Source organism: Flavobacterium sp. (genome assembly GCF_041392085.1).
Classification (GTDB): domain Bacteria; phylum Bacteroidota; class Bacteroidia; order Flavobacteriales; family Flavobacteriaceae; genus Flavobacterium.
Map to the genome: position 1 here is coordinate 57672 of NZ_JAWKMW010000010.1, position 57671 is coordinate 115342.

Here is a 57671-nt window from a genome sequence, read left to right on the forward strand (position 1 = left end):
TAATAATTCGTTACCTAAAGTAAACATCGGTTTTACGTTTGTAATGGCAGTGTTCCAAATTCCATTTTTCAATAGCATGATTTTTATGTTCTGAATCGGATTCTGCAATAACATATTGTTAGGTAAAATCGAAAATTCTAAATTGTGTTTCTGATTTAAAACCCTTACATCACGTGCACTTTTCACTTGCATAGGGACAGAAACCAAATCTTCATACAAAATAAACTTTCTTGAAAAAACTAATTCCTGACTGTTGTTAAAGATTTTCAACATATAATTTCCACTCACTTTAAACCCTTTCGTAAATTGATTTGGAAACGAAATACGGTAGTGCGAGTACAGTTGCAACGTATTGAACGAATTTTCATAATCCATGATGCGTTGATTGTCTAATCCTACAATATATTCGTTCAAATTCAATTGCGATTTGGTCCAATTGTAATCGCAATGCGTAATGGTGTAATAATAATTTGCTTCATCACCATACAAATCATCAAAAACAAATTGAAAAGAATCGCCTAACCTAAAAATCGGAATCGTGTTAATGTTATTCTGAATAAACGAAACTGTTTTAATATTATAAGGCGGAGCAATTTCTTGTTCAGTTTGAGCCATAAAAGCACTGCTAATAAAACAGAAAACGAGTAAAAGAAGATTTCGCATGAGAGAGAATTTTAATGTAAAAATGTAAATATAGTGTTTATTTGTCAATGTAAAATTAAGCTATATAATTTTCATTAAGAATATTTTTTCATAGTGATTGAACAAGTTTTCCTTACTATTTTTACAACAAAATATTACCATAAAATAACATTCCGGACTAAGAATACGGTTGTAAAATAATTTATTAAGAACTTAAAGCATTAGAAGTTAAAACAATGTGTTATTTAGAATTAATATAAATAAATAAAAAACGATTAGACATTTGTTAATCATGTACTTCATTTACTATTTAATTTTTAAATTTGCACCGTTTTTACTATATGTAAATTATTAACTAATCATATCTTCATTAATATGTCAAAAGACATTCGAATTAAAAAAGGGTTAGACCTTAAGTTGAAGGGTGAAGCAGACTTAAAAATTTCTGAAATAGCCCGCTCGAAAGTCTATGCTGTAAAACCTTCTGATTTCCATGGTGTTGTGCCAAAAATGGTAAAAAAAGAGGGTGAAACTGTCAAAGCCGGAGAAGTTCTTTTTTTCTCTAAATCAGATGAGAAAGTTAAGTTTGTTGCTCCGGTAAGTGGAAAAATCCAAGAGATTAAAAGAGGTGAAAAAAGGGTGATTTTAGAAATCACTATTTTAGCTGATACTCAGGATTCTTTTATAGAGCATAGTCCAAAAAATCCAAATGATTTATCGTCTGAAGAAGTAAAAGAATATTTGTTGGCTTCCGGTTGCTGGCCTTTTATCAAACAACGTCCCTATGATGTTGTTGCCAATTCTGCCGATTTACCAAAAGCAATATTTGTTTCGGCAATTCATTCGGCTCCTTTGGCATCAGATTTAAACTTCACTTTAAAAGGTAAAAAAGAAGCTTTGAAAATAGGTTTTGAAGCTTTGCAAAAACTTACAAAAGGAAATGTTCATGTGACTATAGCTCCTAATGCAGATTTTTTACCGGAAGGAATAAATATTAGTGTACACAAAGGTTATGGAAAGCATCCTATAGGATTAGTTTCAACTCAAATTGCTAAAATTGATCCAATAAATAAAGGCGAGAAAGTTTGGGTAGTTCAAATTGAAGATGTTGCCATAATTGGAGAATTGTTTTTAACCGGAAAGATTAATTTAGAAAGAACCTTGGCGTTAGCCGGAACAGGTTTTGAAAATCCTGGCTATGTAGTAGCAAAAATAGGAGCACAAATTTCTGATGTAGTTAACGCTAACTTGAAGCAAGGAAACTTTAGAATTATTAACGGCGACGTTTTAACAGGAGATAAAAAAAATATTACTGAAGGGGTTGGTTTTTATCACACGCAAATTACAGCTATTCCGGAAGGTAATGACTACGATTTCTTTGGGTGGAACTTACCAAGACCTAATAAATTCAGTGTTTATCGTGCCGGTATGTTTTCTTTTTTAACCCCGGGCAAAAAATACGATTTAAATACGAATACAAACGGAGAACATAGAGGTTTTGTCTTAACCGGAGAGTATGAAAAAGTTTGTCCGTTAGATATTTATCCAATGCAATTGTTGAAAGCTATTTTAGTAAAAGATATCGATCAAATGGAAGCTTTGGGAATCTATGAAGTTGCTCCAGAGGATTTTGCTTTAACAGAATATGTTTGTGTTTCAAAACAAGACCATCAACATATTGTTAGAGAGGGATTGGATGTAATGATTAAAGAAGTGGGTTAATTCATTTCAATATAAAAATTTCATAAAATGAGTTTAAAACAAAATTTACATAATTTAAAAGAAAAGTACCGTGGCACAAAGATGGAACAGTCTTTCAATGCGTTACATACATTTCTTTACATGCCTAATATTACTACTCATTCAGGTGCTCATGTACGGGATGCTGCAGATTTAAAAAGGGTAATGAATACTGTAATCATGGCAATGGTGCCGGTGTTGATTTTTGCAATGTTTAATGCGGGGTTTCAGCATTATGGACAAATTAACGGTTTCCCCTCCGGAATGTCTTTCTTTTCAACTGAGTTTTGGAATTTAGACAACTTTTGGGTAGGGTTTAGTAAAATCATACCGATGCTTGCTGTATCGTATGGTGTTGGACTTGGAATTGAGTTCATTTTTGCTACTGTAAAAAAACATGAAGTAGAAGAGGGGTATCTCGTTACCGGAATGTTAGTTCCCTTAATAATGCCGATAGATTTACCTTTGTGGATGTTGGCAGTTGCCGTAGCATTTGGGGTAATTATTGGGAAAGAATTGTTTGGTGGAACAGGAATGAATGTCTTAAATCCGGCCTTAACTATTAGAGCTTTCTTATTTTTCAATTGGGCAGCTTGGATGTCTGGAGATAAAGTCTGGGTTCACGGAGCTGTAGATAGTGTAAAAAATGCTACAGGTACTGATGCTATTTCGGGAGAAACAGTGTTGGGAACATTAGCCGCAAATAAAGAAGTTGGTTATTCCGTTTCAGATATGTTTTTTGGATTTATTCCGGGTTCTGTGGGTGAAACTTCTACGTTTTTAATTTTAGTTGGTGCTGCAATCTTAATTGCCTCAGGTATCGGAAGTGCTAGAATTATGATTTCTGCAGTAGTTGGAGCAGCCGTTATGGGATTAATCTTCAATAATATTGTAGATGCAGGAGTAATTACTGAATCTAGTAAATTCTACAGCTTGATGGCTTTCCCATTTTGGCAACATTTAATTGTAGGTGGTATTGCTTTTGGTATCGTTTATATGGCTACCGATCCGGTATCAGCAGCTCAAACGGCAACAGGAAAAATTATTTACGGTTTCTTAATTGGATTCTTCAGTATAATGATTCGCGTGTTCAATCCTGCCTATCCGGAGGGAGTAATGATGGCTATTATTTTAATGAATGTTTTTGCACCAACCATTGATCATTATGTGGTTCAAGCAAATGTGAAAAGAAGAATGAAACGTTTAAAAGTTAAAACCACTTAATATTATGTCAGCAAAACGTACAGATTCAAACGGATATACTATAATTTTTGCGGTAGTTTTAGTTGTAGTGGTTGGGGCTTTGTTAGCTTTCTTTGCGAATTTTACCAAAGACCTTCGAGTTAAAAATGATCAAGTAAAAGCTCAGATTGATATTTTATCAGCTATTGGTGTTGATGCTAATCGCTCCAATGCCTCAGAAATGTTCAGTCAGTATATAAAAGAACAAAAAGTCATCTCAGGAACAGAAGTTAGTGATGATGCTATGGCCTATTTAATTGATGTGAAAAAAGAACAAGAAGCTGCAAAAAAAGGTGAAACTCAACGGTTACCATTATTTGTAGCTCAAAAAGAAGGAAAAACAATTTACATTTTACCAGTGAGAGGCAATGGACTTTGGGATGCCATTTGGGGTTATATTGCTGTTAATGATGATTTAAAAAGTTTAAATGGAGTTTATTTTGATCACAAAGCAGAAACTCCGGGTTTAGGGGCTAATATCACTGAATCTTTCTTTAGAGATGATTTCAAAGGCGAAAACCTTTTTGATGCAACTGGAAATTTTAAAGGAATTGAAATTTCTAAGTCAAACGGTGACCCTAACAATGAAGATAAAACAGATAATCAAGTAGATGCAATTTCGGGAGCAACTATTACAGGAAATGGAGTGGGAGCAATGATTAACTCAGGCATTCGTTTATACTTGCCGTATTTTGAAACTTTAAAAAAATAGACCATGGCTAATACATCAGAAAAAGAACCCTTGTTTTCAAAGAAAAACATCGGATTAGTAAAAGACCCTTTAACGGATAACAATCCGGTAACGGTTCAGGTATTAGGAATTTGTTCTGCTTTAGCAATTACGGCCGAACTTAACGCTTCTGTGATTATGGCTTTGTCTGTAATCTTTGTATTGGGAGTGGGTAACGTAGTTATTTCTTTAATGCGTAATGTAATTCCTTCTTCCATTCGTATCATTGCTCAGTTAGTAGTTGTGGCTGCTTTGGTAATTATTGTAGATTTAACCTTAAAAGCCTATGTGCCGGATTTAGCAAAAAAACTTTCGGTTTTCGTAGGGTTAATCATAACCAACTGTATTATTATGGGGCGTTTTGAGGCATTTGCACTTGGAAACACACCTTGGAAATCTTTCTTAGACGGTGTTGGAAATGCAGCGGGTTACGGATTAATTTTGGTTATCGTGGGATTCTTTCGTGAATTGTTAGGTTCTGGAAAATTATTCGGTATTCCGGTTTTAGGAGATCCTGTTGAAAAAACCGGTTTGTATGCAACAGGATATGAAAATAATGGTTTTATGTTGTTGGCACCAATGGCCTTAATTACATTAGGATTAATCATTGGTTTCCAACGTTCAAGAAATAAAAACTTAATAGAAACACACTAAGAAAATGGAATTATTAGAGTTATTTTTAAAATCAATTTTTATTGATAATATGGTATTCGCCACATTCTTAGGGATGTGTTCGTACTTAGCGGTTTCTAAGAAAGTATCAACTGCTGTAGGTTTAGGAGCGGCTGTTATTTTTGTAATGTTGGTTACTGTACCGTTAAACTATTTGTTAGATCAATATATTCTCCGCCCGGGTGCTTTAGTATGGATGGGCCAAGAATATGCTGATTATGATTTAAGTTTCTTAACTTTTATTTTGTTTATTGCCACCATTGCGACAATGGTACAGTTGGTAGAAATGATAGTTGAAAAATTTGCTCCAGCATTATACAACTCATTGGGTATCTTTTTACCACTTATTGCCGTAAATTGTGCTATTCTTGGAGGGTCTTTGTTTATGCAACAAAAAGAGTTTGGCAATATAACCGAAGCAACTGTTTATGGTTTGGGTTCCGGCATTGGTTGGTTTCTTGCTATTGTTGCAATAGGTGCTATCCGTGAAAAAATAAGATATTCAAATGTACCACCCGCATTTAGAGGTTTGGGGATGACTTTTATTTTAACAGGTTTAATGGCTATCGGATTTATGTCTTTTGGTGGAATGTTAACCGGTGGTGATGAACCTGCTCCCAAAAAAGAAGTGGTAGAAAATGTAGTTTCAACAGAAGAAGTTTCTAATGCATCAGAAATCATTGATTCTGTTGCAACAGTAAATGATTCATTAACAAATAATACTCAGGAATAATGATAGCATTAGAAGTAAGTACAGGTGGATTAATTTCCACTACCGTTATTGCCTTTATGATTTTATTATTGGCTTTGGTAGGAATCATTCTTTTCGCTAAAGCAAAATTAGTTCCTTCGGGTCCTGTAAAAATTAAAATTAATGGGGAAAATGAAATTGAAGTAGGTTCAGGAAGCACCTTATTATCTACATTAGGTTCAAGCAAAATATTTTTACCTTCAGCTTGTGGTGGGGGCGGAACTTGTATTCAATGTAAATGCAAAGTTCTTGATGGAGGAGGAGAAGCATTACCAACCGAAGTACCTCATTTTAGCCGTAAAGAATTAGCAGAAGGTTGGAGATTGGGATGCCAAGTGAAAGTAAAAAGTAACATGGTTATTGAAGTGCCTGAAGAAGTATTCGGGATAAAAAAATTTGAAGCTAAAGTGTATTCAAATTACAATGTTGCCTCCTTTATTAAAGAATTTATTGTGGAATTACCCGAAGATATGCACTATGAAGCAGGTGGGTATATTCAAATTGAGATTCCTAAATGTGAAGTAAAATATTCAGATATTGATATCACGGCTCATCCACAAGAACATCCCGGTGAACCGGATAAATTTAAAGCAGAATGGGATAAATTCAATCTTTGGCCTTTAGTAATGAAAAATGACGACTTGGTCGAAAGAGCTTACTCTATGGCTTCTTATCCTGCTGAAGGAAGAAAAATCATGTTGAACGTGCGTGTAGCTACTCCACCATGGGATAGAAATATCAACGGATGGGCAAAAGTAAATCCGGGTATCGCTTCTTCTTATATTTTCTCTAGAAAAGCAGGTGATCCGGTAGTAGTTTCAGGTCCTTATGGAGAGTTCTTTATTAATGAATCTGAAGCTGAAATGTTGTATGTTGGTGGTGGTGCCGGAATGGCTCCAATGCGTTCACATTTGTATCACTTATTCAGAACTGTGAAAACAGGAAGAAAAGTAACCTATTGGTATGGAGGTCGTTCTAAACGCGAATTGTTCTACACCGATCATTTTAGAGCATTAGAAAAAGATTTTCCTAACTTTAAATTTTACTTAGCACTTTCTGAACCTTTACCAGAAGATAATTGGAAAGTAAAAGATGGAGTTAATGGAGAAGGAGATGGTTTCGTAGGATTCATTCACAATGTGGTAATTGATAATTACTTATCTAAACACGATAACCCGGAAGATATTGAATTGTATTTCTGTGGGCCACCAATGATGAACAAAGCGGTTCAAAAAATGGGAGAAGATTTTGGTTTAGATCCTGAAAATATTCGTTTCGACGACTTCGGAGGATAATTCACTTTTTTCTACGATTTTAAATTAAACCATTAAGTAGTTAAGTTATATTAAGTTTCAATACTTGATTTCCTTAATTCCTTAATGGTTTTTTTTCTTTTTCTTAAGAATCGTTTCTTTAATTTCTACTTAATTTTACAGCATGGAAGTTTTATCGCAACAAGATTTACATAACATCGCCATGAACCACGTGGGAAAAGAACTTGAAACCAAAGGCTTTGAGTTTATAGCTGTAAACAGTCAATTGAAACGACATCCACAGTTTGTGTGTGTTGACAAACTTACAAATACCTTACATTTTGTATTGGTAACGGTATATAATTATCCGGATAATCCCGAGGATTATGATGTTTTATGGATGGAAACATTTAAGCGACATGCTCAAAAATTAAAAGCCAAAATTTTGTATGCAGGTGTTGGGATAGCCAATGCAGTTGATTTTGAAAAGCCAATTTATAAAAATGAAGATTATATTATCAATTATAATGGGATCAAAGAAATTACTTAGTTTATATGCTATTTTTTTCTTCTTTTTTTCCTGTCAAAAAGAAGTAAAAGATAGACTTTTTATTATTCAAGGGGAAGCACAAGGAAGTACTTATTCTGTAAAATATTGTAGCAATAATGAAATCATTACCAGGAATAGTATCGATTCATTGTTGTTGGCTTTTGATAATTCACTTTCAACGTATCGAACGGATTCAAAAATATCCAAAATCAACCAAGGTGATTCTACAATTATTGTGGACGATTTTTTTGTAGAAACGTTCAAAACTTCTCAAAAAATTTACCAAGAAACCAATGGTGTTTTCGATCCCACCATCGGTGTTTTAGTCAATGCTTATGGATTTGGTCCTAGCCACAAGAAAATTGAATTAAATCAATCTAAAATAGATAGTTTATTACAATATGTTGGTTTTGATAAAGTGCGATTGAATGAAAACAGAACCATTTCGAAAAAATTCCAGCAAACCTACTTTGATTTTAACGCGATTGCACAAGGCTATTCGGTAGATGTGGTAGTAAGTTTTTTAAAGTCAAAAGGTATTGAAAATGGTATCGTTGAAATTGGAGGTGAAATTGTTGCTTTTGGAAAAAATACCAAAGAAAATAAGAATTGGGTTGTTGGTATTGATGACCCCACACAATCACCTGAAGAACGCACTTTAATCGCTAAAATCAAGTTGGAAAACTTAGGAATGGCCACTTCTGGAAATTATCGGAAAGTAAAAATCGATTCACTTACCGGTGAAAAATTCGTTCACATTGTTAATCCAAAAACAGGACTTTCTCAACAAAGTAAGATTTTAAGTGCAACCGTATTGGCTAAAAACTGCATAGATGCAGATGGCTATGCTACTGCTTTTATGGTGATGGATTTTAATCAAACTCAAACCTTTCTCAAAAACAGAAACGATTTGTATGTGTTGCTGATTTATATGGATGAGCAAAATACAATACAACAATTTAAAACTCCTAATTTTGATAGTCTTATTTTAGAATAATTCTAAAAGTAGGTTTTTTCGTTAAATAAACTATAATAAGTTATAACATTTAGAGTTATAGCTTTAGATTTACAATCCATTAATTATTTTTTTATGAAAAAACTAAACAAACTATTCTTGTTTTTGTTGACTTTACCATCCTTGGTTATTGCTCAAGAACTAAAATTAGACAGTCCTATTCCGATGGATCCATCGGTAAAAGTCGGAAAACTAAAGAACGGATTAACGTATTATATTAGAAAAAACTCAAAGCCGGAAAATAAAGTTGATCTACGATTAGTTATTAATGCCGGATCTATTCTTGAAAACGATGATCAACAGGGTTTGGCTCATTTCATGGAACACATGTGTTTTAACGGTACTAAGAACTTTCCAAAAAATGAATTGGTTGACTATTTACAAAGTATCGGAGTAAAATTCGGTCAGCATTTAAATGCCTATACAAGTTTTGATGAAACGGTTTATTTTCTTCCAATTCCGTCCAATGATCCGGAGAAATTGGAAAAAGGTTTTCAAATTATCGAAGATTGGGCATTTAATACAACCTTAACTCCGGAGGAAATTGATAAAGAGCGAGGTGTCGTTTTAGAAGAATACAGAATCGGTCTCGGTGCAGACAAACGAATGATGGGGAAATTTATGCCCAAAATGATGTATAATTCTCACTATGCTAAACGTTTACCCATTGGTCAAAAAGAAATTTTAGAAAATTTTACATATGATAAAGTGGTGAGTTTCTATAAAGATTGGTATAGACCAAATTTAATGAGCGTTATAGTTGTTGGTGATATTGATGTAGCAGAGATGGAGAAAAAAATTATTTCACATTTTTCTTCATACAAAAATCCTAAAAACGAACGTCCTAGAATTAAATTCGATGTGCCTAATCACAAAGAAACATTTGTAGCTGTAGAAAGTGATCCGGAAGCTGCATTCACGCAAGTACAATTGCTTTATAAAGATTATGATGAGCCTAAAGTGGTCAAAACTGTTGGTGACATGCGAGATGAATTAGCGATTGGCTTGTTTGCAACAATGTTAAACAATCGTTTGGAAGAAAAGAGAAACTCTCCAAATCCGCCTTTTACCTTCGGTTATTCCTATTATGGTGGAACTTATGCCAAAACAAAAAAAGCATTTCAGTCTTTCGCAATGGTGCCACAAGATAAACAATTGGAAGCTTTGAAATTACTTGTTGAAGAAAATGAAAGAGTAAAGGCTTTTGGATTTACAGCAGGAGAATTAGAAAGGGCAAAAACAGAGTTTCTAGCCCAAATTGAGCAGCAATACAATGAAAGAGATAAGACAGAATCTGAAAATTATGTTTGGGAATACCAAAGTAATTTTTTGCAAAATGATCCTGTTCCAGGAATTGAATGGACTTATTTAACCATGCAAAAACTATTGCCTACAGTTACGCTTGAGGAAACCAACAAGTTAATTAACGGTTACATCAAAGAAGATAATAGAGTTGTTATTTTGACCGGACCTGAAAAAGAAGGTATGGTTAAACCAACAGAACAAGAAGTATTAAATTCAATAAAGGTTGATAAATCTTCTATTACTCCCTATGTAGATGAAGCTGTTGCGGAAAGTTTATTGCGTAATCCTGTAAAAAAAGGTTCAATCGCGAAGAAAGAAACGAACGATAAAATTGGAACAATCACATTGACACTTTCGAATGGAGCAAAAGTTACCTACAAAAAAACAGACTTTAAAAATGATGAAATTCTTTTCGAAGCTCTAAGTTTTGGAGGCTCCAATTTAATTGGGAATGATGAGTTTGAAAAAGTACAATGGGCAATGAACGGTTTAACTGAAGCAGGTTTCTCAGGAATGAAGTTAAACGACATCAATAAATTTATGACCGGAAAAATTGCCCGCGTAAATCCGTATGTGGGAGGAACGCAAGAAGGTTTTAGAGGTTCAGCGACTCCAAAAGACTTAGAATACCTTTTTCAAACGGTTTATGCTTACTTTACTGATTTAAACATGGATAGAGAAGCGTTTGAAAGCTATAAAATCAAGCAAAATGGTTTCATGGCCAATATGAAAGCGATGCCTACGATGTATTTTCAAAATGAATTATACACTTATTTGAATCAAGATAACCCGCGATTTAAGGGAATTTTACCGGATGATGCTGCTTGGGAAAAAACAGATTATGAATTAGCATATAAAAAATACAAAGAACGTTTTGCAAATGCCGCAGACTTCCATTTTTATTTTGTTGGAAATATTGATGAACAAAAACTGGAAGTGTTCGCTAGCCAATATTTAGCCTCTTTACCATCAAACGGAACAACAGAAAAAGCGGTTGATTTGGGATATAGAATGAAAAAAGGTGACTTAAAAAAAGTAGTTAAAAAAGGGAAGGACCCGAAAAGCACTGTGAATATTATGTTCTATGGTGATTGTTCGTATGACGCCAAAGAAGCTCTTGCTTTGAGAGCAGCCGGAGAAGTTTTAACCATAAAGTTGATTGAGGAACTTCGTGAAAATGAAAGTGGTGTTTATGGTGCTAGTGCAAGAGGTAGCATGAGTAAAGTACCTTATGGGAGTTATAATTTTACCATAAATTTCCCTTGCGGACCTGAAAATGCAGAAACTTTGACACAATCGGCTTTGAGAGAATTAAACAAAATTATCGAGAACGGTCCGGAAGAGAAAGATGTAAATAAGTTCAAAGAAGCCGAAAAATTAGACTACAAAGAAAAAATCAAACAGAATAATTACTGGATGTCTTATTTAACACGTTCATTTACCTATGCTGTATCAGCAGATGAAATTTTACAAGTAGAACAAAAAATCGATGCAGTCACTGCTAAAGATATTCAGGCCGTGGCTAAAAAATACCTTTCAAAAGATAAGGTGGTGGCCATGTTAATGCCGGAAGAATAATTCAAAATGGTTTAATTTTATTTACTAGCCCACGGTTTTAATCGTGGGCTTTTTTTATTTAAAACAAACAGGAATAATTTCTCCTTTTGCCAAGCAATATTTCTCCACCAATTCAGGCGATATTTTCAAAGTATAATCTTCTTCGATAACTTTAAATCCAATGCTTCTTAATTTATCAAAATAATCTCTGCCATATACGCGAACGTGATCGTACTGGCCAAAAATTCTTGCACGTTCTTTTTCATCCGTAATGGAATCATCAGAAAATGTTGTGGCTTTCGACAAATCTTGCGGAATCTGAAAAATACCCATGCCGCCCGGTTTTAAAACGCGATACAATTCTTGCATAGCTTTGGTATCATCTGGAATGTGTTCCAAGACATGATTACATAAAATCACATCATACGAATTGTCTTCAAACGGAAGATTACAAATATCCGCTTTAACATCCGCTAAAGGGGAAAACAAATCAGTTGTCGTATAATCTAAATTCTTTAGATTTCTAAAACGTTTGTAAAATGCTTGTTCAGGGGCAAAATGCAAAACTTTTTTTGGAACTGTAAAAAAGTCTGTCTCCTCATTTAAATATAACCATAATAAACGATGTCTTTCTAACGAGAGTGTACTGGGTGATAAAACATTATTACGTTGCTTACCGTATCCGTAAGGCAAAAACATACGAAAACTTTTTCCATCAATCGGGTCTGTAAATCGATTTCCTTTTAATAAGAAAGCTAAAATTGGTCTTGCCACATAACTCAAACGAATTAATAATGGTCGCGGGATTTTATTTAATATGAATTTGAATATTTTTTTTATCATAATACCAAGGGTGATCTCCTAAACTCCTTCTCTTCATCACTCACAATCCCTAACGCATCATACACATATTGAAACGTAGAAAGCAATTCCGGTTTTCCATCAATCAATGCCACATTGTGTTCAAAATGAGCACTTGGTTTCATGTCGGCGGTTAAAATCGTCCAACCGTCTTTGAGTTGCTTTATATTCTTGGTACCCATATTAATCATTGGTTCAATAGCCACAACCATTCCTTCTACAAACAATTTACCTCGCCCTTTTTTACCATAGTTAGGCATTTCAGGGTCTTCGTGCATTTTTCTTCCTAAACCGTGACCAACCAATTCTCTTACTACGCCATAACCATTTGATTCACAATAGGTTTGTATCGCATTTCCAACATCTTCCACACGGTTACCAGCTTTAAACTGTCGTATGCCAATGTATAAAGATTCTTTAGTTACTTTCAATAATTTCTTTACTTCCTGACTTACTTCGCCAATTTCAAAAGAATACGCATGGTCACCATAAAATTCATTCATTAAAACGCCACAATCTACCGAAATTACATCGCCGCTTTCCAATGGTTTGTTATTCGGAATACCGTGGACTACCTGAGCATTCGGACTCATACACAACGAGTTTGGAAAACCATACAACCCCAAAAAAGCCGGAACGCCTCCGTGATCACGAATAAATTCTTCGGCTAATTTGTCTAAATATAAAGTCGTTACACCGGGTTTGATTTCCTTCGCAATCATGCCTAGTGTTTTGGATACTAATAGTGAACTTGCACGCATCAACTCAATTTCTTCTCTGGTTTTTGGGATAATCATACGCAAATTTTAAAGGCACAAAGGTACACTTTTTTATCTTTTTTTATCAGGAGCTATTTCCCGTCATTCGCTGCAAGCTTTTTTGTCTTGTTGTTTTTTCTAAAGCAATAAATGAGCTTCTGAAGTCGCTTTTTTTGCTAACAAAAAATCAACAATCCGACAAAAGGCTTTCCGCTACTACCGGGGCTAAAATCAGCAAAAACAATGAGAAATATCAGTTTTCAAACCAAAAATCACCCTTATCTTTGTTTAAAATTTAGGAATTATGAGCAAATATGTTACCGCAGAGCAAGCCGTAAAAGTAGTTAAATCCGGCGATAGGGTTTACGTTCAGGCTGCTGCTGCCTCACCAACTGTTTTAACTAAAGCACTAACAAATAGAGCATCCGAACTAAAAAATGTAGAAATTTGTCACTTACACACTGAAGGTGATGCCCCTTATGCCAATCCGGAATTAGCGGCAAGTTTTCATGTGAATTCTTTTTTTATTGGAGCCAATGTTCGTCATACGCTTAAAGCCGGAAATGGTTCTTATACCCCGGTTTTTTTGAGTGAATTACCTAATTTATTCAGAAAAAATGTGTTGCCTTTAGATGTTGTTTTTATTCATGTCTCGCCTCCTGACAGACATGGATATTGTTCTTTGGGTGTTTCGGTTGAAGCTACGGTGGCTGCTATCGAAAATGCAAAAACTGTTATTGCACAAGTAAATCCGCAAATGCCAAGAACGTTTGGCGATGGAATTTTACACGAGTCTGAAATAGACTTTTTAGTAGAAGTAAACGAACCTATTTATTCTCATGGTATTGAACCGTTTACGCAAGAAGAAGAAATTATTGGAGAGCATATAGCTTCCTTAATTGAAGACAAAAGCACTCTGCAAATGGGAATAGGTTCAATCCCTAATGCAGCATTAAGTAAGTTAACAAATCATAAAGACTTAGGATTGCATACCGAAATGTTTTCCGATGGGGTTATCGATTTAATTGAGAATGATGTAATTAATTGCAATTATAAAGGAACAACCAGAGGTAGGGTTTTAGCAACATTTCTAATGGGTTCGAGACGTTTATATGATTTTGTTGACGATAATTCTTTCGTGGAATTAAAAGAATCTTCTGCGGTAAATGATACCGCAAGAATTCGCAAAAACCCCAAAATGGTGGCCATAAATTCTGCAATCGAAGTAGATGTTACCGGACAAGTTTGTGCCGACTCCATCGGTGGAAAAATGTATTCCGGAGTAGGTGGTCAAATGGATTTTATGCGAGGGGCATCTTTAAGTGTTGGTGGTAAAGCCATTATTGCACTACCCTCGCAAACCAAAAGAGGCGAAAGTAGAATTGTGCCTTATTTAAAGCAAGGTGCCGGTGTAGTAACCACTCGTTCTCATGTTCAATATATTGTTACAGAATACGGAATAGCTAATCTTTACGGAAAAACGCTAAAACAACGCGTAGCCGAAATGGTAAAAATAGCTCACCCCAACCACCGTGAATGGATTGACAAAGCATACTATGAAATGATGGAAATTAAAAAGTTAATTAGTTGATTTTGTAGTATGGAAGTTTAAAAATTAGTTTAATAGATAGGTATTCTTTCTGGATTTTCTTTTAAACTCTTAAAACATCTATTTATCAACTTAACTATTCATTAAACAGCGGATTCGCAATTAATTTAAACAAATCGGCATTGGAAACACAGAATCGTAATTGGGTGTCTATTTGTTGTAAACTAGAGCTTAGTAAACTATTCTCTCTCGAATTAATTAAAAAGAGGGAACTTTCTCCAAAAAAGAACATTCGTTCTTCGGCTTCAAGCATTGTTGTAAAGTTATTTACTAATTCATTTGCTATGTCAATTTGCTCTTTCAACGAATTAATTTCTTGCAATTGATAATCAATTTTATTACGTAGTACTTGATTTTCAAGTTGCAAGTCTAATTCTGCATCTTGTAATTTGAACTTAGCCATTTTAAAATTGCCTCTTTCTTTTCGCAGAAAAAGAGGGAAGCTAAAGTTAATCCCATACTTATAATTGACGGTATTAAAATCACGTATAAATTTGGGTTCCGATAAATAATTGTAATTTAAATTAATAGTAGGTTTTAACAAATCGCCTTTAAGACGTTTTTCCACTTCTAAAATAGATACTTTATTTTGTAGAGAACGTATTTTTGGATGGTTTTGAAAGTCAATATCAGCCAATAATAATCCGTTTGTTTTTAATGTATTTTCAACCTTTTTTTCTAATTCGGTTTCAGGTGAAATGCCGTCTTGTAATTCTAACGGTAAATTGTTTTCAAACCATAAAAAATTCGACAATTCTAACTTTGATTTAAGTAATTTTAAGCGTGACTGTTCTAAACTTAATTTACGGGATTTGATCAAGATACCAGCTTCAATGCTGTCAATAGCGGGACGATCACCGGCAATGATTAATCCTTTTATACCATCATAACGAATTTGAGCATTCTTTAAAAAAGTTTCATAGAGCTTGTATTCGTTATAATTTCTATACCAATTAAAATAACTGTTTGAAGCTGTGTAAAGAACATTGGCCACTTCCAAGTCGCGTTCAGCCTGTGATAAATTATTGTAAATTTTGGCTTTTTTCAAATCGGCCATTCGGTCATTTATCAACAAACCTTGCCCAATGGGAACTGAAATTCCTGCCATTGCCAATCCGTTAGTCGGAACAGTGTTTTGTGGATTAAGATAAATACCTTCCATTTGATCAAAACCGGCTTTAATTTCAATTCCAAACCAAGTTGGGATTTTAAAAGTCGAATTTAATAAATCAAAGTATTCAGAATTTTTAAATTGTTTGTTTTCATAATCCACCTCAATTTTTGGGTCAAATCCCCCTCTTGCAGCAATGATTCCGGCTTGAGCTTGGCTTACTTCTAAATTGGCTTGTTTTACCAACGGGTGAAATTGTTTCACATAACCTAAATAAGCATCCAAAGTCAAAATTGAATCTGTTGCCAAATTTTGAGACCAAGAAACAACTGAAAACAACAATAATACATAGATTTTGTTTTTCATCGAAAGTCTATTTTTTAGTTTCATCTGTTGCTGTTGGTGTGTAAAAATTGGGAGGAAAACCGTTTAGTTTTCGCCATAGTTCATACCAAATAGGTACGTTATCTAACAAAGCAAAAGTTTGAGCACCTGCTCCAATATTTAGTTCCTTAGGCCAAGGTTTGTCTTCCGGGTCTTGAGCTATCAAGACGCGATATTTTCCGTTTGCACTAATAAAATTTTCAGTCGCAACAATCTTTCCGCCAAAAGTTCCATAGGATGAATTGGGCCAACCGCTAAAAATAATTGTTGGCCAACCGTCGAACCAAATGCGTACTTTTTCCCCTTTATGTATGAGCGGCATATCTATTGGGTCGATGTAGGTTTCAACAGCAATATCGTATTTGGAAGGCATAATACTTACAACTGGAGTTCCTTCTTTAATAGTTTCGCCAATACCGGATTGTAGAGCACGGTTAACATAGCCATTTTGTGGAGCTTTAATGTAGTAGAGCTCATTTCTAATTTTATAGTTGGTTACCTGATTTTGTAATTTATTCACTTGAGCTTCTGTATCAAATTGATTACTTAATGCTGTAAACCGCTCACTTTGAGCTTTTGAAATTTTATCAGTGTATTCCGCTGTAATTCGATTGATTTCAACACGTGCATTGATTAATTCATTTTTAGAACTTAACAGCTTATTTTGTTGAGTAATGATTTTAGCTTCAGCATCCTGTAATTTCAAGCGTTTATCTTCTACATCAGTCATTGGTTTTAGACCTTCTTTATTTAAATCTTGTGACCGATTGAACTGTGTTTGAGCGATTTTAAGTTGCGTTTTTACGGCTTCCAAATCCATGCTATCACTTTTTACTTTAAGTAACGATTGCTCAATTTTATTTTTGGCTTGTTCAAGTTTTAATATTCTTTCCCGCTCAATTGCTGCAATTTGTGTGGAAAGTGAGTTGGCTTTTCCTTGGTATGATTCTTCCGAAAGTATTTTTGCTTTCATCTGATTTTCAGTATTATCAACCAAATTAGGGTCAAAATAATCTTCTTTTATTTCCGAGATAAAAAGAATTGTATCGCCTTTGTTTACATACTGTCCTTCTGAAACATACCATTTTTCGATACGTCCGGCAATTGCTGTATGGATGGTTTGCGGACGTTGTTCCGGCGAAACGGTAGTTACAAATCCGGAACCTTGTATATTTTGTGTCCATGGAAGCAAAATAAACAAACAAGTGCCTATCATAAACCACATCAATAAACGATTGAATGTTTTGAAGTATCTTCTTTCACTCAATTTTTGAATGGTATTGAAACGAGTCAGATTTACTTTCTCATTTATGTTATTTCGTGATATATTCAGCATAGTTATTTTGTGTCTGAAATTAATTTACCTTTATCTAGTGTTATGATTCGATTGCATTTTTCTTTCCAATAATTATTTTTAGAAGTTACAATTACTGTCCAATTATTTTCATTTGATAAGATAAAATCGATGATTTCTTTACTTTCATCATCATCCATTTTATCAAACGGATTTTCTAAAAACAAAACTAAAGGATCGTTTACAATTGCTCTCGCCAAGAGAATTTTTTCTGTTAAAGAAGATGGTAGTTGTTTTCCTTCTGTAATAATTTTTTCATCTAATCCTTTTGGCATTTTTTTGATTACTTCAGCGAGTTTAATTTTCTCTAAGATTAACTTCAGTTTTTCGGTAGAGATGGTTGGATTATTAAATGTTATATTTTCTGAAATTGAACCTTCAAATAGAGTTTGTCCCTGCGTAATGATTCCAATTTGTGACCTGTATTGTCCAATGTTTATTTTATTGTAATGTTCATCATTAATGTAAATTGAACTTCCATCATTTTGAATTAATCCGGCCAAAATGCGTAGTAAAGTTGTTTTTCCGGATCCGTTCTTACCGTCTAAATATATTTTCTCTCCTTGCTTGATTTGCAGTGAAATTGAGTTTAAAATTTTTTTGTTTGAGTCAGGAAAAGCAAAGTTGAGTTGGTCTATTTCAAACTGAATATTCTTGTAACAATAATTACTTTGAGAATTGTCTTCCGCTTCAATTTCCATATCAACAACCTGACCTATTTTTTCGATAGAGGTTAAGACATCATAAAATGTTTCTAATCCAACAATAATCTTCTCAACAGAATTAATGACCAAAAGAATAATGATTTCAGCGGCTACAAACTGACCTATATTTAATTGTTGTTCTATCACGAGGTATCCTCCAATCAAAAGCAACCCAGCAGAAATAAGAGCTTTGAATCCAATTAACTGAATAAATTGTCTTTGAATGATATCAAAATGACTTTCTCTTGAGTTGAGATACTCGGCTACAAGTGTATTATTTTTGCTCATAGCGAATTCAGATTCGATTTTGCTTTTAAAACCAAAATAGTTTCGAGCAATTTCCTGAATCCAATGAGCAACTTTATACTTGTATTTTGATTCCTCTAAACTCGTTTTTAATCCGCTTTCAAAAGAAATTCTAAAAATTAAATACAATACAATGAAAAGTAACAGTCCAAAAAGTATGAACAAGGGATGGTAAATTGATAGTAATAGCAGACCAAAAACAATCTGTAATAATGATTCAGAATAATCTAAAATTAGCTTTGCAACACTTTTTTGAACTGTTATTGTATCAAAAAAGCGATTAGCAAGTTCAGGTGGATAATTATTGTGAAACTCAGTGTATTTGATTTTTGGAAATCGATATGAAAATTCAAATGATGAGCGAATGAATATCTTTTGTTGAACAATTTCTGTAATTCGGAGTTGCATTAATCGTAATACACCGTTGAATATAATGCCTAAAATCACAACAATTACCAAAATAATCCATGATAAACTTACACGACCACCTTGAATAAGGTTGATAATGGCCTGAACACCTAGAGGTAAAGATAGACTTACAATACCAGAAAAAATGGCATAGAAAAAAACTTGGTAAATGTCTTTTTTGTCAAGTTTTAAGAGATTTATAAATCTTTTAAATGGAGTTAATGATAGGTTATCTTTCATGGGTTTTGTAGTTGTTTTAAAACTAAATGACTGTAAAAATGTGTCGCAGATAATTGTTCTGAACAGTTTGTGATAGTTTTAAAGTGATCTTTTAAAAAATTTTGATATAATGAGCCTTGTATGACAGTAGAAGCTAAACTTTTTGAAAAAGGATAATTTGGGTTGACTTCTTCAATCACCTCTATTAGCCGATTTACCACTCGCTTATAAACCAAAAAAAATCCTTCTTTATTTTCTTCATCTACTTCTTTGGTTAAAAAAGTTTTAGAAAATTCTGTTATAATAATTCTACTTAATACTGATTCATTGATATAAGGAGTTGCTAAATCATCTTCAATAGGTTGTGTAACAACATGAATTGCCTTATTTAGTTTATCTATTGGATTAGTTAAATTTATTGTTGCAAAGACTAATTTATATTCCATCCAAGACCAATACCACGAGGATAAATAAAGTAATAATTTGTGTTTGTTTTCAAAGTAACGATAAATCGAACTTTCATTGGAATTTATTTTTTCACCAAGTTTTTTGAAAGTAAAATAATCAAACCCTATTTCATCAATTAATAGAATGCTCTGTTCAATTATTTTTTTACCTAATTCAGAGGTTTGAGGATTTTTAACAAATAACTTTTCGTTTATAACTATATTTAGATTGTTTACCAAATTATGCATAATCTTAAATTTATGATTCAAAGTTAATAGTATTACTATTAACTTTGAAAATGATTAACTTAATTTTAATAGTTATAGATGTAAGAGTAAAAAAAAAGTCCCACCGAAGCAGGACTTAAATTTATAATTTACCGAAACAATTCTAGCGTTTCAAGCTGAAGTTAGATTTGAATTCCTGTTCAATTCCTTCCTTGTTATAAACGGCTTTAAACCAATAATCATCCGACGGCATTGGTCTTCCGTTAAAAGTGCCATCCCAACCGTTTCCGTTTTGACCAATTTCTTTGAGTAATTTTCCATAACGATCAAAGATATAGATGTGCTTAATTTCGATGATGGGAGAACCAATAATTTTCCAAGTATCATTGAATCCATCACCGTTTGGAGTAAAAAAGTTTGGAAAATCTAACACAGTAAAAGTGGTGCTTATTTCATCACAACCAAATTTATTTCGAACCCGTAAGACTAAATCACCGGCCGGAATATTGGTGAAAATCGGACTTTCTTGCCACAAATCCGGAATAATGGAATATTCATAATCATCAGATGCCGGTGTAACAGATGCCGTAATGGTATTTTCATTTTCAAACGCGATAAGGTTTTGCGGAGAAATGGTAACAACATTTGGAGCCAATGTTTTTATAGTCGTAAAATTAAAAACACTAGAACAAAGGGCACTATTAGAAATATTTGTTACTAGAACAGAAAAATTTCCTTCTATATCTGTAGAAAATACACTCAATGACTCTCCAGGGATTTCATTTCCAATAAGTGCATCAAATTCGGTAAACCATTCAAAAGTGTAATCGGTTTCGTTAAGCAACGTTCTGATCAAGGCTTCATTTAATATATTTCCACTTTCATCAACACAGATATAATAAGGAAATGTTCTTAAATTATTTTCCGGAAACGGACGAACATACAAGTCTAATTCCAAAATACGATAACATGCAACTCCCGACTCACTGTCAAAATTTGTAGTGCTTGTTACACGAACATATATTTTTTGGAAATCTTTAGAAGTATTTATAAAACTTGTTGGATTTTGAATAAATGAATTATTATTGTTTTGGGCTCCATTAAAACTTTCATAAAAGCGAATATCTACTTCATTACTGTTGGAAGAGCCAATTATTTCAGTAATTCGCTCAGTTAAATCAAAAGCAAAAAATCCACTATCATCACATTTTTCTATAGGAGTTGGGTTGATTGTGCTTCCGGGAATTGTCACAACAGCTAAACTTAAATTAGTCATTGAAGAACAGTTGTTGTTAGTTGGATCAATTACTTTTACAAAAATAGTTTTCGAAGTAGATTGATATGCATCCGGTTGTGAAATGAAATTATCAGCAGTTAAATCGGCTAGTGTTTCAAAGTAAAACACTTGATAATTTGAATTCCCATCAGTTATTTGATTATTTCTGAGGGTTAAATCAAAAGTCGCAATTGAATCCCCACAAATAGAGATTTCGTTTGGTGTATAAATTATTGGATTTGGAAAAACAGCAATCGTAAAATTAACAATCGAAAAACATTGTGTAGCTGTATCAAATAAACGCACAAAAATGGTGTTATTTCCTGCCGGAAAAGCCTGTGGAATATTTTTATTTAAAGCATTAGAATTATTCTCTGCCATTAGAAATGTTCTAAAATACGAAGTTTGTACTGTTGGATTTTGATTGAGCAAAGCTTCTGCGTCAAAACTATTCAATACAACGGATTCATTTTCACACAAAGCAATTGAAGTAATACTGTTTTGTAATGGTGGAGTTTTAATCTCTACCTGAAATGTACCCACTCCTTCACAGATATTATTTGTTTCAATTCGTGTGTAAATGGTTTGAATACCTATTGGTATTTGAGATAAATCATTTAATTGATTTGCTTTTACAGAAGCATCAATCGCGGTTAAATAGAACGTAATTTCAACAGGATTACCACCAAAAAAAGTGGTTCGAATATTATTTTCTTGTAGAGAAAAATTGACTAATCCGTAATTTTGATTTAAAACCGGACAGACCGAAGCCATATTCGGATAGGTAGATAGACTCGTTGGATTTACAGTTAAAGCAATGGTAGCTGTTGAACTTGAGGTGCAGTTTGGGGTAACATTTTCATTTGCGGCAATCACATAAATGGTTTGATTTGCAGTGGTATTAACAAAAGCTTCCGGATTCAAAATAGGTTGTGTTAAACTACTGTCTAGAAAATAAGACAAGGTTAAACCGGCTACATTATTAGTGATTTCGCCATATGCTTCGGTTAAATTAGTTGTTGCAATTCCGTCGTTATTGGGTGAGATGTAATCACATTGTTCAATAATCACAGGATTTGGATTGAGTATTGGAACAGCATTTATTTGTACAGAAACTGTATTAGAATTTCCTACGCAAATTCCCTCTTCTGTAACTTCCAAATAATAATTGGCGGTAGAATTATTTGCCTGAACAGCGGTTGAAACTAATAATACGGAAGTGTTTGCACCTACAATAGGATTATTGTCTTGGTACCACTGGTACGTTAAGTTATTTAAATTTCCACTATTTGCAAGGGTTGAGGTGATAGTATAACTGTCATTATCACAAATTGCAGTAGTGTCTGAAATTGTTACTTGTGGTGTATCATAAATAAAAATGGAGTTCGAAAAAACTTCGTTACAGCCACCATTTTTTATTCCTAAAGTATATTTTCCTGGTAGTACAGGTGAAAAACTGTCATTTGAAATACCAAAAATGGCTATATCATTTCTATACCATTGATAAATTGGATTATCAACAAAGGAATCAAATTGATTTTGATTCAAAATAGTACTTTGCAGAATTGGATTATCACTCAAACAATTTGAAGTAGAATTTTGAATCGAAACATCAGGTAAAATAAAAAATTTCAATTCAATTTCATCCTCACTAACTGGTAAATTAGTGAGATCAACAGTTGGGTCGGTACTATCATAGGTAGTTGTTTCTACCTTGTATGTGCCTGATTCCGATATGTTTGCTAAAGTGTTAGTGCTAACGGTGCTATTTGTTATCGACGTTAGCAAAACGCCATTACGATACCAGGAATAATTGAACCGTAAATCGGATGGATTTCCGTCAAAGTCGGTCACATCAATGGTAGCGGTTATACTTTTTGTTTCCGGTTTACAATAATCAGTTTGTGTAATTTCATTTCCGGATTCATCTGTAATATCAACTGAAGATAAAAAGCTACAATCAGAACTTCCGGTTCCGCCAATTTGAGAGATGGTAATTTCTCCCGGCACATTAGAGTAGTTGTCAATCAGTAAAACATATAACTCACCCACTTGCCCATTGGGGATGGTTACAATTTCTACACTATCGGGTAGCCAACTACAATCTACTTCATTATTAATATTTAATTGACTACAAACATTAGATAAGTCGTTAAATGGACCCCAAAGCACAAAGTCAACGTCTGTCCCCGCTCCATTGTTACCTACTTGATTAATTTGCAGTATAATATTTCCCGGGGTTTGTATTTTAATAAAAAACCAAGTTGGGCCTTGAAAGTTTTCATTGATACAGGTTGTATTAAAATTTTCATTGTTTCCTCCAACTGAATTTTGAAAGGGAATACTGGTTGCACAAGATTGATAGGCTTCGAAATTTGCTTGAAATTCAGCACAAGATGGGGCACCACCTTGAGCAAAGGTGTTTGTAATGGAAAAAATCCAAATGAAAAAGAAAAGTTTGTAAATTGATTTCAATGTAATTTATAATAAGGAATGCCTAGTCATGGCCTCCGGTTGTTCTACTCCCATAAGAGCTAAAATAGTTGGAGCAATATCTCCTAACACACCATTATGAATTGTTTTTAATTCGGTGTCAACCAAAATTACCGGAACCGGATTTGTGGTGTGGGCAGTGTTTGGTGAGCCATCCGGATTAATCATCGTTTCACAATTACCATGATCGGCAATAACAATTGTGGTGTAATCATTTGCTAGAGCCGTTTCAATGACCTCTTTTACGCAAATATCCACCGCTTCGCATGCTTTAATTGCCGCTTCCATTACGCCGGTATGACCAACCATATCTCCGTTTGCAAAATTTAGACAAACAAAATCAACTTCTCCTTTTTTTAACTCAGGAATGAGGGCGTCTTTTAATTCAAAAGCACTCATCTCAGGTTTCAAATCATAAGTGGCTACTTTTGGAGAGTTTCTTAAAATACGGGTTTCGCCTTCAAAAGGTTCTTCTCGACCGCCTGAAAAAAAGAAGGTTACATGTGGATATTTTTCTGTTTCAGCAATACGAATTTGCTTTTTGTGATTTTTTTCCAAAACTTCTCCCAATGTTTCGGTGATGTTATCTTTATTGTAAATTACTTTGATGTTTTTATACGTTTCATCATAATTAGTCAACGTTACATAATACAAATCCAATTGATGCATGTTTTGTTCATGACAATCAAATTGGGTTAGAACTTCTGTTAGCTGTCTACCTCTGTCTGTTCTGAAATTAAAGAAAATAACAACATCTCCGTTTTTAATAGTGGTTACAGGTTTGTCATTTTCATCAACCATTACAATCGGCGGAATAAATTCATCGGTTATATCTTTCGCATAATTATCTTGTAAAGAATTAATTGCATTGTTAGAATGATTTCCAATTCCATTCACCAACAAGTCGTAAGCTAATTTAACTCTTTCCCATCTTTTATCTCTGTCCATTGCATAATAGCGACCAACGATAGAAGCTAATTTGGCAGTGGTGTTTTGACAATAATTTTCCAATTCAGATATAAATCGAATTCCTGATTTTGGATCTACATCACGGCCATCGGTAAACGCATGTATGTAAACGTTTTGTAAGCCAAAATCTTGTGTTGCATCTACCAAACCTTTTACGTGATCGATGTGTGAATGCACTCCACCGTCTGAAACCAATCCTAAAAAATGTACATCTTTATGATTTATTTTGGCGTAGTGAAAAGCTTCTTGCAACACTTTTTCGTTGTTCAAGGTCTTGTTTTGAACAGCCAAATTAATACGTGTTAGTTCTTGATAAATAATTCTTCCGGCTCCTAAATTCATGTGACCAACTTCAGAATTTCCCATCTGACCTTCCGGAAGTCCTACATTTAAACCATCTGTTCTCAATTCTGCATGAGGATAATTTTTATATAAAGAGTCAATAAACGGTGTGTTGGCATGATCAATAGCAGATACTTTTGGATCGGGAGAATGTCCCCATCCATCTAAAATCATTAGGATAACTTTCTTATTCATTAGGAAAAATTTTAAGCAAAGATAATGAAACACGGCTTTCTGAAAGAATGATTTACACTTTTTTAAACCAATTTTTAGCTTTGTTATAATCAATAAAATAGCGTAAACTCACCGAAAAAACATGATTTAAATTATCTTCAAAAACATTGCCAACGTTTGATCCAAAACTTTTATTAATTTCGGTGGAAAAGTTTTGAGCATTGTTTCGATACAAAGCGGTTATTTGACTTCCCGGAGCAAACCACCACGAATAGGACAAATCAAAATTCCACAAATTAAAATTAGCGTCTTTATTGTTTGTGTAATTGTTGTTTGGTGTAAAAGTTCCATCCTCCAATAAGGTGTGAAACTGAACATTTTCGGCAAAAGACCAATAATGTCGTGTGGTTAAATTCAACGTCATTTTGTTGTTAAGGGCATATTTTCCGGAGATGGTATTGGTGAATGTAGTTCGATTTCTTTCGGCCAAAATAATATCGTTTTCTGAAAAATCTACCCAACCCATATCACTGTTTTGACGATTAAAATTGGTTGAATAAATCAACGTTAGTTTGTCATTAAATCGGTATCTGGGACTAACGAATAAGCCATAATTTAATCGGTTTTTCTGATCAAAAATTCGAATTGAAGGTTCAATGTCTAACGCAAATTTTCGATTGTAATTGGATGAGAAATAAATCCAAGCATTGCCACTAGCCGGAAAAGCCAATGGTCTTCCGGGAACTCTGGATTCATAAAAATTATAGGTTACAAATGGACTTACTAAAAAGCCATAACCAATAAAATCATTTTTTAAAGTGCTGGAATTGATATTCATATTTATCCAATGATCTTGTGCTTTTCCGGTAGTGTTTTCAAGTTCTAAGTAATAATTCGCATTTAGTCTAAAGGAATTATATCGTTTGGTCGGATTTAAAATCCGATAATTAAAATTTGCAGCAACATTATGATAATTCGTTATAAAGTTGATGCCTAAATCATTGATGTCAAATTCTTTAGAAACATATAGCGAAGCTATAGAATAGCGGTATTTTCCATACGTTTTGCCAAAATTAATATACGTTGAATAGCCATTTCCATTAGCATTATCATAAATACTACTCATTTTTAAGTCTCCTGAAAAATTATATTTATTTCCTTTCGAATTGACATTATATACAATTCCAGTTACGTTGGCATCCCTGAAATCACCAACTCGAGTTACATTCGTGTTAATGAATGTAACGGATGAATTTTGGTTAAAGCGTTGATCAAAAACCAATATGTTATAATTGGACAAAGGTTCTACCAATTCTTCTCGAATTTCATTCGTTTCGTTGTTTCGAATTCTGGCATACGTTTTTTCGGTAATAGCATTTAAAAAACCTATTCCTAGGCCTTCAGAAGTTCTTCCCGAAACTTTCAAAGCATTTAAAAGATTTACCGTATTGGGATAATTTTCAACTGTTTCGTTTTCATTGGCTGATGGCGATGTTGATGGAGGTCCGCCAATTCTTCTCGAATAAACCAAATTTCCCTTGGAAAACAAATCGGTTCCTTCTGTAAAAAAAGGTCTATTTTCATTAAATTGTTGTTCAAAAGGGCCTAAATTAAGTTCCACATTATCAAAGGCGGTCTGACCAAAATCAGGAACTAAGATTGCATCTAGAGTGAACGAATCGTTAATACCGTATTTGATGTCCATTCCCGCTTTAAAAGTACTTTCTGTTCCCAAATCATTAGATTCCACATAGCCCGAAGTATAGGGAATAAAAAAGAGTCGAGTTGGGGTTTTGATGTTTTCAATGCCCTCTAAAATTCCGGCTTGGTTAATGACGGAGCCCACGGCCCGATCAATTTTACTCCAAGTTATTTTTTGTCTAAATCGACGTATTTCTCTGAAGAAATTTACACCCCATTTTTGTATTTTTTCCTTAGAAAAACGTAAAGCTGCATAAGGGATTTCCATTTCAATCACCCAACCAAAGTCGGTTATTTTTACTTCGCTGTTCCAAATGGCATCCCAAGAGAAATCTTCTCCGTTTTCGGTTGCTAAACAATCCATTTGAACTCCAGAGGCGGAGACAAAAAAGCGAAAATCTTGTTGGCCGTCATTAAAACCGTTTATAAAAATGCCAAAATGATCGGCAGTGCCAAAATTGTCCCGTTGGGTAATTTCTTTTTCTATTTTGGATGGATCGTTGTCGTATAAAATTGCTCCAATATAAACTGCATTATCATCATAAATCACTTTTACCTCTGATCTTCTGTCGGGAGATTCCGGCACACCGTTCTCCGGTTCAAGCATTATAAAATCTCTAGCTATCGAAGCATTTCTCCAAACAGCTTCATCTAATTGTCCATCAACTGAAATGGTTTCGTTAATTCGTACAGTATTAATTTTTTTTTGGCCAAATAGATCAAATGTTCCTAATATACTGAAAGAAAAGAAAAGAAATAAGGTAAAATGCTGTTTTTTTAAAATCATTTTTCAAAATTAAGTATTGGATTTTTAGGAACAATTACTTTATCATTTCATTAAGAAATATTTTAGAATGATGTTAAAATTTATCCTTTAGTATACGAATTGTAATTTTTGTGCGTTTAATGATTACTTGCTTGTAGAAAGTGAGTTAATTTCCAAAAAAAGATGAATTTTAAATTAAAATAATTTGGTTTTAAACTTTTAATTTATATTTTTGACGTCCCAAGTCTAATTTTAACCTGTAGATTTCCAATGAATTACAAGCTTTTTCCGGTTTTGTTGTTTGGATTATTTTCATTCACTACACCATCAAATAATACCACAGACCCTAAAACTATTGCGTCAACATCCAAGACTTCGTTAGAATCGAAGGTAACAACTCTCTACAATAATTTAAACGCAAATAATTTTAAACTCCCTCAATTAGAAAGTTTTTCGAAAGCTATTGAAGGTTTTTACCAATTGAAGCAAAAAGGTATAATTCAAAACGATATCCTGACACTTATTGATTTTAGTTTGTCTGCCAATTCAAAGAGAATGTGGGTAATTGACATGAGTACCAACACGGTTTTATATCATTCCTTAGTGGCACACGGAAGAAATTCAGGTGAAGAATTTGCAACCTCATTTTCCAATAAATCAGAATCATATCAAAGTAGTTTAGGATTTTATCTTACCGGAGAAACCTATCAAGGAAAACACGGACTTTCGCTTCGATTAGATGGTTTGGAAAGAGGAATTAATGACAAAGCTCGTGAAAGAGCAGTCGTAATTCATGGTGCTGACTATGTTTCTGAAAAATTTATCAAACAAAACAAACGTTTGGGGAGAAGTCAAGGTTGTCCGGCTTTACCGGTAGAATTGAATCAACAAATCATCAAGACGATAAAAGACAAATCGTGTTTGTTTATTTATCACCCTTCAAGAAGTTATAAAGTGGCTTCAAAATTAATTTCGTAGTTTTTTATACAATTCGGCATCTAAGCCGTAGATATCATCTCTAAAAATCAGTAGATTTTTATCGCTCCAAGCTGTCCAATATAAGAGGTGCAGGTAAATTGGTTTTGTAAAGTTTACATTTTTGGTTTTGGCTTCAGCTAAGACTTCATCAATTTTTTCTTTATTCCAATTAATGGAATCGGACAATAAGTATTCTGTTAATTCAAACGGATTTTGAACCCGAACACAACCGGAACTCAACGAACGGTTTTCACGTTCAAAATAACCTCTCGTATTCGTATCGTGTAGATAAACTGAAAAACGATTGGGAAACATAATTTTAACCAATCCAAGCGAATTGAAATTTCCGGGAGATTGTACATAACGGTAGGATTTTCCTTTAGCGGGATTCCAATCATACGGACTCACAACAGTACTTCCGCTGTAAATGGTAATGTTTTTGGTAGCAAAATAGCCTCTGTTTTTGCTAGCAGCCGGAATAACATCTTCTTTTAAAATAGTGGGAGGAACGGTCCAAGTTGGATTAAAAACAACATAGCTCAATTTCGAGGACAATATCGGAGTGCTTCGACTGGCTTTTCCAACAATTATTCGGTGTGTTTTTACAGTATCTTTTTCTTTTACCACTTGCAATGAATAATCGGGTATGTTGATGATGAGGTATTCTTTTTCGAAATTTCGTGGAAACCATCGCCAGCGTTCCATGTTGGCAATAATTTGCTCTTTTCTTTTTTGTTTGGTAAAATTAAGCGATGCAATCGTTCCTTTTCCAATCACACCATCGGGAGCCAAACCGTGCCGACTTTGAAAATTTTTAATTGCATTAAACGTAGTTTCATCATAAATGTTGGTCAACGTATCCGGTTTTTTCATATCATACCAATAGGCAAGTCGTTTTTTTACTTCAATCAGTACATCGTTGGTGTCGTTCAGTACAATTTTGTCTTTGATTTCCAGTTTTTTAAAATTTTCATCCGGAAATTGGTTTATGAGATGTAAACTGTGTTTCAATTTTTTGTACATGATGTGATTGGGTTTCACTTCATTTAATGCAAAATCAAACGAATCTTTTCGCTGAAAATAAAAAAGTAATTTTTGTACATCAACTTTATTTTCTTTCAAATCCCAATCTTTGTATAACTCTTTTGGGTTTAAAGAACCTTTGGCAACTTTTTCTACATACTTTTTTAGATTTTCTGTAAGCAAAACATCGTAGTCAATTAATTCTTTGTCTGATAAAGTTTGAATGGATTTTTCTAATTTACCAATTTTTTTTAAATCAAAATCTTTTGGATTTAATCCTTCCTCTTCCACATTTTTTAAAACCGAGATTAAAGATTCTCGGCAATTGAAAGTCAACCAAAACGTTCTGTTTTCATTCGTTTGATAAAAAGCAACAAGAATAGAGTCATTTTTTTTTGAAAGATAAGTGGAATCAATTGCCAGTACTTTTCCTTCGTCGGTCAATTCAACAGCAGGTGGTTTTGAAACTGAAAAATTGGGCTTTTTTTTCTTGTTACAAGAAATTAAAATAAGTACTAAAAAAAATAAGTAAAAATGCTTCATAGCAACTAAGAAATCGGGTTCATTTTTTTATACATTACAAAATGAGTGCCAATATCGCCAATTTCAAAAGGGTTTCCGTGAATGGAATAACCTGCTTTTTTATAAAACGGTATGGCGGATTCGCGAGCATTGAACCACAATATGTTACACTTGTATTTTTTTGAAATTTCTTCTGCTTCGAGGAGAAGTTTTTCGCCGTAACCTCTTTTTTGATGGTGTTTTAAGACGGCCATACCCCGAATTTGAAACTGCTTTTCTTCGTTGAACTCGCTGTTTTGGGTTTTAAATAGTGATACCACACCAATTAGTGCACAATTAATAAACAGTCCGAGGTGAATAGTGGATTGCAAATTATCTCCTTCAAAATGGCAGGTTTCCAACGGTTTTCCTTCCCGAAGAACGGGATGCCGCACGGAATAAGTATCCAAAGCCGTTATTTCTTTTAAAGTCAGCATAATTTATTTCCTCAAACTTGGAAAAATAAAGGTATAACTTTTTCAGAATAAAACCATTACAAATTCTGTTAGCTTTTTGATAATTTTTTTGAAGAAAAATTTGCAACAAAGAAAAATAATTCTCTATATTTGCACCCACAAATGCGGAAGTAGCTCAGTTGGTAGAGCTCCAGCCTTCCAAGCTGGTTGTCGCGAGTTCGAGCCTCGTCTTCCGCTCTGCTAAAAACCTCAAACTAAAGTTTGGGGTTTTTTGTTTAACGTATAATTGTTTTGGACTAGCAAATCAATTATGATTTAATACTTTTTATTAAAGATTCTAATCTTATGATTTCCTCTAAAGTTACCAATCTTTCATTCTTTACAAAAAGATAGTTATCCATAAATTCAATTTCTATTCTTTCTTGAGTTTCAAATTTTTCTAAAATTTTTATAATTTTAATGATGTTGTTTGATTTTCTGATTGTAAAAGATTCATAATTTTTTAGTTGTAAGTCATCGTCTTTTTTTATCAAGTCGAAAATTTTTTCAATTTTCAATTTTTCTCTTAAATAATAGTGACCCATATCAAAATCAAATTTTAACCAATACATTATTTGGGTTTCGATATAGTTGTTGCTGTAGTATGTTGGTGTTTTGTCTTCTATTTCAACTATTGGTAAAAAAATGAGATCTTCTGAAAATTCTAATCTAAAACAATCGCTGTAGCCCCACGAATCATATTTAGATAAGATTTTTGTTTTTTCAAGAGTTAGAATTTCTTCTTCAGTTAACTTATGTTTTCGATATTCTTTACTTTCTCTAAAGTAATTTTTACTTTTTTCGATGCTCTTTTGTTCCTCAGTTAATAGTTTTTCAATCTCATTTTCAGGTACTGTTTTGAACTCATTATCATGTGCAATCCAATGACCTGATTGAGCTTGTTCTAGTGTTAATTTAGCACCAGTTTCAGGATCAATTATAAACTCATCTTTTAAGCTTTCTTCTAATTTTCTTTGATACTCTATTTCAGATTCAGAGGGTAAGAAAAATAGTTTAATATACTTACTAACAATGTATAATGATATTAATGCTACAACTAGATAAAAAATAATTTCTCCAAATTTCATTGCTTTTAATTTAGAATGATAGTTATGATTTCATTTTTCGAATATAATTAAATGGATTTAAAAACATCTTGTCTTTGAGTAATGTTTTTCAGCTTTAACTCTCTTTTTTAAAACAGTTTCATGTGAGGAATAGAAGCAAAAAGCCCACAATGTGAAGGCACGACGAACGAGGACTTGCAGCGAATAGCCCGACCCGCAGTTTACGAAGGGGCACGCCCAAAATGAATTTAGAAGTCAGAATTTAGAATTTAGATTTTTGAAATTTGCCATTGCTATTGAAATTTCCCCATCTCACTCCCACTTTCGACTTCAATTGCTTCCTGATTTTGTCGAAATAATCGTGCGGATAATTCTCCTTTTAACACCATTTGGTCGCCTTTTACATCGAGCCAACTTCCTTCTCGCAAACCAATAACCGGTTGAGCATTGAATTGATGAAACTCTTTGATGCGGGTTTCGCGGGTTTCGCCCATGTGTTTGGATTGTAAATCGGCATCTAAGTAATGCGGATTCAAATTAAACGGAATCACGCCCAAAGTCTCAAAACTAGGAGGATAAATAATTGGCATGTCGTTGGTGGTTTGCATCGTGAGTCCGCAAATGTTGCTTCCGGCACTACTGCCTAAATAGGGCGTTCCGTTTTCGATGGCTTTCTTCAGCGTTTGCATTTGATTGTTTTGATGCAATTGCGTCACTAACAAAAAGGTGTTGCCGCCACCAGTAAAAATACCTTCTGCTTTTTCAATGGCTTCGATTGGGTTTGAAAATTCATGTAAACCGTTTACTTCAATCTCCAACAAGGCAAAGAAAGATTTTACTTTTAGCGTATAATCCTCATGAGAAATACCGCCCGGTCGGGCATAGGGCACAAACAAAATGCTTTTGCATTGAGCAAAATGAAGTTGTAATTCAGGCAATAAATACTCAAGGTAATTGCCGCCGTGAAGAGTGGAAGTGCTTGCAATAAGTAGGTTTTTCATGTTTCCTGTTTTTACAAAAATACGCATCATGGTCTTTGGATTCCCATCAGATTAACAAAAAATTACAAGTGAGTTGTGAAATAGTTGTGAGTTTTTTGTAATACTTTTACTTTAAATGCAAGTCAAGCATAAAAATTGGTTTCATCTTTGCTGTTAAATAAAAAAAGATTGGTTAAAAATTACAAAATATTGCTCGATGAGCAAAACTAATAGTATCATAATCGGATTCTTGTTTTGGGTTCCATTGCTATTTTCGCAAACAACAATAAAAGGAAAAGTTGTAGTGAAAGATCAATCGGCAGAAGGGATTCATGTACTCAATTTAGTCTCAGAAAAAGCTACAATCACGAATGAAAAAGGAGAATTTTCCATTGAAGCTAATGAAGATGATTTACTCGTTTTTTCTGCAGTTCATTTGGATTATTGGCGAAAAAGCATTTCAGCTAACGATATCAAAAACGGTTTTATTGAAGTGGAAATGACCATGAAAGAGCAAAAATTAGAAGAAGTGGTCCTGACGGAATACACCAAAATCAACGCACAAGATTTGGGAATTATTAATTATAAACCGAAAGAATACACTCCAGCTGAACGAAAATTGCGTCCTGCTAAGATGACTAAAACAGATTGGATAGGTGTCTTGACAGGTAAAATTCCTTTAGATCCGCTTCTTTATTGGGTAACCGGAAGAACGAAAATATTGAAAGGTGAATTGGAAATTGAAAAGAAGGAATTGTTATTGAAAAAATTAAACGAATGGTATGAAAATGAATTCTACACCAACCAACTAAACATTCCGGAAGAATATATAAATGGATTCAAAGTTTTTACAATTTATGATGATGAATTTATTAACTACCTTAAAACAAATGATACCGTAAATGGGAGTTTATGCATTTCTAAATTGGCAAATGAATTTTTAACGTATCTTACTTCCGATGAATAGATTATTTTTGTATCTTATAGTTTCGATTTCAACTACGGTTTGTAGCTACGGTCAAAAAATAATTTATGGTGTTGTCAAAGTTGAAAACGCGTCCGCAGAAGGTATTCACGTTACCAATTTGGTTTCAGAAAAAGCAACCATTACGAATGAAAAAGGAGAATTTTGGTTGGAGGTAAAAGAAGATGATCTGCTCGTCTTTTCGGCAGTACATTTGAATTATTGGCGAAAAAGTATTTCGATAAATGATCTTGAAAAAGGAAAAATTGAAGTCGTTATGACTTCCAAAGTAAGTGAATTGGAAGAAGTGGTTTTGACAGATTATTCCAGAATTAACGCAAAAGATTTAGGTATAATAAATTACACACCCAAATCATATACACCCGCAGAGCGAAGGTTACGAACAGCTTCCTCAGGACCGGTTGATATTTTACTTAATTGGATATCTGGCAGAACAAAAATGTTAAAAAACGAAATTCAAATTGAAAAAAGAGAATTTATGATCATTTGGTTAGATGATAATTTTGAAGACAAAGATTTTACTCACACATTCAAAATCCCAACGGAATATGTAAAAGGCTTCAAATTTTATGTGGTAGAAGATGTGGATTTATCCCAAGCCATACAAGCTAAAAATAAATCACGTGTCACTTTTTTGTTAGGAGAATTGGCACATGACTTTTTAAACTTTTTAAAAGATGAAAAAAAATAAACTACTACTTTTATTGACTTTGCTTTTGGCTCAAATTTCTTTAGCACAGTTAGGTTCAAGAGAAATTATTAAAGGACAAATTATTTCCGAAGCAACAGCCATTGATAATGTGACTGTTTTTAATGTTTCGTCCAACAAAGGAGCTGTAACTGATAAGTTAGGTTTTTTTACAATGTATGCACGACCTTCAGACACCCTAGTTTTTTCGAGTGTAATTTTTAAATCGAAAAAGTTGGTACTTACTGATAATGATTTTAAAGTCATTGTCCTAAAAATCAAATTAGAGGAGTTTGTTAATGAATTGGATGAGGTTGTTGTAACACCCTCAACTTTAACAGGCGATTTGGAAAAAGATGCCAAAAACATTAAAGTTATTGATAAGCAAAGTGTTTTCAATAGCGGTGAAATTGCTAATATGCAATTGGAGAGAGATTTTCAATCCACCCAATTCAATTCTGCGATGCCAAGCGATTTGTCAATTCCTTATGGGATGGATTTTATAAAAATTGGAAAAATGGTTGGAAAACTCTTTGGAAAAGAAAAAAGTAAAGAGAAGCCGGTTGTTTTTATTTCAGACAAAAACTTTCAAGAGGCAGTAAAGGATAAATTTACCTATCATTTTTTTACAGAAACATTGGCATTAAAACACGATGAAATAGGTTTGTTTTTAAATTATTGTGACTCCGATTCCAACGTTAGAAAATTGCTTGCAACAAACAAAGAAATTGATTTGATTGATTTTTTAATCAGTAAAAGCAAAGAGTATAAAAACCTTCCAAAAGATTGATTTTTAGATGAAAAAAAAATGTTTTCTATATTTTTTAATAGTACTTTCGTTGGCTGTTTCTTCTTTTGAAATGCACAAGTTCTATGTTTCTGTCACACAAATTAATTTTGCTCAAGACAAAAAAACAATTCAAATCAGCAGTCGGATTTTTATCGATGATTTGAATAATGCCTTAGCAAAAAAACACAAGAAAAAATTTTATATCGGTTCAACAAAAGAATCTGATGAAGAAGTGCAACTTTTGAAGAATTATATCAACGAAAATTTTTCAATCAAAGTAAATAATAAATCCAAACAAATGGTTTATTTAGATAAAGAATTAGAAGACGATGTGATTATTGTATACCAAGTTATTCGTAACATTTCAAAAATTAACTCACTTGAAATCAAAAACACGCTACTTTTTGATTTTCTTCCTGAACAACAACACATCATTCATACCCAAGTTTTGACAAAAAAGCGTAGTGCTTTACTTACTTTTGAAAACAGTGTGGAGTTGTTAAAATATTGATAAATCCGCAACAACTTTCGGAAATTGTTTATTTTAGACGCTTCAAAAAAATAACTATGAAAAAGCTTTTAATTTTTGGCTTGTTTCCTGTAATTTTTTTCGCTCAGGAAAAAACCGAGACCAAGCGAGAACCTGGTCATTACGACAATAATAAATTCAGTCAACTATATGATTTATTGGCCACTCCCAATATGTTCAGAACCGCTTCCGGTGCTCCCGGTCCAGGATATTATCAGCAACAGGCAGATTATAAAATGGACATTGTGCTCGATGATAAAAACAAACGGTTAGACGGTGTAGAAACCATCACTTATCATAACAATTCGCCCGATGAACTAGAATATTTGTGGGTGCAATTAGACCAAAATATGCGTTCACGTCAATCAAAGACACCGCTTATCGAAAGTCAGCGAATGGATGGTTCTATCCCGGTTGATGGTTTTGTGAAAAAATATATGCAAGAAAGTTTTGATGGCGGTTTTAACATCGTTCATGTTTATGATGCTGTTGGTAAGCCAATGTCTTATACTATCAACCAAACGATGATGCGAATTAATTTGCCTACGCCATTAAAACCTAATCAAAAAGTTTCGTTTACAATAAAATGGTGGTACAACATCAATAATTATAGAGTAGATGGTGGTCGTTCGGGTTATGAAGAATTTGAAAAAGACGGTAACAGATTGTATGTAATCGCTCAATTTTTTCCAAGAATGGCAGTGTATAATGATGTAGAAGGCTGGCAAAATATGCAATTTTGGGGTCGTGGTGAATTTGCTCTTCCTTTTGGGAATTATGACGTCAACATTACCGTACCTGCTGACCATGTCTTGGAAGCAACCGGAGTTTTACTCAACCGAAAAGAAGTATTCACAGTTGAACAAAACAAACGCTATGAGTTGGCTGAAAAAACCTTTGACAAACCGGTATTAATCATCACTCCCGATGAAGCAAAAGCCAACGAAAAGGGATTTTCAGATAAAACGAAAACGTGGAAATTTAGAGCAGAAAACGTGCGAGATTATGCGTTTTCAACCTCAAGAAAATTCATTTACGATGCGATGGCTGTGAAATTAGAAACCAAAAACGTCATGGCAATTTCGCTTTATCCAAATGAAAGCAATCCGTTATGGGAAGAATTTTCAACCCGTGCAGTAGCCCAAACTTTAAAAACCTATTCACGTCATACGTTTGATTACCCCTATCATAAAGCAATCTCTATTTCAGCAGAAGACCAAGGAATGGAATACCCGATGATTTGCTGGAATTATGGTCGCCCAGACGCCAATGGATTCGTTTCAGACCGTATCAAATATGGGATGATTAGCGTAATTATTCATGAAGTAGGACATAATTATTTTCCAATGATTGTGAATTCAGACGAACGTCAATGGTCTTGGATGGACGAAGGTCTTGATACCTTTTTACAATATTTAGCCGAACAAGATTTCATAGAAAATTACCCGTCAAGTCGTGGACCTGCTCATAAAATAGTGCCTTATATGAGTGGCGATCAAAGCTTTTTAGAGCCGATAATGTCTAACTCCGAAGTAATTCACCAATTTGGAGCCAACGCTTATTCTAAACCTGCTACGGGACTAAACATTTTGCGAGAAACCATTATGGGTCGCGAATTATTTGATCACGCTTTTAAAACTTACGCCAACCGTTGGAAATTTAAACATCCGACACCTGAAGATTTTTTTAGAACCATGGAAGATGCTTCAGCCGTTGATTTAGATTGGTTTTGGCGAGGTTGGTTTTTCTCCACCGACTATGTGGACATCGGAATCAAAGAAGTCAAGCAATACTTTGTAACAGACGAACCTACTGCAGAGCTTCAAAATGTGAAAGCTCGAAGAGGTCGATTTGGTACAGCCTCAGGACCTTATGTTTATTTAGTTGAATCGAATCACAAAGAACTCAAAAATAATCGTAAAAAGGCATTAGAGAAAGAAGATATTAGTTCATTAAACGATTTTATATCTAATAAATTTTCTGTCGAAGAAAGAGCAAAGTTAAAATCACCAAAATACTTTTACGAAGTAGAATTTGATAAACCTGGCGGTATGATTATGCCAATCATAGTCGAATTGCAATTTGAAGACGGCACCACTGAGAATCATCATTTTCCGGCACAAATTTGGCGAAAAAATAACCAAACTGCCAAGCGTGTTTTTGCTACGCAGAAACCAATTAAGAAAATCCAACTTGATTCAAAATTGGAAACGGCCGATATCGATGTGACCAATAATACATGGCCTAAAGAAGTTGTAAAATCTAAATTTGATGAATTAGAAAAATCAAAATAAAAAGACTCAATCGATTGTCTGTCTTACTCAAGGAAAAAAACTTCGTACATTTGAAGTCTTAACAACAGCAGAATTATGTTTGGAATAGGAGGAGGAGAATTCATACTTATTATACTTGTTGTGCTCATGCTTTTCGGGTCCGATAAAATTCCTGAGATTGCTCGTACATTAGGCAAAATATTTCGTCAATTGAAACACGCCACTGATGACATCAAAAATGAGATACAAAAGAGTGCCGAAGAGAATGGGTTAGATACTAATAGTTTAACAGGGGGAATTTCAGAAGAAATTCAGAAAGTAAAACAAAATTTCAATGATGTAGTAAACCCGATAGCAGAAAACGAAACTTCTTCGGTCATTCAAGAAGTTGAAAAAACCAAAGAAGATATCGAACAAATCACGGGACCAATTAAAAGACAATTTTAAATTTGGAAGAACTCATTCAATTTGATAAGCAACTGTTTCTTTTTTTGAATAATTTAGGTTCAGAAGAATGGGATTGGTTTTGGTTAATTATTACGAAACAAGTATACTGGATTCCTTTTTTTTTATATGTTTTTTACTTGATTATCAGACAAGTAGGGTGGAAACAATTCGGTATTTTAGTTTTGTTTATTGCCCTTTTAATTACTGTTACCGATCAACTGACTAATTTATTTAAATACAACTTCGAACGTCTTCGTCCTTGTAGCGATCCAAATTTAGAAGGCCTTATGAGAGAAGTCGTTTCACGTAGTTCATTTAGTTTCTTTTCTGGTCACGCATCTAATTCTATGGCCACGACTACTTTTATTTTTTTGTTGTTTCGAAAACATTTCAAATATGCGTTTCTGCTATTTTTATTTCCGTTGATTTTTGCTTATAGTCGCATTTATCTTGGCCTACATTTTCCGGGAGATATTGTAACGGGTTACCTTTTTGGACTATTTTTTGGAACTTTTTTTTACAGAATATATAAAATAGTACAACTGAAATATTTTCCTGTTTCTTAAAGTATTCTACTCACGGTCAAACCATCCCGAATTGGCAGCAAAACGTTTTCAACCCTTGAGTCATTATTTAATCTTCGATTGTATTCCAATAAAATTTTGGTACTCAAATCACCTTCTTTCAAAGGTTCAACTACTTTTCCGGACCATAATACATTATCCGATAAAATGATGCCTCCTTTATTCATTTTTGGAACAATCAATTCATAATAGTTGAGGTAGTTTTCTTTGTCTGCATCAATAAAAACCAAGTCAAATTTTGTTTCTAAGGTTGGAATAATATCGACAGCTTCACCTAAATGTTGCACGATTTGATTTCCCCAAGGCGATTTATCAAAATATTTCCGTTGAAAATCAACTAATTCTTCTTTGATATCAATGGTGTGAACAATGCCGTTTTCTTGCATTCCTTCACATAAACACAAAGTAGCATAACCGGTATAAGTTCCTATTTCCAAAATGGAAGCCGGGCGAATCAATTTAGATAACATACTCAAAACTCTCCCCTGAAAATGACCGCTCAACATGCGAGGCAGCAATACTTTTTGATAGGTTTCTTTGTTTAGTTGAGCCAATAGTTCCGGTTCGGCTTGCGAATGAGCGGCGACATAATCTTCTAAATCTTCGGAAAGGAAATGCATATAAAATTATTTTCGACAAAATTACAAATTACAAATCAATCAATTCCGTAAATAGTTCCTATTTTTGCACTATGAACACCACCAAAAAAGACATTCGAGCACTTACCAAAACACAACTGCGGGACTTTTTTGTAGCCAATGGCGACAAAGCTTTTCGTGGTAATCAAGTCTATGAATGGCTGTGGAGCAAAAAAGTCTATTCATTTGAAGATATGACCAATGTTTCCAAAGAAACCCGTCAAATGTTGGAAGATAATTTTGTTATTAACCATATTAAAGTTGATCAAATGCAACGCAGCGAAGATGGTACCGTTAAAAACGCTGTACGTTTGTATGATGGTTTGGTGGTAGAAAGTGTTCTGATTCCAACCGAAACTAGAACTACAGCTTGTGTTTCCAGTCAAGTAGGTTGTAGTTTAGATTGTAACTTTTGTGCAACTGCTCGTTTAAAACGAATGCGAAATCTCAATCCCGATGAAATTTACGATCAAGTGGTAGCTATCGATAACGAAAGCCGTTTGTATTTTGAGCGTCCACTTTCCAATATCGTTTTTATGGGAATGGGCGAGCCGTTGATGAATTACAACAACGTGCTCAAAGCCATCGAAATGATTACTTCTCCGGAAGGATTAGGCATGTCGGCCAAACGCATTACTCTTTCTACTTCAGGCATTCCGAAAATGATAAAAAAAATGGCCGATGAAGAAGTGAAATTCAAATTAGCCGTTTCCCTTCACTCGGCTATTGATGAAATTCGTGCCGAAATTATGCCGTTTTCCAAAAGTTTTCCCTTGAAAGAATTGCGTGAAAGTTTAGAATATTGGTACCAAAAAACCAAAAGCAAAATTACTTATGAATATGTGGTTTGGAAAGGCATCAATGACGATAAAAAATCAATCGATGCGTTGGTAAAATTCTGCAAATATGTACCGTGTAAAGTCAATTTGATTGAATATAATCCCATTGATGACGGAATGTTTCAACAAGCTTCCGATTTGGTTTTAGATGAATATGTAAAAGCTCTAGACAAAATTGGCATTATTGCCAAAGTACGTAAAAGTCGTGGTAAGGATATTGATGCCGCTTGTGGTCAATTGGCCAATAAAAATGAAGCCGTTTCATAATAATTCCAGTTGTGATTTTCTAACTTTCTATCTATCTTTGAACTTTCATGAAAATCACCGAGCAAATTAAGCAGCCCATTAATCAGGAAATGGAACTTTTTGAAAAAAAGTTCTATGAATCGATGTCTTCTAAAGTGGCGTTGCTCAACCGAATCACCTATTATATTGTCAACCGAAAAGGAAAACAAATGCGTCCGATGTTTGTTTTTTTAACCGCTAAAATGGTCTCAGAGGGTTTGGTAAATGAACGAACCTATCGCGGTGCTTCGGTAATCGAATTGATTCACACAGCCACATTGGTTCATGACGACGTGGTGGATGACAGCAATCGTCGTCGTGGTTTTTTCTCAATCAATGCCTTGTGGAAAAATAAAATCGCTGTTTTAGTGGGTGACTTTTTATTATCCAAAGGATTGTTACTTTCGATTGACAACAACGATTTTGATTTATTGAAAATTATTTCTGTTGCCGTTCGCGAAATGAGTGAGGGCGAATTACTTCAAATCGAAAAAGCTCGGCGATTAGATATTACCGAGGACATTTATTACGAAATTATTCGTCAAAAAACCGCTACTTTAATTGCAGCTTGTTGTTCGCTCGGGGCATGTTCTGTTTTGCCTGAAAATAAAGAAATTGTTGAACGCATGCGAAAGTTTGGTGAATTGATCGGAATGGCATTTCAAATTAAAGATGATTTATTCGATTATACGGATGAAGCCATTGGTAAACCAACCGGAATTGATATCAAAGAACAAAAAATGACCTTACCTTTGATTTATACGATAAATAATTGCTCACCTAAAGAGAAAAGTTGGTTAATCAATTCAGTTAAAAACCATAACAAAGACAAAAAGCGTGTGAAAGAGGTGATTGCTTTTGTAAAACAAAGTAACGGATTGGCATATGCAGAGCAAAAAATGGTTGCCTATCAGCAAGAAGCCTTACAGTTATTGAGTAATTTTCCTGCGTCTGCATATAAAGAGGCATTGACTTTAATGGTGAATTACGTAATTGAAAGGAAAAAGTAGTGTTCAGTTTGCAGTCGCAGTCACAGTTCTCAGTCACAGTTTTGTCATTTTGCAAGATGACGAAGTCGAAATAAACACGAGCGATAGCGAACTGGCGAAGCAAATCACCTGCGAAGTAGGCAAAACTGTTTTTGAAATAAAAGTTTATCATGCTTAACCATTTTTTGTTGTTTTTAAATCATTGAATTTTAATTATTTGCAACTTTTTTTAATTTTTTTCAAAATCCATGCAACTAAATTCACACTTCATTCGTCTATACTTATAGAATACTAATTAATTTGTGAAGTCTGAAAACTGTAACTGAAAACTGCGACTGATTTATTTATAATGAAAGTAATCAACTTACATCAAGACGAGAAAAAAATAATCCAATTGGCTGTTGAAAATAACAGGCATGCCCAACATCAGATTTACAGTAAGTTTTCGCCAAAAATGTTGGGAGTTTGCAGGCAATACATCAAAGATTTGCAGCAAGCTGAAGATGTGATGATTACTGCTTTTATGAAAGTTTTTTCGGGTTTGAAGAGTTTTGAACACAAAGGCAGTTTTGAAGGTTGGATTAGACGGATTATGATTCATGAATGTATTTCGTTTATCAGAGTTAAAAAGCAAGTGAAGTTCATAGAAGATGAAACTTTTTTTGAAGAACGGCATAATGAAATCGAGAGTAAATTTTCAGTGGATGACATTCAGTTTCTCATTGATAGTTTGCCGGATGGTTACAAAATGGTTTTTAATCTTTATGTCATTGAAGGATATAAGCATCAAGAAATAGCCGAAATGTTGGGCATCAATGAAGGAACATCAAAATCACAATTATCACATGCTCGAAAAATGCTCCAAAATCAAATAATCAAGTTAAAAAATTACCAAAATGGAACCGAATAATATAGAAAAACAAATCAGAGGAAAGTTGAACCAACGAACCATTCAGCCTTCTGTCAATGCTTGGGATCGTTTGGATGCTATGCTTTCTGTGGAGGAACAAAAACCAAAAAGAAATTTCAAATGGCTTTCAATCGCTGCAGTATCTGTTGGATTTACTTTGATTGGAATATTTATGGTGAACAAAGAAGATTCTGTTGAAAATGTAATTCCATCCCATCCAATTGTTTTAGAAAATGAAAATCAAGTCGTTGAAAAGGAGTTAACTCTTGAAATAGAAAATACTTTTTCAAAAGCAAAAGAAAATGAATCAGTCGCTCATCAATCAACAAAAAAAATAGAAAAACCATCTACTGAAATTAATCCTAAAAAAGATTTTCTATTAGATAATCATTCCAAAAATAAAGAAACATTTGTTGAAAATTACCCCAAAGAATTAACAACTAAATACATCGATGCTGAATCGCTTTTAGCCGAAATTGAAAGAGGCGAAAAAAATGAAATTCCAAACATCACAAAAAAACCATCCGTAAAAGTTGATGCAAATGCGTTACTCTCAACGGCGGAAGAAGAATTAAACGAAACATTTAGAGATAAAGTCATTCAGACAATTAATAAAAAATACAATTCGGTAAAGTCTAGCTTAGCGAATCGAAATTACGAGTAAAAACAATCAAATCACGAACAGTTAAAATTTTTAAGTTATGCAAAAAATTATTCTTTATGCAACGGTATTGCTATGCACGTTAGTTACCCAAATGTATGGTCAGGAAACATTTGATGAAAGAGCAAAAAACATTTCAAACAACATCAAAAAAATTACTTCTGAGGAAAAAGAAGCTCTTAAGCAAGAAGTAGAAGATATCAATAAATTGTTGGAAAACGGAACAATTTCAAACGAAAAAGCAGAAGCTGAAAAACGAAAAGCAGCCGAAATTAGAGCCAAAAATATTGAGGAAAAAGTGGCTATCGAAGAGGCAAAATTGCAACAATTGGTGAAAGATGCGGTTGATGGTAAAGTGAATCATTCATCAGAAAAACGCAGAGGTGGAACAACAATCATTTTAGGTTCTAGTGCTAATGATTCAATTGGTGAAGATCATACAGAAATAAATATTGGCTCCATGAAAGTGTACAAAGGTGAAAAGGACAAATACAAAAGAAATTCAAAGCGAACTACGTCTCAATTTGTATTTGCTTTCGGATTAAATAACCTTGTAACCGATGGCGATATGTCTTCATTGGAAGATAGCGATTACCGCGTTTGGGGGTCACATTTTTATGAATGGGGTTTTACATATAACACAAGAATCTTCAAGAATAATAACTTGTTGCACGCTAAATACGGATTGTCGTTGATGTATAACAATTTACGCCCGACCGACAATCGTTACTTCGTAAAAGAAGGTGAACAAACCAATTTACAAGAATTTGATTTGAATTTAAAAGAAAGTCGTTTCAGAAATGTTCATTTGGTTTTGCCACTTCATTTAGAATTTGATTTTACACCAAAATCTGTAAATGAAAATGGTGATGTTCGATTCAGATCGCACAAAAGTGTTCGACTTGGAATTGGAGGATATGCCGGCTTTAATATAAAAACCAAGCAAATTCTAAAATTTAACGAAGATGACAATCGTATAAAAGTAAAAGAAAAAGGCGATTTTAACACCGCTGATTTCACCTATGGTTTGTCAACCTACATCGGTTATCGGGCCACTAGTTTATATCTTAAATATGATTTGAATCCATTATTTAAAAACAACACCATTGATCAAAATAACATTTCGTTAGGTTTGCGTTTTGACTTCAATTAGGATTTGTTTGAGTTACATACATTTGTTGAAAAGGTGTTTCGGTTTGAAACACCTTTTTTTTATCTTTAATGAATTGTTTTTAACAAACGGAATTGTATTTTTACAAGCTACAAAAAATTACAATGATTTCACAAAACACTATCGATTTAGTCTTTGAAACCGCCCGCGTTGAGGAGGTAATTGGTGATTTTGTGCAACTCAAACGTGCCGGTAGTAATCTCAAAGGATTGAGTCCGTTTTCCAATGAAAAATCGCCCTCTTTTATGGTTTCTCCTGTAAAACAGATTTGGAAAGATTTTAGTTCAGGAAAAGGAGGAAACGCTGTTACTTTTTTAATGGAGCACGAGCATTTTTCTTTTCCGGAAGCGATAAGGTATTTAGCCAAAAAGTATAATATTGAAATTGAAGAAACTATATCATCAGACGAAGATAAAGCAGAAGCAAACGAAAAGGAAAGTATGTATCTGGTTTCCGAATTTGCAAGCAAATATTTTCAACATGTTTTATGGGAAGAAGAAGAGGGAATAGCTATTGGGTTAACTTATTTCAAAGAAAGGGGATTTTCAAATGAAACAATCAAAAAATTTAATTTAGGATATTCACCTAATCTGTGGGATGCTTTGACCAAAGAAGCTCTAGGAAAAGCCTATAAATTAGAGTATTTAGAAAAAACCGGACTTACGATTGTTGGCGAAGACAAGCAATTTGACCGATTCAAAGGTCGTGTGATGTTTCCAATCCAAAGTATGTCGGGAAGAGTACTCGGTTTTGGTGGCCGAATTTTAACAAATGATAAAAAGGTAGCCAAATATTTGAATTCGCCCGAAAGTGAAATTTACCATAAAAGTAATGTGCTTTACGGAATTTTTCATGCCAAACAAGCCATTGCCAAACTCGATAATTGTTTTTTGGTTGAAGGCTATACCGATGTCATTCAAATGCATCAAGCCGGAATTGAAAACGTGGTTTCTTCCTCAGGAACGGCATTAACACCAAACCAAATTCGATTAATTAATCGATTAACCAAAAATATTACAGTACTTTTTGATGGTGATGCAGCGGGTTTACGAGCTTCAATTCGTGGAATTGACTTGATTTTAGAAGAAGGAATGAATGTTAAAGTTTGTTCTTTTCCCGATGGCGACGACCCGGATAGTTTTGCCAAAAAAACACCGCATGACGAATTGGTGAAGTATTTGGATGAAAATGCGAAAGATTTTATTCAGTTTAAAGCCTCGTTGTTGATGCAGGATGCCAAGAATGACCCCATCAAAAAAGCGGAGCTTATTCGCGATATGGTGACGAGTATTTCCAAAATTCCAGATCGAATTAAACGTGAAATCTACATTCAAGAATGTAGCCGAATCATGGATATTTCGGTAGATGTTTTGTTTAGTACGTTGGCACAAATGGCTCAAAAAGATTTGTCTGAAGCTAATAAAAAATTCAAACAAGAGCAAAAAACGTTTGATGTTGTAAAAAATGAATCAACTGAAACTATTTCCAAAGTTGATGTTATTACATTGTTAGAAAAATCAATTTTAGAGATTTTACTGTTATATGGTCATCATGAAGTAGAATTTGAAAATGTTTTTATTCAATTTGATGAAAATGGAAAAGAGCTTGAAACCATCGAAAAAATAAAACAGAAAATTTACGAACGCATTTATCTGAGTTTACAAGAAGATGAAATTGAATTGGCCAATCCGATTTTTAATGCTATTTATATTGATTTAGTGGCTCAATTCCATCAAAATGAATTGTTTGATAAAAATCATTATCTCAATAATTTAGTTCCTGAACATGCCGAAGTGGTTACTGATATTTTAATGAATGATGAAAAATATCAATTACACGGATGGTTAGATAAAAAACAAGTTTTTGTAAAAGAAAAAGATGATTTAGAAATTCTTTCGCGACTAGTTACCGAAACAATAGTAACGTTTAGAGAATATCTAATCAATAAACTGAATCATGAATTAATGCTTCAAATTCAAGCGGAAACGTCCGAATTTACTCCGGAAGAAATCATTACGATGATAAATGACTACAACAAACTTAAAGTAAATATCACTCGCCGAATTGGCAGAATGCGTTCAGATTACAACTAAAAAAAGACCTCTAATTGGAGGTCTCTTTACTAAGTATTTTTATACAATCTCTAATGTTTTTGCTTTGTTAACTAAGTCTACTAAGTTGGTTACATTCAACTTTGTAAGTAAACGTAATTTGTAGGTACTGATGGTTTTTTCGTTTAGTCCTAAAATTTTTGAAATTTCATTGTTCTTTTTACCATCACTTAAAAAACGCAATACCTCAATTTCTCTGTTAGATAGTTTTCGATACAATCGTTCGCTTTTGTTTTGTTTAGCGATCATAGCTAAACTTTTCTTAATAGCATCATTAAAAATCACGGCACCGTTATTTACTTTCACAATCACATTGCCGAGTGTTTCTAATTTGGATGTTTTGTGCAAATAGGCCGAAACTCCTGCTTTTAGAGAATTTGGAGCATAAATGTTTTCAGAAAGATTACTGAAAATAATAATTTTAGTGTTGGGAAATTCTTTTAGTATATACTTAACTAAATTTATACTGGTTAAACCTTCAAGTTCTAAATCTAAAACTAAAATGTCTATTGGTTTAATTTTGAGCATATCTAAAATCATATTGTAGTTGCCCACATGTCCTACAATGCTAATTTCTGCATGGTCTTTAAAATACGATTTAACACCGAAGTGAACGACGGGTTGATTATCGGCTAAACAAACTTTAATCATAATGAGTGGTATTTAGTTAGAAAATGATTAATATTTTTTTAGGGCTGTTAAAGATACTATATTTTTTTTATTGGAATGTAATTCTGACAAAAAACTTTAAGAAAAATGTTGGGTTTGTCTTAAATCTTTAGGAATTTCGCAAATTGGTATGGGCTTCATTTTGTGTTTGTTAGCGTTGTTAAGTCTTTTGTATAGGGTAAAAACTTCCAAATAGCGACCATCAAAATCAGAGGGGCTTTTCCCCTTTTCGTCTTGAGCCATTGCCCATTCTAATTCGTCATAACTTGCACCTAATTGCTCTTCATCTGTTCGTTCATCTCCAAACAAGCCATCGGTTGGAGGAGCAGTTAATATGCTCTCAGGAACACGCAAGAACTTTCCTAAAGCATAAACTTCAGACTTCACTAAATCCGCAATCGGACTCAAATCTACTCCACCATCGCCATATTTTGTGTAAAAACCAACTCCGAAATCTTCTACTTTGTTTCCTGTTCCTGCAACCAATAATCCATGAATTCCTGCAAAGTAGTATAGTGCGGTCATTCGAATTCGAGACCTGGTATTGGCCAATGATAGATTCAATTTAGCTTCATTTTCAGTAGTCGGTACATCTTTTTTAAATTGCTCAAAAACATTGGATAAGTCTACAGATATACTTTCTACATTGTTAAATCTTTTTTTTAATTGTGTAATATGCTCTTTTTTACGGCTAATGTGTGAAGTTGCTTGGTGAATAGGTAGCTCCAAGCAAAGCGTTTTTAAACCGGTTTGTGCACAAAGTGTAGAAGTTACTGCACTGTCTATTCCACCGGATACACCCACAACAAAACCATTAACTTTTGCGTTCTTTGCATAGGATTTTAACCAATTTACAATATGGTCGTTTACTTTTTCAACTTGAATAGTTGCATTTTTTTGTATCATCTTTTTAAACTTATACGATTTGGCAATGTATATTTGCAATGAATATTATAGTGTAAAAATAGGGAAATGAGATTGATTTATTCTATCAATTTACTATTATCATAATCAAAATTTAACATGAAAAAGATTTTATTGATTTTTATGCTCGTTCTTCTTGCATCGTGCGATAAAAAATCGGCTATTGAAAAACAAATTGATGAGATTCCGGTCTCGCTGACAGTGGAGCGTTTTGATAAAATTTTTTACGAAACTCCGGTAAGTGATTTTGTAAAAATGAAAAAAAAGTATCCGGAGTTTTTTCCAAGTCAGTTTCCGGATAGTGTATTTATAAGTAAAATGAAAGATACTCTTTATCTGGAACTGTATTCTGAAGTTCAAAAAAAGTACACAGATTTTTCACCCGTACAAGAGGAGTTAGAAGATCTTTTCCGACGAATAAAATTCTATTTTCCTAACCAAAAAACGCCCTCAAAAGTAACCACTTTGATTTCAGAGATGGATTATGAGAATAAAGTGATTTATACGGATAGTTTGCTATTAATTTCGTTGGATTTGTACTTAGGTAAAGACCACAAATTCTACGAATTCCCTGATTATTTTAAACAAACCTTTCAGCGTTCTCAAATTTTGCCGGACGTGGTTTCCGATTTTTCAAGTCGTGTGATTGCTCAACCAAATGAAAAGACCTTTCTCGACCAAATGATCTATTTTGGTAAAGAAATGTATCTCAAAGACATGTTGCTACCCGCCTATGAAGATTTTGATAAAATGGGTTATACGAAAGAGCAGCAAATTTGGTGTGAAGAAAATGAAAGTGAAATTTGGAGATATTTCATTGAAGATAATCTGTTATACGATTCAGACAGCAAATTAGTGCAACGTTTTATTGCTCCGGCACCATTTTCTAAATTTTATCTTGAGATTGATCATGAATCTCCCGGAAGAATAGGTGTTTGGGTTGGATGGCAAATTGTTCGTTCATTTATGAAAAATAATGAAGTATCTTTGAACGATTTTTTAGCTATGGATGCCAAAGAAATTTTTACCCGTTCGAAATATAAACCCAAAAAATAAAGAGTTTTGATGACTTCTGAAATAAAATTCGACATTACATTAGATGAAAACAAAGTGCCTGAATCATTAAAATGGACTGCAAAAGATGGTGGGGTAGAAGACCAAGAAACCAAAGCTATTATGTTATCTGTTTGGGATTCAAAAGCAAAAGAGTCATTGCGAATTGATTTATGGACTAAAGATATGCCCGTGGATGAAATGAAAGTTTTCTTTCATCAAACGTTAGTGGCAATGGCTGATACCTTTCAACGAGCCACCACTGATGATAAAATGGCAGATACCATGCGGGATTTTTGCGACTATTTTGCGGAGAAACTAGAATTAAAAAGTTAAATAGAATTGTTTTTAAACATTTGCTGATTGATTTCATCAATAAATGTGAGCAAATCATCTTTTCCGGTTGATTCTGTGGCAGATGTAATAAAATGTTGAGGCATTTCTTCCCATCCACTGGCTAAAACTTGTTTACGGTATGCCATAACGTGCGAGTTGATTCTTGTTCTTCCGATTTTATCTGCTTTGGTAAATATGATACAAAATGGAACTTCAGTTACGCCTAAATAAGTCATAAACTCTAAGTCTATTTTTTGAGCCTCCAATCTGATGTCTATAAGTACAAATGCACAAACCAATTGCTCCCTTTTTTCAAAATAATCAGTCACGAATTTTTGAAAAGTCTCTTTTGATTTTTTAGAAACCTTTGCATAGCCATATCCTGGCAAATCAACCAAAAACCAATTATTGTTAATCTTAAAATGATTAATTAATTGCGTTTTTCCTGGTTTTGACGAAGTTTTTGCTAAACTTTTATGGTTCGTCAACATATTGATTAATGAGGATTTGCCTACATTAGACCGGCCAATAAAAGCATACTCCGGAAGTGGGTCTTTTGGACATTTTGAGACTTCAGAATTACTGATTACAAATTCGGCAGTATTGATTTTCATAAGTATTGATTAAAACAAAAAAGTCCCTTCGGACTTTTTATAATTTGGTTTTTTCTAACCATTCCAACATGATTTTGTTAAACTCATCCGGGTGCTCCATCATCGCCGCATGACCACATTGATCAATCCAATACAAATCAGAATTGGGAAGAAGTGCATGAAATTCCTCGGCCACTTCTGGTGGTGTTACTTTGTCATCTTTTCCCCAAATCAAACAAGTAGGGGTTTGCATTTTGGGTAAATCTTTTGCCATATTGTGGCGGATAGCACTTTTAGCTATGGTCAGCGTTTTGATTACTTTGATGCGATCATTTACTATAGCAAAAACTTCGTCTACCAACTCTTTTGAGGCCATTTCCGGATTGAAAAAAACATTTTCTGTTTTCATTTTTATGTAGTCATAATCACCTCTTTTAGGGTAAGTGTCACCCATAGCACTTTCATAAAGTCCTGAACTTCCGGTTAGTACCATAGCTGCCACTTTTTCAGGATACATTTTCGTATGATATAAACCTACATGACCTCCCAATGAATTTCCTAAAAGGATAACTCTTTCAAATCCTTTGTAGACAATAAAATCTTTAACAAATTTTGAAAAAGCTTTTACGTTGGTTTTTAATATATTTTGGGTGTACAATGGGAGTTCCGGAATGACAACTTTGTAACCATGTTTTGGAAAAAAATCGGCAACTCCACCAAAATTACTTAAACCACCCATGAGACCATGTAGAACAATTATCGGAGTTCCTTCTCCGGCTTCAAAATAAGTATATTTTCCTTCTTTCTTATAGTTTTCTTTCATTCAAAATGAGCTCTTTCAATTCCCCACAAATATATGATATTATCCAGAAAAAAGAAGAATTCTACTGTTTATTTGAAATGAAATTTAGACACCAAATAAAAAAATACGATTTACTTAAGTAGTTAATTATCAACATTTTTTTTGTCTTTTTTTTGTTTTGCTAAATTTAAAAAATCATGAAAAAATTGAAGTTGATTTGTTAAACTATTGCATATTTTATATAAAAAAATACAATTACAAATGTTTTGTTAAATAGTTTTCAAATTTATAACAATCACTAATAATTTATACTAAACGGTATTGTGGTAAAACTTATTAACAAAGTGGTATTTTGTGGTAAATTGTGGTAAAATGTTTTTATATTTGCTATCAAACCATCAAAATCTTAACGCGTTGAATACCATAGTTGGGACATATGAATGTAAAGTCGATGCCAAAGGAAGGCTGCTTTTGCCTTCTCCTTTGAAAAAGCAGTTAGCGGCTTCATTGCAAGATGGCTTTGTGTTAAAACGATCAGTTTTTCAACCTTGCTTGGAATTATATCCGATGGCGGAATGGAATGTTTTAATGAATAAAGTCAATAAACTCAATCGCTTTGTGAAGAAGAATAACGATTTTATCAGAAGGTTTACGGCGGGTGTAAAAGTGGTTGAAATAGATGCGTTGGGTCGTTTATTGATTCCAAAAGATTTGGTCGTTTTTGCATCAATTTCCAAAGATATTGTGCTGTCTTCGGCTGTTAATATTGTGGAGATATGGGATAAAGATTTGTATGAAAAATCAATAGACGATGCTACAATCGATTTTGCTGATTTGGCAGAAGATGTAATGGGAAATGTTAATGATGAAAACGATGAGTTATCATAATCCGGTTTTGTTAAAAAAATCTGTGGATGGTTTGGCTGTTAAGCCGGATGGTGTTTATGTGGATGTGACATTTGGCGGAGGAGGACATTCGAAAGAGATTTTAAGACAGCTTGGTCCAACAGGAAGATTGTTTGCTTTTGATCAGGACGAAGATGCCTTAGCAAATATTTTGCCGGATGAACGCTTTACATTGATTAATGAAAATTTTCGAAATATCAAACGGTTTTTGCGATTTTACGGGGTAAGAGAAGTAGATGGTGTTTTGGCTGATTTAGGTGTTTCTTCCCATCAGTTTGATGTGGCTGAAAGAGGTTTTTCTACCCGTTTTGACGCTGAGTTAGATATGCGAATGAGTCAAAAAGGTCAATTAAATGCATTTGTTGTTGTAAACGAATATAGTGAGACTGATTTGAAAAAAGTTTTTGCAGATTTTGGAGAATTGTCTAACGCAGGAGCAATAGCAAACACAATTGTAAATGCCCGTAGAGATAAGTCAATCAAAAACACAGAACATTTAAAGTTTGTTCTTGCAAAATTTTTACCAACTCATAAGAGTCATAAGATTTTGGCTCAGATTTATCAAGCTATTCGAATAGAAGTAAATCAAGAAATGGAAGTTTTAAAAGAATTTTTAGAACAGACTATAGAAATTCTAAAACCAGGAGGAAGATTGAGTGTTATTTCTTATCATTCTTTGGAGGATAGATTGGTTAAGCGATTTATGAAAAATGGTTTGTTTGAAGGTGAACCGGAAAGAGATTTTTTTGGAAACTATTCAGTGCCTTTTAAAACAATAGGAAAACTTATTGTTCCCGATGATGAAGAAATTAGAATCAATAACAGAGCTCGAAGTGCAAAATTGCGGATAGCAGAAAAAATGTAGATGAAAGGTGGGATATATGACATATTAAAAGCAAAATTTTTAGTCAATCAAGATGCAGTCAAGAATTGGCGATTTATTGTTTTTCTAATTGTTTTGGCAATGATTATGATTGCTAATATCCATCATTATGAAAAAAAAATATTCAGGATTGTTGAGTTAAATAAAGAAGTGAAAGAACTTCGCTCGGAATTTGTAGACAGGCGGTCGGAGTTGATGAAACTGAAAATGGAAAGTACCATTTCAAAAAAAATGGAAGAAAAAGGAATACTTCCCTCAAATGTTCCTCCTATAAAAATTAAAGTAGTTAAACCCAAAGAAAAGACACTAAAAGAGAAGATATGGAAGTGACAGATAAGCATATTTCTTACCGAATTTATTTAGTCGCTGTACTTGTCTTTTTGATGGCAATAGGTATCACTGTCAAATTAACTAACATTCAGTGGGTAGAAGGAGATTATTACCGCAAGTTAGCTAAAGAGCGAAGTGTGAAAAATTTCGTAATCCCCGCGAACAAAGGAAATATTTATTCTTCGGATGGAAGTTTATTAGCAACATCAATACCAAATTATAAAATAAGATTTGATGCAATGGCACCCAAAATAGAAGATTTTAACAAAAATCTTCAGCCACTATGCGACTCTTTATCCCAATTATTAGGGAAACCATCTCAATTTTACAAAACAGAATTTCTTCGAGCAAGAGCAACCAGAAATCGATATTATTTGGTAGCCAGAAACCTAAGTTATACCGAATACATTAAAATTAAAAGTTTCCCATTGTTCAATAAAGGAGCTTATCGAGGAGGAATTATTACTGAGCAGCAAACCGTTCGAGAACATCCTATTGGACTAGTTGCAGAACGAACTATAGGTTATGAACGTATCAGACCAAACGGAACTCCGGACGGAAAAGGAATTGAATGGGCGTTCAGAGATTATTTGAATGGTAAAGATGGAAAACGATTGATGCAAAAAATGGCAAAAGGTCAATGGAAACCTATACGCGACGAGAATGAAGTTGAGCCACAAGATGGTTATGATGTTGTATCAACTATCGATGTATATATCCAAGATATTGCTCATCATGCTTTATTAAAGCAATTGGAATTTTATGAAGCTGAGCATGGCTGTGTAGTTGTAATGGAAACTAAGACGGGTGAAGTTAAAGCCATTTCAAATTTAGGAAGAGACAAGGAAGGGAATTATGTAGAAACCGTCAATTATGCAGTTGCAGAATCACATGAACCCGGTTCAACGTTTAAACTGATTGATTTAATTGCACTTTTTGAAGACAAAGTAGCAGACACAAGTGATGTTTTCGATTCAAATGGTGGCGTGATTACATATTATAACCGAAAAGTACGAGATTCTAAAAAAGGGGGCTATGGAAAGATATCATTAGGAAGAGGTTTTGAATTATCGTCAAATACAGTTTTAGTGCAAGCTGTTTATAACAACTACAAAAATAACCCTCAGCAGTTTATTGACCATATCAAGCGAATGAAGATTCATGAGCCAATTGGTATACAAATAAAAGGAGAGGGGAAGCCTAAAATTCCTCAGCCCGGAGACAAGAATTGGTATGGAACAACATTGCCTTGGATGGCATATGGGTACGGTGTTTCGATGACACCTCTTCAAACATTAACATTATATAATGCGGTGGCAAACGATGGGGAAATGGTGAAGCCACTGTTTGTGAAAGAAGTTAAAGAATGGAATAAAACGATAAAAAGGTTTGATAAAGAAGTAATTAACCCCAAAATCGCTTCACAAGAAACAATTAATAAAGTAAAGGCTGTTTTAGAAAACGTGGTCAAAAAAGGAACAGGATCAAAGTTGTATTCCAAAGATTTTTCAATGGCCGGTAAAACAGGAACAGCTCAAATGGGTTATTCAGATAAGGCTAATTTGTATTATGCCTCTTCATTTGTGGGTTATTTTCCTGCCGATAAGCCAAAATATTCATGCATTGTTGTTGTGCATAAGCCTAGTAAATCGAAAGGATATTATGGGGCAGATGTTTCCGGACCTGTATTTAAACGAATCGCACAAAAAGTGTTTACAGATGTTCCTTCAACCAACGAAGTAAAAAGTTTGGAAAAAAACATACCAATTCAAGATAAAAATTACGACACCTATTTTGCTAATTCTTCCAAAAATTTGAAAACAATTCCTAATGTAAAAGGAATGTCGGGAATGGATGCATTGGCGTTGCTTGAGAATCTTAATGTTAAGGTAAAAATTATTGGTATTGGAAAAGTAAAAAAACAATCAATACAGCCTGGAGAACCCATTCTGAAAAATAGTACAATAATATTAGAATTAACTTGAAAACCTTAAAAGACATATTATACAAAGTCAGTATTGAAGCTGTCAAAGGTTCAACAGATGTTGCTATTGGTAATATTGAGTTTGATTCTAGAAAAGTACAGTTGAATGATGTTTTTGTAGCGATTCGAGGAACCATATCCAACGGTCACGATTTTATCGAAAAAGCTCTCAACCAAGGTGCAGCAGTAATTGTATGTGATACCTTTCCTGATGTCATTGTTAATGGTGTAACCTATATTCAAGTAAAAGACACCAATTTAGCATTGTCTTTTATGGCGGCTAATTATTACAATAATCCATCTCAAAATTTAAAATTAGTTGGAATAACAGGAACCAATGGCAAAACAACAATTGCTTCTTTGTTGTATCAATTATTCAAAAAAGCTGGTTATAAAGTAGGGTTGATTTCTACAGTTAAAATTTTGGTTGATGAAGATGAATTTTCTGCAACACATACAACTCCCGATTCATTAACGATTAATCATTATTTGTCAGAGATGAATAAAGTTGGGGTTGAGTTCTGTTTTATGGAAGTCAGTTCACACGGTATTCATCAAAAAAGAACAGAAGGTTTAATTTTTACCGGTGGAATATTTACTAACCTCTCCCATGACCATTTAGATTATCACAATTCATTTGCAGAATACAGGGACGTAAAAAAATCATTTTTCGATCATCTACCAAAGACTGCATTTGCCTTATCTAATGTTGATGATAGAAATGGTAATTTAATGTTGCAAAATACCAAGGCAAGAAAGTTGAGTTATGCCTTAAAATCATATGCCGATTACAAAGCCGCTATTTTAGAGAACCAACTAAGTGGATTGTTACTGAAAATAAACGCAAACGAAGTTTGGGTAAAGTTAATAGGAACATTTAACGCATATAACTTGTTAGCCATTTATGGAGCTGCTGTTGAATTAGGGTTGGATAGTTTAGAAGTCCTTCGCCTATTGTCTGAATTAGAGAGCGTTTCAGGACGTTTTCAATTCATCGTTTCTGAAGATAAAATCACCGCTATTGTTGATTATGCACATACACCCGATGCTCTGGAAAATGTGTTGGGAACCATTAACGATATCCGAACCAAAAACGAACAATTAATTACCGTAGTTGGTTGTGGTGGGAATAGAGATAAAGCGAAACGACCAATCATGGCCAATATTGCTTCAAGTTTGAGCAATAAAGTGATATTAACCTCTGATAACCCACGAGATGAAGATCCAACCGATATTTTAGTAGATATGGAAAGAGGAGTTGAACCACAAAATCAGCGTAAAACCCTCTCCATTTTAGATAGAAAGCAGGCAATTAAAGTTGCTTGTCAGTTAGCAAAACCAAACGATATTATCCTGATTGCAGGAAAAGGGCATGAAACGTATCAGGAAATTAAAGGTGTTCGTCAGCATTTTGACGACATGGAAACGGTAAAAGAATTATTAGAGGAACGAAACCAATAGAACCGATATGCTGTATTATTTATTTGAATATTTAGACAAAACACTCGATGTTCCCGGAACAGGAGTTTTTCAATACATTACATTTCGTTCAGGGTTAGCTGTTCTTTTATCGCTGATGATATCAACTATTTTCGGGAAGAAAATCATTAATTTTCTTCGAAATCAACAAGTGGGTGAAACTGTTAGAGAATTAGGTTTGGAAGGACAAACTCAAAAAGCAGGAACACCAACGATGGGTGGACTCATTATTATTTTGGCGACATTAATTCCAGTAATTTTATTGGCAAAACTAGACAATATTTATGTCCTTCTGTTAATTGTGACTACACTTTGGATGGGTACAATTGGTTTCATTGATGATTATATTAAGATTTTCAAAAAAGACAAAGAAGGATTAAAAGGGAGATTTAAAGTAATTGGTCAAGTTGGATTAGGATTAATCGTTGGTTCTGTACTCTATTTTAATCCGGGGGTGACGGTTAGAAAAGACACACAACGAACAAATATTTTACAACAAAATAATGAAGTGATGATTTCGTCAGTCCCCTTAGAAGAGAAATCAACAGCGACAACAATACCATTTTTTAAAAATAATGAATTTGATTATGCCGATTTGTTGTCTTTCATAGGTGATGGTTACGAAACATGGGCTTGGTTGATTTTTATTCCTATAGTCATTTTTATCATCACTGCCGTTTCAAACGGAGCTAATTTAACCGATGGAATTGATGGTCTGGCTGCCGGGACATCCGCTATATCCGTCCTAACTCTTGGGATTTTCACATTCGTTTCCGGTAATATTATTTTTTCCAATTATCTAAATATCATGTATATCCCTAATTCGGGAGAAATGACCGTGTTTATTTCGGCTTTTGTAGGAGCATTAATTGGATTTTTATGGTACAACAGTTATCCTGCCGCTGTTTTTATGGGCGATACGGGAAGTTTAACAATTGGCGGAATCATTGCCGTTATCGCTATTGCTATTCGAAAAGAATTGTTGATTCCGGTTATCTGCGGAATCTTCTTAGCCGAAAATTTATCTGTCGTATTACAAGTCAGTTACTTTAAGTATACAAAAAAGAAATTCGGTGAAGGGAAACGAATTTTTCTCATGTCACCCTTACATCATCATTACCAAAAGAAAGGCTATCATGAAAGTAAAATTGTAACTCGATTTTGGATTGTAGGGATATTATT

51 protein-coding genes and 1 tRNA gene (2 of these 52 cut by a window edge) are annotated in these 57671 nt (G+C 33.8%); 33 read left to right on the forward strand and 19 right to left on the reverse strand.

All coding sequences use genetic code 11. The features are described from left to right. Positions 1-663 carry the 5' portion of a DUF5103 domain-containing protein gene (locus R2782_RS09800; protein ID WP_371268055.1) on the reverse strand. 588 nt of this gene lie to the left of the window's left edge, so only the first 663 of its 1251 coding nucleotides appear in the window; it begins with the start codon at positions 661-663; the stop codon falls past the left edge of the window. A gap of 354 nt (positions 664-1017) precedes the next feature. Between R2782_RS09800 and R2782_RS09805 the strand changes: the two genes are divergently transcribed. From R2782_RS09805 to R2782_RS09845, 9 genes are all read left to right on the forward strand, one after another. Beyond that, positions 1018-2364 (forward strand): Na(+)-translocating NADH-quinone reductase subunit A, encoded by a 1347-nt coding sequence (locus R2782_RS09805; protein ID WP_371268056.1) that lies wholly within the window; start codon positions 1018-1020, stop codon positions 2362-2364. Positions 2365-2391: 27 nt separating this feature from the next. After that, a complete protein-coding gene (locus R2782_RS09810) occupies positions 2392-3606 on the forward strand; it encodes an NADH:ubiquinone reductase (Na(+)-transporting) subunit B (RefSeq protein WP_371268057.1) in 1215 nt (404 codons plus the stop codon). 4 nt (positions 3607-3610) lie between these two features. Next, positions 3611-4336 carry an NADH:ubiquinone reductase (Na(+)-transporting) subunit C gene (gene nqrC / locus R2782_RS09815; RefSeq protein WP_371268058.1) on the forward strand — a complete coding sequence of 242 codons (726 nt, stop codon included), beginning with the start codon at positions 3611-3613 and terminating at the stop codon, positions 4334-4336. Positions 4337-4339: 3 nt separating this feature from the next. After that, positions 4340-5008, forward strand: coding sequence for an NADH:ubiquinone reductase (Na(+)-transporting) subunit D (locus R2782_RS09820; protein WP_371268059.1), 669 nt, complete (start codon positions 4340-4342; stop codon positions 5006-5008). A gap of 4 nt (positions 5009-5012) precedes the next feature. Then, positions 5013-5759 (forward strand): NADH:ubiquinone reductase (Na(+)-transporting) subunit E, encoded by a 747-nt coding sequence (gene nqrE, locus R2782_RS09825; RefSeq protein ID WP_371268060.1) that lies wholly within the window; start codon positions 5013-5015, stop codon positions 5757-5759. Continuing rightward, positions 5759-7072, forward strand: coding sequence for an NADH:ubiquinone reductase (Na(+)-transporting) subunit F (nqrF, locus tag R2782_RS09830; RefSeq protein ID WP_371268061.1), 1314 nt, complete (start codon positions 5759-5761; stop codon positions 7070-7072). Before nqrE ends, nqrF begins: the two co-directional genes overlap by 1 nt. A gap of 142 nt (positions 7073-7214) precedes the next feature. Then, a complete protein-coding gene (locus tag R2782_RS09835; RefSeq protein WP_371268062.1) occupies positions 7215-7580 on the forward strand; it encodes a Na(+)-translocating NADH-quinone reductase subunit F in 366 nt (121 codons plus the stop codon). Next, a complete protein-coding gene (locus R2782_RS09840) occupies positions 7534-8577 on the forward strand; it encodes an FAD:protein FMN transferase (RefSeq protein WP_371268063.1) in 1044 nt (347 codons plus the stop codon). The genes R2782_RS09835 and R2782_RS09840 overlap by 47 nt, the downstream gene beginning before the upstream one ends. 93 nt (positions 8578-8670) lie before the next feature. Then, entirely contained in the window at positions 8671-11478 is a 2808-nt protein-coding gene (locus R2782_RS09845; protein ID WP_371268064.1) for a M16 family metallopeptidase, read from the forward strand. Positions 11479-11532: 54 nt separating this feature from the next. Here R2782_RS09845 and R2782_RS09850 read toward each other — a convergent pair whose 3' ends face one another. After that, positions 11533-12297, reverse strand: coding sequence for a class I SAM-dependent methyltransferase (locus R2782_RS09850; RefSeq protein ID WP_371268170.1), 765 nt, complete (start codon positions 12295-12297; stop codon positions 11533-11535). Then, entirely contained in the window at positions 12297-13115 is an 819-nt protein-coding gene (gene map / locus R2782_RS09855) for a type I methionyl aminopeptidase (RefSeq protein ID WP_371268065.1), read from the reverse strand. Before map ends, R2782_RS09850 begins: the two co-directional genes overlap by 1 nt. Before the next feature lie 265 nt (positions 13116-13380). On the opposite strand from map, the gene R2782_RS09860 reads away from it, so the two are divergent. Continuing rightward, positions 13381-14667 (forward strand): acetyl-CoA hydrolase/transferase family protein, encoded by a 1287-nt coding sequence (locus R2782_RS09860; protein ID WP_371268066.1) that lies wholly within the window; start codon positions 13381-13383, stop codon positions 14665-14667. Positions 14668-14761: 94 nt separating this feature from the next. On the opposite strand, the gene R2782_RS09865 is transcribed toward R2782_RS09860, so the two are convergent. The 7 genes from R2782_RS09865 to R2782_RS09895 form a co-directional block, all read right to left on the reverse strand. Further along, entirely contained in the window at positions 14762-16162 is a 1401-nt protein-coding gene (locus tag R2782_RS09865; RefSeq protein WP_371268067.1) for a TolC family protein, read from the reverse strand. 7 nt (positions 16163-16169) lie between these two features. Continuing rightward, on the reverse strand, positions 16170-17516 hold the full coding sequence (locus tag R2782_RS09870; RefSeq protein WP_371268068.1) for an HlyD family secretion protein: 1347 nt from the start codon (positions 17514-17516) through the stop codon (positions 16170-16172). A gap of 2 nt (positions 17517-17518) precedes the next feature. Further along, positions 17519-19192 (reverse strand): peptidase domain-containing ABC transporter, encoded by a 1674-nt coding sequence (locus R2782_RS09875; protein WP_371268069.1) that lies wholly within the window; start codon positions 19190-19192, stop codon positions 17519-17521. Then, the gene (locus tag R2782_RS09880) at positions 19189-19866 is read right to left on the reverse strand and encodes a TetR/AcrR family transcriptional regulator (protein WP_371268070.1); all 678 of its coding nucleotides are present in this window, start codon (positions 19864-19866) and stop codon (positions 19189-19191) included. The genes R2782_RS09875 and R2782_RS09880 overlap by 4 nt, the downstream gene beginning before the upstream one ends. A gap of 142 nt (positions 19867-20008) precedes the next feature. Continuing rightward, positions 20009-23596 carry a T9SS type B sorting domain-containing protein gene (locus R2782_RS09885; protein WP_371268071.1) on the reverse strand — a complete coding sequence of 1196 codons (3588 nt, stop codon included), beginning with the start codon at positions 23594-23596 and terminating at the stop codon, positions 20009-20011. Between the two features lie 6 nt (positions 23597-23602). After that, complete coding sequence (gpmI, locus tag R2782_RS09890) at positions 23603-25120, reverse strand: 2,3-bisphosphoglycerate-independent phosphoglycerate mutase (protein ID WP_371268072.1); 1518 nt, start codon at positions 25118-25120, stop codon at positions 23603-23605. A 52-nt stretch (positions 25121-25172) separates the two neighbouring features. After that, positions 25173-27587, reverse strand: coding sequence for a DUF5916 domain-containing protein (locus R2782_RS09895; RefSeq protein ID WP_371268073.1), 2415 nt, complete (start codon positions 27585-27587; stop codon positions 25173-25175). A 249-nt stretch (positions 27588-27836) separates the two neighbouring features. Between R2782_RS09895 and R2782_RS09900 the strand changes: the two genes are divergently transcribed. Further along, positions 27837-28544, forward strand: coding sequence for a murein L,D-transpeptidase catalytic domain family protein (locus R2782_RS09900; RefSeq protein WP_371268074.1), 708 nt, complete (start codon positions 27837-27839; stop codon positions 28542-28544). Here R2782_RS09900 and R2782_RS09905 read toward each other — a convergent pair. Together R2782_RS09905 and R2782_RS09910 are read right to left on the reverse strand one after the other, a co-directional pair. Beyond that, entirely contained in the window at positions 28533-30110 is a 1578-nt protein-coding gene (locus tag R2782_RS09905; RefSeq protein WP_371268076.1) for a murein L,D-transpeptidase, read from the reverse strand. The genes R2782_RS09900 and R2782_RS09905 overlap by 12 nt on opposite strands. 5 nt (positions 30111-30115) lie before the next feature. Continuing rightward, positions 30116-30565, reverse strand: coding sequence for a GNAT family N-acetyltransferase (locus R2782_RS09910; protein ID WP_371268077.1), 450 nt, complete (start codon positions 30563-30565; stop codon positions 30116-30118). A gap of 143 nt (positions 30566-30708) precedes the next feature. Here R2782_RS09910 and R2782_RS09915 point away from each other — a divergent pair. After that, positions 30709-30781, forward strand: a tRNA-Gly gene (locus tag R2782_RS09915). A 71-nt stretch (positions 30782-30852) separates the two neighbouring features. On the opposite strand, the gene R2782_RS09920 is transcribed toward R2782_RS09915, so the two are convergent. Then, positions 30853-31671, reverse strand: coding sequence for a hypothetical protein (locus R2782_RS09920; protein ID WP_371268078.1), 819 nt, complete (start codon positions 31669-31671; stop codon positions 30853-30855). 272 nt (positions 31672-31943) lie between these two features. Continuing rightward, positions 31944-32651 carry a dipeptidase PepE gene (gene pepE / locus R2782_RS09925; protein ID WP_371268079.1) on the reverse strand — a complete coding sequence of 236 codons (708 nt, stop codon included), beginning with the start codon at positions 32649-32651 and terminating at the stop codon, positions 31944-31946. 196 nt (positions 32652-32847) lie between these two features. Between pepE and R2782_RS09930 the strand changes: the two genes are divergently transcribed. The 7 genes from R2782_RS09930 to R2782_RS09960 all read left to right on the forward strand — a co-directional run bounded on the left by R2782_RS09930 (position 32848) and on the right by R2782_RS09960 (position 38908). Continuing rightward, positions 32848-33597 (forward strand): hypothetical protein, encoded by a 750-nt coding sequence (locus R2782_RS09930; RefSeq protein ID WP_371268081.1) that lies wholly within the window; start codon positions 32848-32850, stop codon positions 33595-33597. Continuing rightward, on the forward strand, positions 33590-34306 hold the full coding sequence (locus tag R2782_RS09935) for a hypothetical protein (protein WP_371268083.1): 717 nt from the start codon (positions 33590-33592) through the stop codon (positions 34304-34306). The genes R2782_RS09930 and R2782_RS09935 overlap by 8 nt, the downstream gene beginning before the upstream one ends. Then, on the forward strand, positions 34293-35093 hold the full coding sequence (locus R2782_RS09940) for a carboxypeptidase-like regulatory domain-containing protein (RefSeq protein WP_371268085.1): 801 nt from the start codon (positions 34293-34295) through the stop codon (positions 35091-35093). Before R2782_RS09935 ends, R2782_RS09940 begins: the two co-directional genes overlap by 14 nt. A gap of 7 nt (positions 35094-35100) precedes the next feature. Further along, positions 35101-35604, forward strand: a complete 504-nt coding sequence (locus tag R2782_RS09945) for a DUF6702 family protein (RefSeq protein WP_371268086.1) — start codon at positions 35101-35103, stop codon at positions 35602-35604. Between the two features lie 56 nt (positions 35605-35660). Beyond that, positions 35661-37916, forward strand: coding sequence for a M1 family metallopeptidase (locus R2782_RS09950; RefSeq protein WP_371268087.1), 2256 nt, complete (start codon positions 35661-35663; stop codon positions 37914-37916). A gap of 75 nt (positions 37917-37991) precedes the next feature. Then, on the forward strand, positions 37992-38342 hold the full coding sequence (locus R2782_RS09955) for a twin-arginine translocase TatA/TatE family subunit (protein WP_371268088.1): 351 nt from the start codon (positions 37992-37994) through the stop codon (positions 38340-38342). A gap of 2 nt (positions 38343-38344) precedes the next feature. Next, complete coding sequence (locus tag R2782_RS09960; RefSeq protein ID WP_371268089.1) at positions 38345-38908, forward strand: phosphatase PAP2 family protein; 564 nt, start codon at positions 38345-38347, stop codon at positions 38906-38908. Here the strand turns inward: R2782_RS09960 and R2782_RS09965 are convergent. After that, complete coding sequence (locus R2782_RS09965; RefSeq protein ID WP_371268090.1) at positions 38905-39546, reverse strand: O-methyltransferase; 642 nt, start codon at positions 39544-39546, stop codon at positions 38905-38907. The two genes, R2782_RS09960 and R2782_RS09965, sit on opposite strands and share 4 nt — an antisense overlap. Before the next feature lie 71 nt (positions 39547-39617). Between R2782_RS09965 and rlmN the strand changes: the two genes are divergently transcribed. The 6 genes from rlmN to dnaG all read left to right on the forward strand — a co-directional run bounded on the left by rlmN (position 39618) and on the right by dnaG (position 46512). Continuing rightward, on the forward strand, positions 39618-40670 hold the full coding sequence (gene rlmN, locus R2782_RS09970; RefSeq protein WP_371268091.1) for a 23S rRNA (adenine(2503)-C(2))-methyltransferase RlmN: 1053 nt from the start codon (positions 39618-39620) through the stop codon (positions 40668-40670). 47 nt (positions 40671-40717) lie between these two features. Beyond that, the gene (locus tag R2782_RS09975; RefSeq protein ID WP_371268092.1) at positions 40718-41698 is read left to right on the forward strand and encodes a polyprenyl synthetase family protein; all 981 of its coding nucleotides are present in this window, start codon (positions 40718-40720) and stop codon (positions 41696-41698) included. 328 nt (positions 41699-42026) lie between these two features. Continuing rightward, entirely contained in the window at positions 42027-42587 is a 561-nt protein-coding gene (locus tag R2782_RS09980) for an RNA polymerase sigma factor (RefSeq protein WP_371268093.1), read from the forward strand. After that, positions 42574-43251 carry a hypothetical protein gene (locus tag R2782_RS09985; RefSeq protein WP_371268095.1) on the forward strand — a complete coding sequence of 226 codons (678 nt, stop codon included), beginning with the start codon at positions 42574-42576 and terminating at the stop codon, positions 43249-43251. Before R2782_RS09980 ends, R2782_RS09985 begins: the two co-directional genes overlap by 14 nt. A 37-nt stretch (positions 43252-43288) precedes the next feature. Next, positions 43289-44401 (forward strand): cell envelope integrity protein TolA, encoded by a 1113-nt coding sequence (locus R2782_RS09990; RefSeq protein WP_371268096.1) that lies wholly within the window; start codon positions 43289-43291, stop codon positions 44399-44401. 122 nt (positions 44402-44523) lie between these two features. Beyond that, on the forward strand, positions 44524-46512 hold the full coding sequence (dnaG, locus tag R2782_RS09995) for a DNA primase (protein ID WP_371268097.1): 1989 nt from the start codon (positions 44524-44526) through the stop codon (positions 46510-46512). A 39-nt stretch (positions 46513-46551) separates the two neighbouring features. Here dnaG and R2782_RS10000 read toward each other — a convergent pair whose 3' ends face one another. Both R2782_RS10000 and nadE read right to left on the reverse strand, forming a co-directional pair. Next, positions 46552-47181: a response regulator transcription factor gene (locus R2782_RS10000; RefSeq protein WP_129465249.1), complete on the reverse strand. Its 630-nt coding sequence runs from the start codon at positions 47179-47181 to the stop codon at positions 46552-46554. Positions 47182-47277: 96 nt separating this feature from the next. Then, a complete protein-coding gene (gene nadE / locus R2782_RS10005) occupies positions 47278-48102 on the reverse strand; it encodes an NAD(+) synthase (RefSeq protein WP_371268171.1) in 825 nt (274 codons plus the stop codon). A gap of 120 nt (positions 48103-48222) precedes the next feature. On the opposite strand from nadE, the gene gldB reads away from it, so the two are divergent. Together gldB and gldC are read left to right on the forward strand one after the other, a co-directional pair. Next, positions 48223-49179, forward strand: coding sequence for a gliding motility lipoprotein GldB (gene gldB, locus R2782_RS10010; protein ID WP_371268098.1), 957 nt, complete (start codon positions 48223-48225; stop codon positions 49177-49179). A 9-nt stretch (positions 49180-49188) separates the two neighbouring features. After that, positions 49189-49512, forward strand: a complete 324-nt coding sequence (gene gldC / locus R2782_RS10015) for a gliding motility protein GldC (protein WP_371268099.1) — start codon at positions 49189-49191, stop codon at positions 49510-49512. Here gldC and yihA read toward each other — a convergent pair. Both yihA and R2782_RS10025 read right to left on the reverse strand, forming a co-directional pair. After that, positions 49509-50126 (reverse strand): ribosome biogenesis GTP-binding protein YihA/YsxC, encoded by a 618-nt coding sequence (gene yihA, locus R2782_RS10020; RefSeq protein WP_371268100.1) that lies wholly within the window; start codon positions 50124-50126, stop codon positions 49509-49511. The genes gldC and yihA overlap by 4 nt on opposite strands. A 37-nt stretch (positions 50127-50163) precedes the next feature. Beyond that, entirely contained in the window at positions 50164-50928 is a 765-nt protein-coding gene (locus R2782_RS10025) for an alpha/beta fold hydrolase (protein ID WP_371268101.1), read from the reverse strand. A gap of 393 nt (positions 50929-51321) precedes the next feature. Here R2782_RS10025 and R2782_RS10030 point away from each other — a divergent pair, with 393 nt between their 5' ends. The 6 genes in view from R2782_RS10030 to mraY are tightly spaced (at most 7 nt apart) and all read left to right on the forward strand, a layout consistent with a single transcriptional unit that may run on beyond the window. Further along, complete coding sequence (locus R2782_RS10030) at positions 51322-51795, forward strand: division/cell wall cluster transcriptional repressor MraZ (protein ID WP_371268102.1); 474 nt, start codon at positions 51322-51324, stop codon at positions 51793-51795. Continuing rightward, on the forward strand, positions 51770-52678 hold the full coding sequence (rsmH, locus tag R2782_RS10035; protein WP_371268103.1) for a 16S rRNA (cytosine(1402)-N(4))-methyltransferase RsmH: 909 nt from the start codon (positions 51770-51772) through the stop codon (positions 52676-52678). The genes R2782_RS10030 and rsmH overlap by 26 nt, the downstream gene beginning before the upstream one ends. After that, positions 52679-53026, forward strand: a complete 348-nt coding sequence (locus R2782_RS10040) for an FtsL-like putative cell division protein (protein ID WP_371268104.1) — start codon at positions 52679-52681, stop codon at positions 53024-53026. Then, a complete protein-coding gene (locus R2782_RS10045) occupies positions 53017-55011 on the forward strand; it encodes a penicillin-binding protein (RefSeq protein WP_371268105.1) in 1995 nt (664 codons plus the stop codon). The genes R2782_RS10040 and R2782_RS10045 overlap by 10 nt, the downstream gene beginning before the upstream one ends. After that, positions 55008-56471 carry a UDP-N-acetylmuramoyl-L-alanyl-D-glutamate--2,6-diaminopimelate ligase gene (locus tag R2782_RS10050; RefSeq protein WP_371268106.1) on the forward strand — a complete coding sequence of 488 codons (1464 nt, stop codon included), beginning with the start codon at positions 55008-55010 and terminating at the stop codon, positions 56469-56471. The genes R2782_RS10045 and R2782_RS10050 overlap by 4 nt, the downstream gene beginning before the upstream one ends. A gap of 7 nt (positions 56472-56478) precedes the next feature. After that, on the forward strand, positions 56479-57671 hold the 5' portion of the coding sequence (gene mraY / locus R2782_RS10055; protein WP_371268107.1) for a phospho-N-acetylmuramoyl-pentapeptide-transferase. The gene runs 37 nt beyond the window's last position; 1193 of the gene's 1230 nt are visible here — the first part of the coding sequence; it begins with the start codon at positions 56479-56481; the stop codon falls past the right edge of the window.

Coding starts and splice junctions, on each gene's coding strand:
- R2782_RS09805 (WP_371268056.1), top strand. CDS start 1,018: ATGTCAAAAGACATTCGAATTAAAAAAGGGTTAGACCTTAAGTTGAAG.
- R2782_RS09810 (WP_371268057.1), top strand. CDS start 2,392: ATGAGTTTAAAACAAAATTTACATAATTTAAAAGAAAAGTACCGTGGC.
- nqrC (WP_371268058.1), top strand. CDS start 3,611: ATGTCAGCAAAACGTACAGATTCAAACGGATATACTATAATTTTTGCG.
- R2782_RS09820 (WP_371268059.1), top strand. CDS start 4,340: ATGGCTAATACATCAGAAAAAGAACCCTTGTTTTCAAAGAAAAACATC.
- nqrE (WP_371268060.1), top strand. CDS start 5,013: ATGGAATTATTAGAGTTATTTTTAAAATCAATTTTTATTGATAATATG.
- nqrF (WP_371268061.1), top strand. CDS start 5,759: ATGATAGCATTAGAAGTAAGTACAGGTGGATTAATTTCCACTACCGTT.
- R2782_RS09835 (WP_371268062.1), top strand. CDS start 7,215: ATGGAAGTTTTATCGCAACAAGATTTACATAACATCGCCATGAACCAC.
- R2782_RS09840 (WP_371268063.1), top strand. CDS start 7,534: ATGAAGATTATATTATCAATTATAATGGGATCAAAGAAATTACTTAGT.
- R2782_RS09845 (WP_371268064.1), top strand. CDS start 8,671: ATGAAAAAACTAAACAAACTATTCTTGTTTTTGTTGACTTTACCATCC.
- map (WP_371268065.1), bottom strand. CDS start 13,115: ATGATTATCCCAAAAACCAGAGAAGAAATTGAGTTGATGCGTGCAAGT.
- R2782_RS09860 (WP_371268066.1), top strand. CDS start 13,381: ATGAGCAAATATGTTACCGCAGAGCAAGCCGTAAAAGTAGTTAAATCC.
- R2782_RS09865 (WP_371268067.1), bottom strand. CDS start 16,162: ATGAAAAACAAAATCTATGTATTATTGTTGTTTTCAGTTGTTTCTTGG.
- R2782_RS09870 (WP_371268068.1), bottom strand. CDS start 17,516: ATGCTGAATATATCACGAAATAACATAAATGAGAAAGTAAATCTGACT.
- R2782_RS09875 (WP_371268069.1), bottom strand. CDS start 19,192: ATGAAAGATAACCTATCATTAACTCCATTTAAAAGATTTATAAATCTC.
- R2782_RS09880 (WP_371268070.1), bottom strand. CDS start 19,866: ATGCATAATTTGGTAAACAATCTAAATATAGTTATAAACGAAAAGTTA.
- gpmI (WP_371268072.1), bottom strand. CDS start 25,120: ATGAATAAGAAAGTTATCCTAATGATTTTAGATGGATGGGGACATTCT.
- R2782_RS09895 (WP_371268073.1), bottom strand. CDS start 27,587: ATGATTTTAAAAAAACAGCATTTTACCTTATTTCTTTTCTTTTCTTTC.
- R2782_RS09900 (WP_371268074.1), top strand. CDS start 27,837: ATGAATTACAAGCTTTTTCCGGTTTTGTTGTTTGGATTATTTTCATTC.
- R2782_RS09905 (WP_371268076.1), bottom strand. CDS start 30,110: ATGAAGCATTTTTACTTATTTTTTTTAGTACTTATTTTAATTTCTTGT.
- R2782_RS09910 (WP_371268077.1), bottom strand. CDS start 30,565: ATGCTGACTTTAAAAGAAATAACGGCTTTGGATACTTATTCCGTGCGG.
- R2782_RS09920 (WP_371268078.1), bottom strand. CDS start 31,671: ATGAAATTTGGAGAAATTATTTTTTATCTAGTTGTAGCATTAATATCA.
- pepE (WP_371268079.1), bottom strand. CDS start 32,651: ATGAAAAACCTACTTATTGCAAGCACTTCCACTCTTCACGGCGGCAAT.
- R2782_RS09930 (WP_371268081.1), top strand. CDS start 32,848: ATGAGCAAAACTAATAGTATCATAATCGGATTCTTGTTTTGGGTTCCA.
- R2782_RS09935 (WP_371268083.1), top strand. CDS start 33,590: ATGAATAGATTATTTTTGTATCTTATAGTTTCGATTTCAACTACGGTT.
- R2782_RS09940 (WP_371268085.1), top strand. CDS start 34,293: ATGAAAAAAAATAAACTACTACTTTTATTGACTTTGCTTTTGGCTCAA.
- R2782_RS09945 (WP_371268086.1), top strand. CDS start 35,101: ATGAAAAAAAAATGTTTTCTATATTTTTTAATAGTACTTTCGTTGGCT.
- R2782_RS09950 (WP_371268087.1), top strand. CDS start 35,661: ATGAAAAAGCTTTTAATTTTTGGCTTGTTTCCTGTAATTTTTTTCGCT.
- R2782_RS09955 (WP_371268088.1), top strand. CDS start 37,992: ATGTTTGGAATAGGAGGAGGAGAATTCATACTTATTATACTTGTTGTG.
- R2782_RS09965 (WP_371268090.1), bottom strand. CDS start 39,546: ATGCATTTCCTTTCCGAAGATTTAGAAGATTATGTCGCCGCTCATTCG.
- rlmN (WP_371268091.1), top strand. CDS start 39,618: ATGAACACCACCAAAAAAGACATTCGAGCACTTACCAAAACACAACTG.
- R2782_RS09975 (WP_371268092.1), top strand. CDS start 40,718: ATGAAAATCACCGAGCAAATTAAGCAGCCCATTAATCAGGAAATGGAA.
- R2782_RS09980 (WP_371268093.1), top strand. CDS start 42,027: ATGAAAGTAATCAACTTACATCAAGACGAGAAAAAAATAATCCAATTG.
- R2782_RS09985 (WP_371268095.1), top strand. CDS start 42,574: ATGGAACCGAATAATATAGAAAAACAAATCAGAGGAAAGTTGAACCAA.
- R2782_RS09990 (WP_371268096.1), top strand. CDS start 43,289: ATGCAAAAAATTATTCTTTATGCAACGGTATTGCTATGCACGTTAGTT.
- dnaG (WP_371268097.1), top strand. CDS start 44,524: ATGATTTCACAAAACACTATCGATTTAGTCTTTGAAACCGCCCGCGTT.
- R2782_RS10000 (WP_129465249.1), bottom strand. CDS start 47,181: ATGATTAAAGTTTGTTTAGCCGATAATCAACCCGTCGTTCACTTCGGT.
- gldB (WP_371268098.1), top strand. CDS start 48,223: ATGAAAAAGATTTTATTGATTTTTATGCTCGTTCTTCTTGCATCGTGC.
- gldC (WP_371268099.1), top strand. CDS start 49,189: ATGACTTCTGAAATAAAATTCGACATTACATTAGATGAAAACAAAGTG.
- yihA (WP_371268100.1), bottom strand. CDS start 50,126: ATGAAAATCAATACTGCCGAATTTGTAATCAGTAATTCTGAAGTCTCA.
- R2782_RS10025 (WP_371268101.1), bottom strand. CDS start 50,928: ATGAAAGAAAACTATAAGAAAGAAGGAAAATATACTTATTTTGAAGCC.
- rsmH (WP_371268103.1), top strand. CDS start 51,770: ATGATGAAAACGATGAGTTATCATAATCCGGTTTTGTTAAAAAAATCT.
- R2782_RS10040 (WP_371268104.1), top strand. CDS start 52,679: ATGAAAGGTGGGATATATGACATATTAAAAGCAAAATTTTTAGTCAAT.
- R2782_RS10045 (WP_371268105.1), top strand. CDS start 53,017: ATGGAAGTGACAGATAAGCATATTTCTTACCGAATTTATTTAGTCGCT.